This is a genomic window from Acinetobacter sp. 22512, assembly GCF_052044755.1.
GTDB classification, from domain to species: domain Bacteria; phylum Pseudomonadota; class Gammaproteobacteria; order Pseudomonadales; family Moraxellaceae; genus Acinetobacter; species Acinetobacter pittii.
In genome coordinates, this window is record NZ_JBQENP010000007.1 from 148,805 (window position 1) to 199,810 (window position 51,006).

Below are 51,006 nucleotides of genomic sequence, written 5' to 3' on the forward strand. Positions count from 1 at the left end.
TGGTGAATAACAACAAGATAGTAAAAACTTAATCTATTGAGTTGTCTTTTGCATATCCATGCTATGGGTAACGTTAATATTTAAATAAATAAACCTGTTTACCCAATCTTCCCTTCTGATCAAATGAGCTAAATACTCATATATTTTTCCAATAGTTATTTAATCAATTACTCTTCTTCATAATTTGAAAATCCATCATATTTTTTAATGCATCATGCATTTAATGTGCTCCCTTTTTCATTTGAAAAGATTAAAGCACAGATCAAGAAAACATCGTGATACCAATAAATTAAAGGGGGCATTAGTAAAATTAAATAGGTTAAAATTCTAAGAATAGGGAATGTGAAAGACTGAAAATCTAGCGGTAAATTTATCGTAATAATAAATAAAAGTTAGAGAATAAATTTTAATATTAAAGTTGAAAAAGATCGTTTTATTATTTTTAGAATATCAAATTGAAGATCTTTTTTATGGATTGCTGTTAATATTAAAGCACATGATAGATTTCCCAATCCTTCATATCTGTATCAATTAAATCAAGGATGATGAGCGAACACATTTATTATGGAAATCAAACAAATAAAGTATTTTTTAACTGTGGTTGAAGCAGGTAGTATTGGTAAAGCTGCCCAAAAACTCGATGTGGGTGCTTCTGCTATTAGCCAGCAAATTAGTAAATTAGAACAAGAGCTAAGCATTCGCCTATTACAGCGTAATGCCTTTGGTGTCACTCCTACTCCAGCAGGTCTCGCCTTTTTAAAACATTCTCAACTTATTTTACGTCAAGTAAACTTCGCGGTAGATGCTGCTCATTCTGCACGACTGTCTGGGCATGTCAGCCTTGGCTTTCCACCGACGATTACTGCTTTGATTGGTATCCCTTTAATGAAACTAATGTCTGAACGTTACCCAGATATTCGTTTAGAGATTGTGGAAACGCTATCGGGCAATCTAATTCAATCCATTAACTCGCGTCAGCTCGATATCGCGATTATTTTTACCAATGAAATTGACAAACAGTGGTCGATTCAACCCTTGGTACGCGAGCAAATGTATTTAATGGCACGAAAGGAAGTTCTAGAAGAATATGGTCTTGCTGATTGCATCAAAAGTGGTGTGATTCAGTCTCAACAAATTGGAGACCTTCCTTTAGTATTACCACGTCAGCGCCATAGTTTAAGAAAGTTGCTTGAACACAAGATTGGTCAGCTTAATGTCGTCTATGAAATTGATGGCCTACACTTACTCATGGACAGTCTAATTCACCTCGACCTTGCCAGCGTCCGCCCAGGTAGCGCTTGTTTACAAGAGTACAAACATAAGCTTCAATTGCTCAAGTTAGTAGACCCTGAAGTTGAACGAATCAATTACTTGGTAAGCCTTGCCGAAGAAGAATTATCACCTGCCGCACTTGCCGCAAAGTCAGCCATTAAGGCTTGCGTGAAAGATTTGATTCAAAACCAGATTTGGCCATGTTCTGAAATTATTTTATAAAGAGTCATTAATTTTATTAAATACCTAATTAATTTTGCCCTCTCACTCCCTCCTGCTTTTTGAGATTACATTTTCGTCCGAATGATAAGTGGTTTTCCTCTTATCGAAATATAGATGTGTAGTTTGAACTGGAAACAAGGCATCACATTTTCTGCAAAGGACCTCGCTAAATCTCATCTCTAACCCATTTGCTCTTTAGATTTATTGATTGAATCAATTAAGGTCCAGCCTCGAAAATCGTGAATGTTTCCATTTTGTCAGGCCAAGGAGGTCTCCAATGGATGTCGTGAATAACCGTAGGGCTACTTTTAAAAAAATATTAAACGTAACGAGTGGCAACTTTTTAGAGCAGTACGACTTTTTTCTTTTTGGTTTCTATGCCACTTATATCGCGGCAAAATTTTTCCACTCTGAAAATGAATATGTCTCTTTAATGATGACATTTACCGTATTTGCTGCGGGCTTTCTTATGCGTCCTCTCGGCGCTATTTTCTTGGGCGCTTATGTCGACAGAGTTGGTCGACGTAAAGGTCTCATTGTTACTTTAAGCCTTATGGCCATCGGAACCATCTTAATTACCTTTGTACCAGGTTATGAAACCATAGGTATTATTGCTCCGATTTTGGTGGTGATTGGACGTCTATTACAAGGCTTCTCGGCAGGTGTTGAATCTGGCGGTGTGTCTATTTATCTCGCAGAAATTGCAACGGATAAAAATCGCGGATTTATCACAAGCTGGCAGTCTGGCAGCCAACAAGTTGCTGTTGTGTTTGCTGCATTACTTGGCTACTGGCTCAACACCATCTTAACTACGGCTCAAGTGGGTGAATGGGGCTGGCGTATTCCGTTCTTAATCGGTTGTTTGATTATTCCTTTAATCTTCTTGTTCCGTCGTACTTTAGAGGAAACTGAAGACTTTAAATCGCAAAAGACTCATCCTTCAACAAAAGAAATTTTCAGCACATTGGCGAGCAACTGGCGCATCGTCCTTGCAGGCATGATGATGAGTGCAATGACGACGACCACTTTCTACTTTATTACGGTTTACACCACAGTGTATGCAAAACGTACTTTAGAAATGTCAGTAACAGACAGCCTTTTAGCAACAGTGTTTGTTGGTTTGTCTAATTTCTTCTGGTTACCAATGGGTGGTTTGCTTTCAGACAAAATTGGCCGCCGTCCAGTACTAGTCGGTATTACCACACTTGCTCTCTTTACAAGTTATCCGGTTTTAAGTTGGTTAGTGAGCAACATTAGTTTCTCAAACCTTCTAATTACGCTTGCTTACTTCTCGTTCTTCTTTGGTATGTACAACGGAACCATGGTTGCAACCCTTGCCGAAGTGATGCCAAAACGTGTACGTACAGTTGGTTTCTCTTTAGCATTTAGCCTTGCAGCCGCTATTTTTGGTGGTATGACACCAATGGCTTGTACCTTCCTTGTCGAAAACACAGGCAACCCTAGTACCCCTGCTTTCTGGCTCATGCTTGCTGCGGTCTGTAGCCTCATCTCAAGCTTGTATCTATGCCGCGGTTCTAAACAGAAAAATACTGACGCGATTGCTGAACCTGCAAAAATTAGCGCTTAAAAACAACTACTACTTAACCTGAAATTTTAATGAACAGTACGGCAGATCTTACGTCTCCGTACTGTGTTCTCCTGTCATTAAAGCGAGATACTATGAAAAAGTCCCCTATCTTCATGACCATTTGCCTAGCTGGTGCAGGCTTAGGCTCAACCCTTGCTAACGCAGATACACTCGAAGTGATTAGCTCAGGCGGTTTCTATTCATCTATGGAAAAACTCATTCCAATATTTGAAAAGCAAACTGGTCACACGGTTCACCTTTCATCTGGTTCATCAATGGGTGCATCACCGACTGCAATTCCAAATCGACTCGATCGTGGTGAACGTTTTGATGTGGTGGTCTTGGCTGCTCCTGAACTGAGCAAGCTCGCAGAAAAGGGTTATGTAGACCCAAATTCACAAAGTGCTTTAGTGAATTCAAGCATTGGTATGGCTGTGCCTAAAGGTGCGCCAAAGCCAGACATTAGTTCTGCAGAAAAGTTTGAAAAAGTTTTATTAAATGCCAAGCACATCGGCTATTCAGCAAGTGCGAGCGGTACGCATCTTGAAAAAGATGTTTTCCCAAGCTTCCCACCTGTCGAGTACAAAGTAATTTCGAGTAAAGCAGAAAAAGTGGTAGGCGACCGCGTTGCAAAACGTATTGCCGAAGGCCAGTTTGATATTGGTTTCCAGCAAATTAGTGAAATCAAACCTTTTACTGGCAAATATGGTCAAGTTGAATTAGTCGGCCCAATCCCTGCACCGTATCAAAAAGTGACGGTATTTGCGGCAGGCATTGGTAAAAATTCGGAACATGCAAAAGTCGCAAAAGAGTTAATCAAATTTGTGAAATCGCCACAAGCAACACAAATTATTGAAGAACAGGGTCTTGAGCAGGTTAAACAATAAAAGCTCTAAAAGGCAACGTCTTGAGGTGATGTTGCCTTTACTCTTTTAGTGGTTTACTCAAAGCAATAGAGTAAAAACTATAGCGACAAACCAGTGTAGAATTAATCCATAAAGGTTAATGTAGTATTTGCCGTGGAACTGAAACAATTAAAGTATTTTATTGCAGTGATCGAGTCAGGAAGCTTGGGTAAAGCTGCAAAAAATCTCGATATTGGAACTTCTGCATTAAGTCAGCAAATCTCAAAATTAGAAAGCGAGCTTTCTATTCGCCTTTTACAACGTACCGCTTTGGGTACGGTTCCCACCCCTGCGGGCTTAGCTTTTTTTCAACAAGTGCAACTGGCACTTAGACACCTAGACCATGCCGTAGACTCTGCACATTCCTCACGTTTAAGTGGCCACGTCACCGTCGGTTTTTCGCCGAGTGTTGCGTCTGTTATAGGCACTCATTTTTTAAAACTCATGAGAAACCGTTACCCCGACATTAAAGTTCGTTTAATCGAAGGCTTATCGGGTGACCTCAAAGCTTTGGTGAATGCAAGGCAGCTCGATGTCGCCATCATCTTTAGTGACGATGTCGACCCACAGTGGGCCATACAGTCTTTAGTCAAAGAACAGATGTTTTTAATCTCGCCTAAAGAAGTGCTGAGCCAATACGACCTTGAAAGCTGTATCGATACTCAAACCATTAATCATTCACAGCTTAAAGAACTTCCCCTGATTTTACCGAGTCAACGACATGGACTGCGCTTGTTGCTCGAACAGAAAATTCATCAGCTTAAAGTGGCCTATGAAATTGATGGGCTGCATTTGTTAATGGAAAGCATTAGCCAACTCGAAATGGCAACCATCCAACCTGCGGGTGCATCGTTAAATTCGCGGCAAGACCTATGTTTACTGCGCGTTGTAGAACCTGCCATTGAGCGTATTAATTATTTAATTAGCCTCTCTGAAGAAGAACTCTCGCCTGCCACCTTAGCCACGAAGGTGGTGATTCGTGCCTGTGTAGCAAACTTGATTAATGAAAAGCGCTGGCCCGGTGCGAAACTTATAAACACTTAAGCTATTAGTATTTATTTTTACTAAACACCCATTCAAGCCTAGCCTCTCACTTCACCTTTCCTTTTAAAGCTACATTAGCCCTAGCTGAGAAAGGGAGAAATCCATGCATGATGTGATTGTAATTGGTGGTGGGAATGCCGCACTGTGTGCCGCGCTCACGGCAAAAGAAAGTGGCGCTTCTGTGCTTGTGCTAGAAGCAGCACCTAAAGAATGGCGTGGTGGTAACTCACAACACACTCGTAACCTTCGCTGCATGCATGATGCTCCTCAAGATGTATTGGTTGATGCCTACCCCGAAGAAGAATATTGGCAAGACCTACTTAAAGTGACTGCGGGCAAAACCAATGAACATTTAGCTCGTCTCGTCATTCGTAGCACGGCGACCTGCCGTGACTGGATGCGTAAACATGGTGTGAATTTTCAGCCGCCACTATCGGGTGCTTTGCATGTTGCACGTACCAATGCATTTTTTATGGGCGGCGGTAAAGCCCTCATTAATGCGTATTACCGTAGTGCCCAAGAGCTTGGTATCGAAATTTTATACAACACAAAAATTAAAGATCTAAAGTTAAACCAAGGACATTTTGAAGCTGCAATTGCTGAAGATGGCCGTGTGTTTAAAGCAAAAAGCTGTGTCTTAGCCGCAGGTGGTTTTGAGTCAAATTTAGAATGGTTAAGAGAAGCATGGGGACAAAATGAAAACGGCGAATGGCCTGCCGATAATTTCATTATTCGGGGAACCCGCTTTAATCAGGGCAACTTGCTTAAATTTATGATAGATCAAGGCGCCGATATTATTGGTGACCCATCACAATCACATTGCGTAGCCGTAGATGCACGCGCACCGTTATATGACGGCGGTATTTGTACTCGTATTGACTGTGTTTCATTGGGAATTGTGGTTAATAACAAAGCCGAACGTTTTTACGATGAAGGCGAAGACTTCTGGCCAAAACGTTATGCGATTTGGGGCCGTCTTGTTGCCAAACAACCCCAACAAATTGCTTATTCGATTATTGATTCAAAAGCGATTGGCCGCTTTATGCCACCTGTATTTGCTGGTGTAAAAGCAAATAGCATTCAAGAGTTAGCCGAAAAAATCGGGCTAAATGCAAAAACCTTATGCCACACCGTAGAAGAATTTAATCAAGCCTGTGTACAAGGCACCTTTAACCATACGGTTTTAGATGACTGCACCACCGAAAATATTGTTCCCAACAAAACCCATTGGGCTGTTCCTCTCGACCAGCCACCTTTCTATGCCTATGCCCTTAAACCCGGCATTACCTTTACCTATTTAGGTTTAAAAGTCGAAGATGATGCGGCTGTGCGTTTTAACAATAAACCAAGCCGCAACCTATTTGTCGCAGGTGAAATGATGGCAGGCAACGTACTTGGTCAGGGTTATACCGCAGGCGTTGGCATGTCGATTGGCACGACCTTTGGACGCATTGCCGGAAAAAATGCCGCCCACTATGCACTTTCACAAGGAGTTGAACATGAATGCTAATAGCAAAGCCCTAATTCCAGTTGTTCAGCTCTCTGACCATGAGCAAGAAGTTCAAAGAGCCCTACAGATTTGTAATGCTTGTCGCTACTGTGAGTCTTTTTGCGCTGTTTTTGCAGCCATGACCAAACGCCTTGAGTTTAATCAAGCCGATATTCATTACCTCGCAAACCTGTGCCATAACTGTGGTGCTTGTTTACACGCTTGCCAATATGCCCCACCTCATGAGTTTGGCGTAAACATTCCAAAAGCGATGGCACAAGTACGTTTAGAAACTTACCAAGAGTTTGCGACCCCTCAGCCTTTAGGTCGACTTTATAAATCTGTGGGTATTCCTTTTGTTTCGGTATTAACACTTATTTTCTTTTTTTGCATGTTAGCTGTGGTGTGGTACAAAGGTACCGACCTGTTTGCAGGCTATCAAGGTAATTTCTATGCGATTTTCCCGCATAACTTTTTAGCTCTATTATTTGGAGCGACCTTTACAGTTGCCATTGTTCTGCTCGGCATTGGAATTGGCAAATTCTGGCGACAAACCTCTAAAGTCATTCACGGCAAAGTTGAGAAACCCGATCTGGTTCAAGCCACTCAAAATGTATTAACACTTAAATATTTAGATGGCGGTCATGGTAAAGGCTGTAATGAGCAAGATGACCGTTACACACAAATCCGCCGTGTGTTCCATCACCTAACTTTTTATGGCTTTATGCTCTGCTTTGCAGCTACAGGTGTAGCGACTTTATATCACTATTTTCTTGACCTACATGCACCTTATCCTTACCTAAGCTTGCCTGTGATTTTAGGCACTTTAGGTGGAATTGGCTTAGTTGTCGGGCCTGCTGGCTTACTCTATTTAAATCTTAAACGTCATCCGTTGCATGGTGACCGTGAGCAAAAACCTGTAGATCGAGGCTTTATTTTCCTTCTACTTATCGTTAGTGCTTCAGGGCTAGCACTTATGGCATTTCGCAATACCCCTTACATGGCACTTTTACTGATTTTCCATTTAGCCACTGTCATGACTTTCTTTATTACCATGCCATTTGGTAAGTTCGCACACGGTTTTTACCGCAGTGCTTCTTTACTCAAATTTGCCATCGAAGAACGTATTTCCAAGAAATCATAATTTCATTCAAAAGTATTCACTATCTTGGCGTAGTGAATACTTTCATTATTTTAAGCTCAAAACACTTCATGCCATCCCTACTTTTTACTGTTTAAAATTCCCAAGCCATACATTGGCCACTTCGTACTTGCTTTAATATTATTAATGAGCATCGCCACTAAAACTAAAGACACTGCACCAACCAAAACAGGGAAAATTAAGAAACTCCACTCGTAATGTATGCTGCTTGCGGTGAGCAAAATAACCAAAGGATTAGCTCCAGCAGGTGGATGAACGCATTTAAAAATCTGCATGAGTGCAATAGCGCAGCCCACTGATAACGCAATTGTAAAAATAGAAACACCGACAAATTTTAGAAAAAACAAACCCACAAAAGCCGAGATAAGATGCCCAAATATAATATTTCTCGGCTGTGCCAAAGGTGACTGCGACACGGTATAGAGCAATACACAGGTCGCACCAAACGGCGCCATGATAAAGATATTGTGTGTGAGTTTACTCAACCACAGAAGTATAAAAATACTGACTGTCCCCCCAACAAGGCTTCTTAAAACATCAATTTTAGTGGGCGATGGAGCCAGTTTTTCTTTGCCATAAAAAATCGAGAACATGGTTTTATTCCTTAAACAGACATTGCTTTTTAAAAAGCATATAGATAAAATTTCAAATAGTACAGATCTGTACTATTTTATTTTTTGGAAAAGTTTTATGTCAAAATCTGCCTTAAAAATATTAGATACAGCCGAGAAGTTATTTAACGAAAATAGTTTTGTCGGGGTTGGTGTCGATCTGATTCGCGATGAATCTGGCTGCTCAAAAACCACGATGTACACGTACTATAAAAATAAAAATCAACTGGTTAAGTCTGTGCTCGTTGCACGTGATGAACGGTTTAAGCAAAGCCTTTTGGGCTATGTGGGAGATGCAACAGGGTTAGAGGCCATCAATAAAATTCTGGATTGGCACACTAACTGGTTTAGACAAGATTTTTTTAAGGGCTGTTTATTTGTAAGAGCTGTCGCTGAATCTAACCAAGATGATCAAGACATTATTTCTATTTCTAAAGCCCATAAACAATGGATTAAAGTATTGATTGCACAAAACTGCAATATACCCAATGGTGAAGCTTTATCTGAGCTGATCTATACAGTGATTGAAGGCTTAATTAGCCGCTTTTTAGTCGATGGTTTCGATGAAATACTTGCGATAAACATGAAAAATTCTATTAATCAATTATTTAATATTCATCAACATTAGCATGAGAACTTAAAATGGAAGTGGACCATATTTTTATTTGTGTACAATCAGGCGCTCCCGAAGCTGAAACTTTAAAAAAATTCGGTCTAACAGAAGGTTCATCCAATAAGCACCCAGGTCAAGGTACCGAAAACAGACGATTTTTCTTTAAAAACATTTTTATCGAGTTAATCTTTTTAAATAATCCAGAAGAAGCCTCAAGCGATCTCACCAAACCAACTCTGCTTTTTGAACGACTGAGTGCTCAAGATAATATCCCGTCCCCTTTTGGTATTTGCTTTAGACCTAAAGATAAAGATGATAACGGCGCAAAATTTCCTAATTGGGTTTACAAGCCAAGCTATTTACCAGCCAGCTTAGAAGTAAATGTTGCCAAAGACTCTGTTGTATCTGAGCCAATGTGGTTCTTTCTCTCATTTGCTTCACGACCAGACCTTGCTGCGAAAGAAAAACAACAACCACTTGTGCATAGCAAAGATTTATCAGAAATCACCTCAATTAAGGTTTCTATTCCAAACCTCGAACAGCACCCTACTTCGTTACTGTTCAATACGCTTGATGATTTTGAAGTGACTGATGGATCGGAGCATTTAATGGAAATTAGTTTTGATCATGAACATCAAGGAATAATTCATGATTTCAGACCAGAGCTGCCGCTTATTTTTAAATATTAAAACGCTTAGTTTCTAATAAAAACTGTGATTTATTGCAAATCACAGTTTTTATTTAAATTGAATCACATTAAAAATGACAATAGCTTAAGCAATTTTTCCATCAATAATGCCTTTCTCTTTTAACGCAGCTAGCTCTTCTGCTGTTTTAAATCTCGATAAGATTTGAGCCGTATGTTCACCCAACTCTGGCGGTGCATGATGATATTCAACTGGAGTATCAGACAACTTGATTGGTGAGCCAATCGTTTGGAAGTTTTCATTTAAACGATGAGGAATATTGACCAACAAATTGCGATGTACAATTTGTGGTTCAGCCAAGGCATCTTCAATAGAGTTGATAACACCTACGGGTACTTTTAAAGCATGAATCATCTCAACCCATTCTTTAGCAGTTTTTTGCAAAAAGTGCTCCGATAATAAAGGAATCAGTTCATTTCGATATTTGACACGGTCTTGGTTGCGCACAAAATTTTCATTTTCGAGTAGCTCTTGATAACCAATTGCAATACACAAATCTTTAAACTGTTTATCGTTACCACAAGCAATAATAAATTCTTTATCTTTGGCCTTAAAAGTTTGATACGGCACAATACTTGGGTGTTGATTACCCATGCGCTGTGGGGCTTTACCAGAAGCTAAATAGTTCATTCCCTGATTTGCCAGTGCCGCGACCTGCACATCAAGGAGTGACATATCAATATATTGACCGCGTCCAGTGTGTGAGCGTGCAATCAAGGCCGCTTGAATCGCAATCGTGGAATACAAACCCGTTTGAATATCTACCACAGCCACACCAACCTTTTGTGCACCACCGCCTGCCACATCATCAGGCTCGCCAGTAATACTCATTAAGCCAGACATACCCTGAATAATAAAATCATAGCCAGGCTCTTGTGCACGTGGGCCATCTTGTCCAAAACCCGTAATCGAGCAATAAATAATATTTGGGTTCAACGCACTTAAGGAAGCATAGTCCAAACCATATTTAGCCAAAGACCCTGTCTTATAATTTTCAATCACGACATCAGCAGTCTTGGCAATTTCATAAATTAAAGTCTGACCTTCGGGTGTGGTAATGTCCACCGCAACTGAATATTTATTACGATTGGTACACTGGAAATAACCAGATTCACGGGTCATGTTTCCATCTTGATCGGGCATCCATGGTGGTCCCCACATGCGGGTGTCATCACCTACTCGAGGACGTTCAATTTTAATCACTTCTGCGCCAAGGTCTGCCAAGATTTGCCCGCACCATGGCCCCGCAAGTACACGACTTAAATCTAAAACCCGAATTCCTTGTAATGCACCCATAACGATACCCTTATCTTTTAGAAGGCACTCAACGCACCTTCTTTTCATTGTTTATGATTGTCTTTGTGGATCGTACTGACGATCTTTAATAAATAAGCCTGGCAATACACCCGCAACAAAATACGCAGCGCCCATCACAATAAAGGCCATGGTAAAAGTTCCACCCGATGCTAAGAAACCAATCGTGGCTGGTGCAATCGCTGCCCCAACACGACCAATGTTATAAGCACCGCCAATGGCTGTTCCGCGTACATCAGTTGAAAAACTTTCAGCCATATAAGTCGCATTTACACCATATGGAATGCCATATAAGAAGCCAAAAGTGATTAATAAATACAAAATATTGTCAGGCGTATTGAAGAAAATAATGATTGGCAAGAACACGGCGCTGGCTATTGTTCCAAACACAAAAACAGCACGGCGGTTAAATTTGTCAGCAAGATAACCCGCTAAAATTTTGCCTAGAATCATTGCAGTATATGAACCCACCATATAACTGGTTAAGTTTTTAAAGTTCATATGTACTTCTGTTTCTAAATAACTTGGCATCCAGTTGTTAATGCCGTAATAACCAAACTGTAAGAAAAATGCTGTGGTCATCCACAACAAAAACATTTTACGGTGCTTAAAGTTATTAAAGATTTGTTTGTAGATACTGCTACTTTTCGGCTTTTCAGCCACCACTCTTTCTTTAGGTTGTCTGTTGCCTTGTAAGCTTTCAATTTTGGTGAGCTGCCAAGATTTTGGCTCTGGCACAAAGCGTTGCAGGAAAATATTAACAAAAGCAGGCACTACGGTCAGGAAGAACAAAACACGCCAGCCATGATCTGGAATAATTGCACCAGCTAATAACGTCGCAGCAATATAACCTACGGTCTGACCCGTCTGTAATGTGCCCAAGACCGTTGTACGGTAAGTTGTCGGCACATATTCAGCCATTAAGGTATTACAAGCCATATAGAGTGCTCCGATTCCTAAAGCACCAATAAAACGTAGAGCCATAAATTGCTCGAAGCTTTGCGTAAAGCCTAACAAACAAGTCGCTACCGAAAAGAAGGTTACCGAGTTGGCAATCGTTCGTACACGGCCAAACTTGTCACATGCCCAACCACCCAAAATACCGCCAATACCCATACCTGCTAAAGAAGCACTGCCTAAGGCACCCGCTTGAAAGGTACTTAAACCAAACTCCGCCTTTAAACTGGTCAAGCTATAAGACAGCAGCATAATATCAATGCCATCGACCACCATCGCAAAATAGGCAAATAACAACGCCCATTTCCATGTATTTGGTCCAATCTTTTCATATGTTCCAAGGTTACTTGGAAATGTGGTTCTTAATTCTTTCGATATTACTTGAACGTCATTGTTCATATTTATTTCCTCATTTTCCCAAATGAGTCATCGGTAGCCTACTTATGTTTTCTGTATGACTTAATCTTCTATATTTTCACCATCTTATATTTAGTTTTAAGTACACAGAGGACATCTTCACATGAGTATCCTTACGATGAATCTTGTCATTTTCCATAAATTTTTGCGTAAAAATCCCTAAAGGTGCTCTCGAAAGAACACCTCTATCTTTAAAAAATGATTGAGTTAGTTACTAAATGCGGCAATGCCTGTTTGTGCACGACCTAAAATTAAGGCATGAACATCATGTGTACCTTCATAGGTATTTACGACTTCAAGATTGACCAAATGACGTGCCACACCAAACTCGTCACTAATGCCGTTTCCACCCATCATGTCACGTGCCATGCGGGCAATATCAAGTGCCTTTCCACAGTTATTACGCTTAATTAAAGATGTACCTTCAACGGATGCAATACCTTCATCTTTCATACGGCCAAAACGTAAAGCAGCCTGTAAACCCAAAGCAATTTCAGTTTGCATATCTGCCAGTTTCTTTTGAATCAACTGATTTGCAGCCAATGGACGACCAAATTGTTTACGGTCCATGGTGTATTGATGGGCTGTATGCCAACAGAACTCGGCAGCACCCATCGCACCCCATGCAATACCATAGCGGGCGCTATTTAGACAGGTAAATGGGCCTTTTAAACCTCGAACTTCAGGGAACGCATTTTCTTCAGGTACAAAAACGTTATCCATCACGATTTCACCCGTAATCGAGGCACGTAAACCGACCTTGCCATGAATGGCAGGCGCAGATAGGCCTTCCCAACCCTTTTCTAAAATAAAGCCGCGAATGTCACCCACATTACCTTCAGCAGAAACTTCTTTTGCCCAAACGACAAATACATCGGCAATTGGACTATTGGTAATCCACATTTTTGCGCCACTTAAACGATAACCACCGTCAACTTTTTTAGCACGAGTAATCATACTGCCCGGGTCTGAGCCATGATCAGGTTCAGTCAAACCAAAACAGCCAATGTATTCACCTGTGGCAAGTTTAGGTAAATACTTTTGCTTTTGCTCTTCAGTACCAAATTCATGAATCGGAACCATGACCAATGAGCTTTGCACGCTCGCCATAGAGCGGTAGCCCGAGTCGACATATTCAATTTCACGCGCAACCAAACCATAACTCACATAGTTCAAACCCGCGCCGCCATATTGCTCAGGAATGGTTGGGCCAAGTAAGCCAAGCTCTCCCATTTCACGGAAAATAGATGGATCTGTTGTTTCATGACGGAATTGTTCAAGTACACGGGGTTGCAAACGTTCTTGACAATAGGCATGAGCCGCATCACGAATCATGCGCTCATCTGGGCTAAGCTGTTGCTCAATTAAAAATGGGTCTTGCCAGTTAAATTGAACTTTTGCTTTTTTTGTTGTCACCATGTGATTCATCGCATCCTCTGCTTAATTTGAACTTCTTTATTTAACTCGATGTTATGCGTGAAAAATGCAGTAATCAAACGATAAATGTTCATGCAGATATGCGACTTACGCATATTTAAAATAAGACGTATTAAATTTAGATATTTAATTCATTGTATTTCATTAAAAATGGCTTATTTTTATACTAAACTTTGATATCTGCGTTTAGATCATATGCTGTTTTGAAATATGACGACAAATAAAAGGATTTATTTATGCGAAGAAGCATCCCTTCCATTCAGGGTCTAATTTGCTTTGAAAGTGCAGCAAAACATCTAAGTTATACCTATGCTGCGCAAGAGTTATGTATTACCCAAAGTGCAGTTTCTCGCCAAATTCAACAATTAGAAGATTTCTTAGGCGTTGAACTCTTTATACGTACTCGGCATGGTGTCGAACTCACCATTGCTGGTCAGCAGTATTTTAAAAGTATTAAGCCCTACTTATTAGGTTTAGAGAAATGTACAGCCGATGTGATTTCTCATAAGGGTTTAGGTGGCACACTAAAATTAGGTGTGGTTCCTACCTTTGCAACGCGCTGGCTATTACCCAAGCTTCATCTTTTAAATCAAAAATACCCTGAAATTACGGTTCACTTAGAAACCAGTACTAAACCTTTTTTATTTAATGACAATATTTTTGACGCTGCGATTTTTGCAGGTACGCAGCAGCAAATTGACCACTGGCCCGGCATACAAGCACATTATTTAATGGATGAGGAAATTGTACCTATATGCTCACCAAGATTAATCGAAAAGTATTTTCCAGATGCAGTGATGATTAATGAAAATACCTATGATTTAAGCTGTGAGGATTTACTAAAAATTCCTCTACTGCAACAAACCACTCGACCTAGCATTTGGCAAGAGTGGTTTCTGACCCATCAGATGCAGCACCCTAAACCTTTTGATGGACAACGCCATGAGTTATTTTCAATGCTTGCGGTTGCTGCCAGTCATGACATGGGAATGGCTTTAATTCCACAAATGTTGATTGAGTCTGAACTACAAAAAAAAGAACTGGTGATTGTTTCCAATAAGAAACTAAAAGGTAGCCGAAAATACTATCTCATTCATTCAAGCCAAGATGTATCACCGACTATTCAAAAATTTGTTGAGTGGATTTACCAAGAACTAGAACAACTAAAAAGCAATACAAATTAGCTGAGCCACTTTGTGCGATCTATACGCATAAAAAAAGATTGTGATTAATCAAATCACAATCTTTTAGTTAAGCATAAATGACTTTGAATTAATGACTCATCAATTGAATATCTGAACCGCTACGTTTAGGGTCAATCAAAATTTTGGCATGCTGTTCAGGATCACGTAATGCTTCAAATGCATTAGTAACACCTTCTAAGCCAACAACACCGGTAATGAGCGGTGAACAGTTCACTTTACCTTCTGCAATCATGTGTAGCGCATCTCGGAACTCAAGCGGTGTATAGCCCAACACAAACTGAATTTCTAACTCTTTATTAATTGCAAGTGCGGGTTCGATTTTGTCACTTTGCATGCAGACGCCCACCCCAACAATTCGGGAAAATAAAGGCGCCCCTTCAATAATCTGCTGTAAAACACCCGGTACGCCCACACATTCAAAAATAACAGGACGTTTTGGCAGAGCACCCAATTTATCAATCATGCGCCATCCATGCCACCAAGGTAAGCGTGTCGCTTGCAACTTATCAAACAGTCCCATGCCCATGTTAATGGCATCAGAAACATTGCCAAGCAAACCAAACTCTTTCCAGTTGGCAAATGGTGATGTCTCTTTAGGGTCTACCACAATATCCGCACCACATTGCTCGGCAAGCTTACGACGGTTTGGAGAAAAGTCACTGGCAACTACAGTTTTAACACCAGCCGCTTTAAGCATTAATATGACACCTAACCCAACAGGACCACAACCAATCACAATCGCAGGTTCACTTGTTTTTACACGGCTACGGCGAACAGCATGCAATGCAACCGCCATAGGTTCAGTCATGGCAGCACTATCGGCATCTAGACCGTTGGGTACTTCAAACATCAAGCTCGATTGAACCAATACTTGCTCGGCATAGCCACCCGAAGCATTTGGAGAAAGCCCTGTAGATAAATAACCATGCTGATCTACATTTAAAAGAGGCATTGCACAAACAAGTGTATCGGCTTTAAATTTATGACGTGTTTTTGGACCATAGTCTAAAACCTTGCCGCAAAATTCATGTCCAAGTACAAATGGGTCTGTAGACTTGGCTAAACCATGAAATCCGACACGTGCAGCCAAATCATGCATGTGGTCGCAGTGGTGCTGCATATGTAAATCTGAACCACAAATCCCACATCGAATCACTTCTAACAAAACCTGCCCTTTTGCAGGTGTTAAGTTCGGTTGGTCCACGACTTGTAATGTTGCTTGATGACAAAGTACCGACTTCATTTGAGCGCTTCCTATTTCTTCTTTTTCATTTACTTGCCAGAAATAGATTTCTACAGATAAATTAATCGCTTTATCAGTTTGGTCTTTAGCAAGCCTTTATTCATCTTTACAACTAAAAGGCAAAATACCAATGACCATTCTTCAGCCAATCCACTATTGAAGAGTCAACAAAAAACAGGCTCAGCGAAATTAAAAACAATAAAAATCTTGGTGCTTGTATCTTACACAGACTGCGTTATCTTCTTAGGCCAGAACAATGTCATCAAAATTAAAACTTATACAAATATAGTAAGTTCAAAAAACTCAACTCAACGCTTTTCACAAAAACATAGCAAATCCAAACTTTTATCAGTGGCTCTAAACAGGCATGATGAATTAATAGCAACAGATAAGAAGAAGTCTATGATTACAAAAACGCTCCCGCTTACAGATATACACCGCCACCTTGATGGCAACATCCGCATTCAAACCATTTTAGACTTGGGGCAACAATACAATTTAGATTTACCTGCTTACGACATTGAATCTTTACGACCCCACGTACAAGTGATGGATAACCAACCAGACTTATTAAGTTTTTTATCGAAGCTCGATTGGGGTGTAAAAGTATTAGCGAGCCTAGATGCCTGCAAACGTATTGCTTTTGAAAACATGCAGGATGCAGCACAGCAAGGCCTAGACTATGTAGAACTACGTTTTTCACCAGGTTACATGGGAATGACACATCAACTCCCCCTTGAGGGCGTTGTGGAAGCTGTGATTGCTGGAGTAAAAGAAGGTAGTCAGGCGTACGGCGTAAAAGCGAACCTAATTGGCATTATGAGCCGTACTTTTGGTCAAGAAGCTTGCGAAAAAGAATTAAATGCCCTACTTGCCCATAAAAATGATATTAAAGCACTGGATCTTGCTGGAGATGAGCTTGGTTTTCCGGGCAATTTATTTATTGACCACTTCAAAAAAGCACGTAATGCAGGTTGGCACATTACGGTACATGCAGGCGAAGCTGCCGGTCCAGAAAGTATTTGGCAAGCCATTGAAGAATTAGGTGCTGAACGAATTGGACATGGTGTTAAAGCAGTTCAAGATTTAAAACTTTTAGATTATTTGGCAAAACACCAGATTGGTATTGAATCTTGCCTCACCTCAAATATTCAAACCAACACAGTACCGTCTTTAACAGAACACCCATTAAAGACTTTTTTAGAACATGGCGTACTTGCTACCATTAATACAGATGACCCAGCGGTGGAAGGCATTGAAATACAACATGAATATTTAACTGCCGCCCCATTAGCAGGTTTAAGCCCTGAGCAAATTTATACAGCTCAAGAAAATGGTCTTAAAATTGCATTTTTATCAGATCAAGAAAAAGATGAGTTAAGGCAGAAATATCAATAACAGAGAACATATGTATGCAAGGAGACGAATTCAAATATTGGAGGCGTTTGAATTAAAATTTAGATATATAAAACAAAAAAATTCCTTCTATCAATAAGACAAGAAGAAATTATTTTTAATATTTGGGATATTTTATAAAGCTTGAACGCTTTTAAATATGGTCGGAGCAGTAGGATTCGAACCTACGACCCCCTGGTCCCAAACCAGGTGCACTACCAGGCTGTGCTATGCTCCGATCTATCTCAGCTTTTGCTGTATCGCACATCGTGCGGTACGGTGTGCATTCTAGGCGTGACGCCCTCAGACGTCAACACCTATTCTCAAAAAAAGTTAAAAATCCTTATCAAATGTATATTTAACAAGCATTTTGAGGTTTTTTAACGTTTTAACGATGCACTAAAGGCTAACATTCGATCTAAAGGCATTTTGGCACGTTCAGCAAGCGCTGGATCGACGTGTATTTCCTGATCACCTTTTTGTAAAACTTCTAAAATTCCGTCGAGTTCATTCATTGCCATCCACGGACAGTGGGCACATGAACGACAAGTTGCCCCCTCACCCGCTGTTGGCGCTTCAACTAAAATCTTATTGGGTACTGCTTGCTGCATTTTGTAGAAAATACCGCGGTCAGTTGCCACAATGAGTCTTTCGTTTGGTAAAGTCTGTGCAGCTTTAATGAGTTGAGAAGTACTACCTACCGCATCTGCAATTTCTACAACCGATTCTGGCGATTCTGGATGTACCAATACAGCAGCGTCTGGGTACAGTGCTTTCATGTTGGCAATGCCACGTGCACGGAATTCTTCATGCACAATACATGCCCCATCCCAAAGCAACATATCTGCACCAGTTTTCTTTTGGATATAGCGACCTAAGTGCTGATCTGGCGCCCAAATAATTTTTTCGCCTAAGCTGTCTAGATGTTCAACAATTTCAACAGCACAGCTCGAAGTCACAACCCAATCGGCACGTGCTTTAACAGCAGCCGATGTGTTGGCATAAACAACTACGGTATGGTCAGGGTGCTGATCACAAAATGCTGTGAACTCATCAACAGGACAACCCAAGTCAAGTGAACAGGTTGCTTCAAGTGTCGGCATTAAAATTGTTTTTTCAGGAGACAGGATTTTTGCTGTTTCTCCCATAAATTTGACCCCAGCAACAACCAGTGTTGAGGCAGCATGATCTCGCCCAAAACGGGCCATTTCTAAAGAGTCAGAAACGCATCCACCTGTTTTTTCGGCAAGTTCTTGTACTTCAGGGTCGCAATAGTAATGAGCAACAAGGACAGCATCACGTTTTTTGAGCTCTGCTTCGATCTGTGCAAACTTTTGTTGTTTTGCTTCTTCACTTAAGCGATTGTCTTTTGGCTCACCTAAACGGTCTAAATGCGCTTGTACAATGTTTTTTGCATCGTTGGCAATTAAAGTCGCATCACTCATAAAACGTCTTCTCTATCCTTCATGCTGGCATACCTGCTCGCATATAACGTTACTGCTTAAATGATTTACGGATTGAATCATTTAATATCAAAAGATGGGGCTAATAAAAAAGCCTCTTTGTCGAGGCTTGATTATAACTGATATTTAAGAACGGTAATCAGCATTAATTTTGACATAGTCGTAAGATAAGTCACAGGTATATACCGTGTCTTTGGCCTGACCACGTCCTAAATCAACACGAATGGTAATTTCGGTTTGTGCCATAACGCGCGCACCCGCTTCTTCGGTATAGTCCTCAGCTGCGCCACCGTCTTTACAGATTTGTACATCGTCTAACCACACTTGAATTTTAGACACGTCTAGGTCTTTAACGCCTGCATAGCCAATCGCAGCTAAAATACGTCCCCAGTTCGGGTCGGATGCAAAAAGCGCAGTTTTGACAAGTGGTGAATGCGCAATGCTATAAGCAATGTCACAACATTCTTGAGTATTTGCGCCGCCTTCTACAGCAACAGTAATAAATTTCGTCGCACCTTCACCATCACGAACAATTAACTGTGCTAAACGATTCATTACACGAGCAAGAATTTCTAACACTTTAGCGTAGCGTACATCACTGTCCGATTTAATTTCAGCGCCACCCGCCTGACCTGTTGCTACAAAAATACAAGAGTCATTAGTCGAAGTATCACCATCAATCGTAATACGGTTAAATGAATGCTCAACCGTTGTCTTTAATAGCTTTTGTACTAAATCACGGCTAATAGGTGCATCTGTTGCCACAAAGCTCAACATGGTTGCCATGTTCGGGCGGATCATTCCAGCGCCTTTACTAATACCAGTCATGGTATAAGTGATGCCATCAAGTTCAAATTGTTCAGATGCGCCTTTAGGTACGGTGTCTGTGGTCATAATGCCAGATGCAGCATCATTCCAAGCAGCATCTTGTACGCTATTTAATGCAGGCTGAAGACCAGCAAGTAAGCGCTCCATCGGAAGCTGCTCACCAATCACACCTGTAGAAAATGGAAGCACTTCAAAACTATTAACACCAGCAAGCTCCGCTAACTTTGCACAAGTATCCTGAGCGTTTTTCAAACCTGTAGGTCCGGTACCTGCATTGGCATTACCCGTGTTAATTACTAAATAGCGGGGATTACCTTCGGCAAGATGAGCTTTAGAGACATGAACAGGTGCTGCACAGAATGCATTTTGAGTAAATACACCAGCAACATTTGAGCCTTCTACAAACTCAAAAATGACTAAATCTCGTCGGTTTTGGTAACGTACATATGCTTCTGTTGAGCCAATTTTTACACCTTTTACCACATGCATTTGTGGCATTGTTACGTCACCGACAGCCATTTTTAGAACATCCAAAGTTTGTTGAATAAGATCAATATTTCAAAAAAAGCGATGCAATAAAGCACCGACCTTATGAAATATCATAGTGGACAGCTTAGTAGAAAAGTCTAAAAAAATCGAGCGCAAAAACGGCTCATTGTTGCTCTAGTTTTAATAAAATATCTTTCTTATCAAGCCCACCAGCAAAACCAACTAAAGCTCCACCCGCACCAATGACTCGGTGACAAGGTGCAATAATGGAAATCGGGTTTTTGCCATTTGCGGCGCCCACTGCTCTCACCGCTTTTTCATTGCCAATTTGAAGTGCAATATCTTTATAACTTCTTGTTTCCCCATAAGGGATGGTCAGTAAAGCAGCCCAGACCTGCTTTTGAAATGCGGTCCCTTCGAAATCTAACGGCAAGGTGAACTCACGGCGTTTACCTTCAAAATATTCTACTAATTGTTGTTCGGTCTTTAATAAAACTGGATGTTCAAGTTGTTCGACCAGCTCAGCCAGTCGAACACGTTTTGGATTTTCATTGTCCCAGAGCACTGCCACCAAAGCATTTTCATTCGCAACTAGCTTTAATTGCCCAACAGGCGAATTGATATACTTATAAGACAGCAACATAGTTTTATTCTCTTAAGACGGCGATGAAATTTTCATTAAAACCAAACCTGACACAATTAATACAGCGGCAATCATTCGCATAGCGCCAACAGGCTCATGAAGAAAGAAAATACCGACTAGAAATGACCCAATTGCGCCAATTCCTGTCCAAACCGTATAGGCAGTGCCAAGCGGTAAAGTTTTCATTGATATTGAAAGTAGAACCACACTCAAAATCATAAAAACTACGGTAATAACACTAGGGGTTAAACGTGTAAAACCTTCGGACATTTTCATAGAATATGCCCAAATGATTTCAAATACACCTGCTAAAATTAAAATAGCCCAAGCCATAACATTCACTAATTTTTATAGCGTCAGGTCGTCCCGACATGATGTCCCATTATGGGGGAGGTCGTTCCTCCTTTATGTGAGGACTCAGTTTACTTTAAAATAAAAAATGAAGGCAAACCCTGACACAGGCTTGCCTCTATCAGAAAATATTATTCATTTTTTAACTGTAAAATTTTTCGTGCACCATTTAAAACAAACAAAACAATAATCAATCCAATCATTAAATCAGGATAACGCGAACCTGTAATGGCAACCAATATTCCCGCGACAATGACACCCAAGTTGACGATGACATCATTTGCAGAAAAGATATAACTCGCCTTCATGTGTGCCCCGCTCTCCTTATGGTCTCTCATTAAATAAAGGCAACTAATATTGGCCGCAAGCGCTAATCCGCCAATTAAAATCATGAGAATTGAAACGGGTTCACTGCCATAAATAAAACGGCGCAGTACATCAACTAACACAATCATGGCTAAGCCAAACTGCAACCACCCCGAAAGATGTGCAGCCCTTAATTGCGCATTTAGATTTTTACCCACCACAAATAAAGCAATGCCATAAATTGCAGCATCGGCAAACATATCGAGCGAATCGGCAATTAATCCTGTAGAGGAAGCGATGATGCCGGCCATAAACTCAATGACAAACATGACACCATTAATCAGTAACAACCATTGTAAAACTTGCTTTTGTGCTGCATTAGTTGAAGAACTAGCTCGAACCTTTTTAGGTTTTTCAACTGGTTCATAATGTGGCTGCGTTTGTTGTAACTCTGCTCCTAATCCTAGACGCTGTAAACTTTGAGTAATCATTTCAGCCTGAACACTATGATAAATCGCCAAATGACGCGCTGGTAAGTCAAAATAAAGTTCTTGAATATCGTCATTGTAAGAAGCCAAAGCCATCCGTACCATTTGCTCTTCGGCTGCACAATCCATGCGAGGAATATGGTAATAACTTACCCATTGACTCTTTTTAGCCACAGGTTCACTAGGCGTGAAACTCTCCTGAGACGACCTGCTTGAGCATTCGCAGTTAGAGCTATTTTTACTTAAATGTATTTGATTCTCTTGTTTTTCTAAAGCCATCTTTGCACCATAACTGACACAAAAAACAATGCCATTAGTATAAACCAATGGCATATGTTTAAGCTTACTTTTTGTTCGTAAATTAGAATTTTAGCGTTAACCCTGCTCCATAATACCAACCATGTTCGGAGTCGGTTCCAGTTTGCCAATCAGTTTGTTTTAAACCTTTTTCATAGGCATAACCAACATCAACAAATGGCATGACCTTTTTGTTGATTTCATAACGGGTTTGAAAACCAGCTTGTAAATTTGATAAACCTGTTTTACTTGCATAGCGAGATTCATCTTGCAAAACAACATCTGCTTTTAAATAAGGTTTACCAATTAACTTTTGGGTAAAGAGTAAGTCCCTTTCTGTTTCTAGACTTAACTTCCATAGCTGGTCTTCACCTACATAAAGATAAGCATCGGTTTCAAAAAAGTAAGGTGCCATGCCATGCAAACCCACTACACCGGCCCAGCGATCTTGCTTTTCATCTTCTCTTTGCGAACGTTCGTAGTTTACACCGGCCTGTACATCCCAATAGTCAGCTACATTTCGACTATAAAGTACTGAACCGCCATAATTGGCATCTTCTGACTCTGCTTTTTCAACGTGGGCTTTAATGAACAATTTATTTTCATCCGTTCCCACCCAAGTTTCTAATTCAGAAGAAAAACTACCTTCTCCTTCATTTTGAGTCCAGCCAGTATCAATTTTTGTTGCTTGATAAACCTGCCCGCCATGTTCACGTAAATGATCATGAGTTAAAGGCTCTTGAGCAAAAGTAAATACTGATATGCTCGAGAAAGCACCGCAATATAACATTTGAGAAAATAACTTAGTGATGCGCATGACTAGCTCCTTTCTCATTTTCAGATTGAACAGATGGTTGAGCTTGAGCAGGTTGTTGTCCATCATTCACTTGAGCAACAATCAACTTATTCATCATTCCAGCACTCATGTGATAAAGCAGATGGCAATGAATCGCCCATTCGCCTAAGGCATCGGCTGTCAATAACGCAGTAACGGTTTTTCCTGGTGGAACAATAAGGGTATGTTTATTTGGTAAGTTTTCAGCTTGCTGACCATTTTCTAATTGCATAAACATGCCATGTAAATGCATTGGGTGGGCCATCATGCTGTCATTCACAAACTTCAAGCGAATACGTTCGCCATACTTAACTTGTAATGGCTCAGCTTCGCTAAATTTTTTGCCATTAATGGTCCAGATATAACGCTCCATGTTGCCACCTAAACGAATAACTAATTCACGTTCTGGTGCACGCGTGTCTGGCTGAGGTGTTAAAGACTGCAAATCGCTATATTGCAGTGCCTTCATACCCGCTGGCGTTGAAGCATTTGCCCAACCATAAACTGGCTCATCTTTTTTAGGCTTATTCTCAGATTGAGCAGGCATCTCATGATTCATATTCATCATAGCGTGGTCATGCTCGCTAGCTGACATTGCCTGCATATCATGCTTCATCTCAGGCATCGCTGACATGTCATGCTTCATTTGCATCATGGAATGATCATGTTTTTCAGATGACATACTTTTCATGTCATGATCCATATTCATCATTGTAGAATCATGATTAGCATGGTTCGCTTCTTTTTTCATTTCAGGCATAGCCGACATGTCATGTTGCATGTTCATTTGATGGCCAGCATGTTCATTACTTGCCCCATTGCCATGACTCATGCCCATATCTTCCATGGTTAACAAAGCACGTGGACGTGAGGTTGGTATTTGAATTGGTCCTACAGCCTGCGCATTTTCATTGTGTAAAGTCCCAATGGCAAAACCACTGCGGTCAATAGACTCTGCTTCAATCTGATAATTTGATTGCGTAGGCTCTACAATGACATCGTAGGTTTCGGCTGTACCAATACGAAACTCGTCAATTGCAACAGGCTTAACTGGCTGTCCATCCGCACTCACAACAGTCATTTTCAAATTTGGAATTCTGACATCAAAAAATGACATCGCTGATGCATTAATAAATCGTAATCGAACCTTATCACCAGCTTTAAAGTTAGCTGTCCAGTTTTGCTGTGGTGTCTTGCCATTAACTAAGAAGGTATAACCCGTCACATCAGACATATCGGTTTTTAACATGCGCATCTGATTCCACATCGAACGATCTTGCCAAGTTGCTTTTAAACCTTGTGTTTTAACTTGCTTCAAAACATCAGATACGGTTTCACGGCGATTTTGATAATACTCAGCAGATTTCTTCAAATTCTTCATAATGCTATCGCTAGAAGAATTATGAAAATCTGAAAGCATTACCACGTAATCACGATCAGTTTTCTCATGAGCAGCTACGGGTATTTTCCCTTTTGGGTAAATCACAAGTGGGCCATATAAACCATCTTGCTCTTGGCCTTTACTATGCGCGTGATACCAATAGGTGCCGTTTTGTTTCACCTTAAAGCGGTAAACAAAATCTCCATTTGGCGCAATTCCTTTAAAACCATTGAAACCCGGTACGCCATCCATTAACCCTGGCAGTAATAAGCCATGCCAGTGTAAAGATGTATCTTGGTTCTTTAGCTGATTATGAACATGAATAACTGCTTCATCCCCCTCCTCAAACTCAAGGAGTGGGGCTGTAAACTTGCCATTTACGGTAATTCGTTTAAGGGGTTTGCCCGTAACATTGACCTGTTGTTCATTAATATTAAGGTGATATTCCTTAATTGCTGCGAGTGACCATGGTGAAACCAATAGTCCAAATACAGCGACTAAGCTGCTAATTGTTTTATGAGACATTGCTGTGATCCTTTTTAATTAAAAAAATAAGTAAATAAGGATCAAGCTTTTGGTGGACGTAAGATTTCTTGCCAGTATCCGGCTAGATGCTGCGCCTGATAAATACTGCTAAATTGATATGAAATAGGAATAAGTGGAGATTCAACGTCAGGTACAGCTTGCTGCAGAGCCAAATTTACCATTTGGCAATGGACTGGGTTACAGTCCTGACAATGCTCACCATGCGAATGAAGAGACTGAGTCATCTTTTGATGACATACGGTCTGATCATTTGCTTGAGTATGCATATTGTTATGCGAAGATTTTTCACTATGACACGGCATAGTATGAAGATCATGTTGCATAGGCGTCTGTGCAATAGACACACCACTCCACCCAATGACGAAAGCCATTAGGAACACAAACCAAGCATACTTGCGTAAGTGTTGTAGAGCCATTGTGATTTATCGCCTAGAGCCGATGAGTGATCTTAATGCCATTAGCATAACGAAGTTTTAAAAGAGATACAATTTTCTATCTTAACTGCTTGTTATAGAGCAATTAAGCAAATGGGGGTTGATGCTGAAGTACTAAATCAATCACCTCTAATGCACCTTCTTGTTCATTACTTACAGTGGTATAAGGCGCCACCGCTTTTAATGCTTCTACTGCATTTTCAACTGCAAACCCATAGCCCACAGCTTTAATCATCTGCATATCATTGTTGTTATCACCAATCGCAACCACTTGATTAGGTTCAACCTGCCATTTTTGTAGTAATAAGTTCAAACCGTGTGCTTTATGCTGGTCGGGAAGAATCAAATCGATAAAATTAAAACCACTTGAAACAGGTACCAAAACTTTATCTGCTACAAAACTTTGCTTCTGAAAATGCTCAAAAATCGCAAAGCTTTCGTTTTCCTGAGCGGTAAAAGTAATTTTGCACACTAAGTCATCTAGTGCATAAAAGTCATCTACAACTGTCAGTTTTTCAAAATATCGGGCAACCTTGGCATAGTCCTCTGCGTTCATGCTGCTATGCACATAAGCACTCTGTTTCCCGCAGATCACCATGGTTGAGGTATATGAAGGATCAATCGCTTTTAGAATCTCAATATATTGTTGCTGACTTAAATGAGCAAAAGCTAATTCTTGCCCTGCATCTACAACATGCGCGCCATTTTCTGCAATAAAAGCAATTTCATGACTAATTTCTGGAAAATAGGTAACAAGTTTTGCAAGTTGATTACCACTGGCTACCACAAAATGAATATTATTTTGTTTTAGTTGTTCGTATTGTTTTAAAAAACGTGCTTTGTTGTACTGCTTTTTGGAATTAAGAAAAGTCCCATCCATATCTACTGCTAAAATTTTTACTGTCATTAATGATCAAGGTCTCTTACTAAAAACTTATTAAACCAAATTTAGCTTTATTTTTCATGACACTTTTACAGTTTTATACGTATCTATGCACAAAAAGTTTTACACAGAGCTACATCGTTTTTTGCACAGGTTATTTTTTAGCAAAGCTTAATAAAAAACCAGCTAATAAATTATTCAACACGCATAAAAAAAGAACGCCAAAACGTTCTTTTTTCATAGTTTTTGTCTATAGAATAAACGGTTGATCTAATTTTGTTTATTTTACCAACATTTTATCCATACGGTTATCAACACAGTTATCCATACAGTTATAAACAAAGTTATCCACAAGTTTATTTTAGATTAACTCTATCTTTTTAAGCATCAACACTGCCTACTTTCGCAAGCTCTGCACGCATTTGGTCAATCACAACTTTATAATCGGGTTGACCAAAAATTGCTGAACCGGCAACAAACATATCTGCACCAGCTTCTGCAATTTCACGGATATTTGCAGGGCCAACACCACCATCAACTTCTAAACGGATATCACGGCCACTTGCATCGATAATTTTGCGCGCTTCACGTAATTTGTCTAAAGTCATTGGAATGAACTTTTGTCCACCAAAACCAGGGTTTACACTCATTAATAAAATTTGATCAACTTTATCAAGTACATAATCTAGATAATGCAATGGCGTTGCTGGGTTAAAAACTAAACCTGCTTTAGCACCACCAGATTTAATAAGCTGTAATGAACGGTCAATGTGGTGAGATGCTTCTGGGTGGAACGTAATAATATCTGCACCTGCTTCTAGGAAATCACCAATAATACGATCAACTGGAGATACCATTAGATGCACATCAACAGGAGCTGTAATCCCATAGTTTTTTAAAGCCTTACATACACCTGCACCAAAAGTTAAATTTGGAACATAGTGGTTATCCATAACGTCAAAATGCACTACATCTGCACCTGCGGCTAACACTTTGTCTACATCTTCGCCTAAACGAGCAAAATCGGCAGATAAAATAGAAGGAGCAATCAAATAAGGCTTGGACATAGGTGGATGACCTGGCTAGAAGTTTAAGGAGAGACTAAAAATTATAACAAAAAAGAACCTAATTGGCCCGCCCTTCCTTGCTTAAATGACAACATTTCAAACTTGCAACGTAACGTTGCAACAATAGAATGCTAACGGCGAAACGAATTTGTTAAGGTACATTAAACCAATGTGAGGATTGATAATGAAAAGCACAACTCATCTATTAACAAACGATGGAAAACGCATTGCAAAACGTCTAGTTAATCATTGGAAACACAAATTTGAAGTACAAGAAACTGAACAGGATTTTAAAATCTTAATGCCTACAGCAACAATTACGCTTGCACCAGCAACAGAGCAGTTAAACGTTGCTATTGATAGTCAGTTAGATGACCACAACCACTTAGAAAAAGTTGTTCTTGATCATCTAAACCGTATGGCTCAACAAGAATTTCAAGTTGAATGGCAACACTAAACTAATTAGCCAAATACTTTTTCTAACTGGATTGCATGAAACTGTAAGTGCTCATCCATAAAGGTTTGAATGAAATAATAACCATGGTCATAGCCAGCATGTTGTCTTAAAGTTAAAGGCTGTCCTGCTTTTAAACATGCTTGCTTAAATTTTTCAGGGTGAAGTTGTTCATAAAATTGGTCATCCAATCCCTGATCCACCAAAATTTCGCTAAATATTGCACCATTCTTTGAGACTAAAGCTGTAGCATCATGAGCTAACCAGCTATTGCGATCTGCACCTAAATAATGGCTAAACGCTTTGTTTCCCCATGCACACTCTGTTGGTGCACAGATCGGAGCAAAAGCAGATACCGACTTAAATTTCTCAGGATATTTAAAAGCCAAAGTCAATGCGCCGTGGCCACCCATTGAGTGCCCAAAGATACCAACTTGTTGATCGTTTACAGGAAAGCTTTTTAAAATGAGTGGATGTAGCTCATCAATTAAATAACTTTCCATTTGATAATGCTCAGACCAAGGTGCTTCTGTAGCATTAATATAAAAGCCCGCACCTTGACCTATATCCCAATGATCCCCTGCCGTAACCTGTTCACCACGTGGAGAAGTGTCTGGGGTAATCAGTATGAGGCTCAGTTGTGCTGCCATATGCTGAGCATGGGCTTTAATGGCAAAAGTTTCTTCAGTACACGTTAACCCAGCTAAGTAAAACAAAGTTGAGCAAGCTTTACCCTCTAAAGCTGCCGGTGGTAAATAAACACCAAACTTAGCAGGCCCTTTTAAATAAGAAGATTCAAATTGATATATGCGCTGCTCACCCTCAAAGCAGCGGTTTTTTTGCAGGAGTTGCATCGTTTTTAGCCTCTGTTTTTGTTTGAGCAATATCTACACTACCCGTATTTTGTTGAGGAAATAGATACTTTTCCAATTGAGGTAGCATAAGTTCCATATTTTTACCGATCATCCACTGAGGTTCTGAAGGTTCAACACCTTGAGCCACTTCCCATTTGGTTACTGTTTGCTTAGCTGTGTTAAACGAATCTTTCATCGACGATTGCTCTCGCATAGCCAAATCAAAGAAAGCTCGACCAAAATAGGTATAGTCAGCTTCGTTATTACACCCAAAAGAAGTTTTATCAGCAGCCGATGCAGTAATAATTAAGGTATCAGGAGACTGTAAAGCAGGAATAAAGCTTCCTGAATAACAGGCTGAGATTACAATTACACGCCAGCGAATACCGGATTTGTCCAGTGTTTCACGTAACCATTTCGGGTCCACTTGCCCTAAATCTAATGGCGCATTTTCAATTTCGAAGTGATTTTGTTCACCGTGTGAAGTCATATATAGAAATAAGACATCACTATCACGGTTCATTTGCTGGCCCATACGGCGTAGCGCCAGTTCAATACTGGTTTTAGAGGCAATTGGAATTTCTGTGCGGGTGTCTGGATTATTGACTAACATCATCGAACGACCAATCGTTCCGAAACGTGTATCAAACTGTTCTTTAATACGGACCACTTCCGATTTAAAAACATCTTGATAACTATCGCCAGCAACACCTAGAAAATACCAATGGCTTTTGGCGAGCTCACCATATTGAACTTGCTCTAGAGAATCATTTAAAAGTTTACTTTGCGCATAAAAAGCATCTTCAGCAAACGTTGGCGCCGAATCTTCCACCTTCCAAATCGGTTGATCTTTTACAGAAAGTTGCCAAACCACCATCGTTGCAATAGTCGCAACCATAACCAGTGCACGTTCCCACCATGGCCACTTAAGCTCACGCGAGAAAACCCAAATTACGGCTAAACTTTGCCACACGAATAAAGCTACAAATAAACTCGGTAAAATTCCGTTATAAATAGCATCGGGAATAAAGTTGAGATAACCGTTAGACCCCAAATACTGGATTAAACATTGAATTAATAAGATATTTGTATCTAGAACCAGCCAAAGTAAAGCAGGAACTAGCATTAAGCGAGGTTGGTTGGTTCGCTGAGATAAGAAAATACCAACAATTAAAGCAATGAATGGCCAAAGCGCATAACCAATTAAACCTTGTGAATTAAAATCACCGATTTGACCAGCTACAAGCCAGCTATAAAGAGAGTTGGTACATCCTCCTAAAATTCCCCAAACAATAAGCTGAAGAATAGATGGATGTACAATCTGTAAAGAACGTCTTGACCCCAAAAACAGCCACATTCCGGCAATTTGGTTGCTTTTAAAATCATGCCAAAAGTTAATGGAGGGTTTAAGATCAATCATAAAAGGTTTTCAAAAATTTCGTTTTTGACAGGCATCTTAAGTGTATGCCTGCTAAGAATTTTAGCAATCATGCTTTTGAACTATATCACATATATTTGTGCATTATTCAAGCAATAAAACCTAACCTTACATAAGCCTACTGAAAATACGCATCAAAACGACAAGCATCCCCTTGCCATTGATGAGCTGGCTCTTGATTTGCCAAGAAAATAGCATGGCGTGGCCGCTTAACCACGACACGTTTAGCAACTCTCTGTGCCAAAACTAGCAAATTATCCCCCAAATCCATCTCACCATCTTCAGGTAAAAGAAGATGTAAAAGCTGCATTTGTTTTTTGACTTGAGCTTGTTTTTTTATTGCTTGTTGATTCTGGTCGCGCTGTGGGAACATCGGGTCAAGATAGACTACATCAACCGTTTTTGCTTCTTGATGTAATTGCTGTAAATAGCTTCCAGAGTCAGCGAAGATAAGTTGAATACGATCCATAAATTGGCTTAAAAATGGATCATGCTGTGCCTGAGCTTTTGAAGCTTCAAGTAAAGTAAATAAAATCGGATGGCGCTCAACAAGCTGGATTTGGGCTCCTAGATAAGCCATAAGTAAGCTGTCATGACCTAAACCCGCTGTAGCATCGAGCAGTACTGGCTTTTCACCTAACTGACAAGCACGAGCAATCATTTCCGATTTAAGACTTGCACGTTTTAAACGTGGAATTTCTGCTTTCCAGTCGGGCTGCATTTTCATGCCATTAGCAGATAACCAAAGTCCGTTTTCATCTACACAAAGGGCAATTTCAGGATTGAAACGTAAAAACCGTGCATTCAGCTTTTCAATTGGCTGTAAATCAACAGTCACACCTCTAGAACAAAGCACAGCTTGGTAGTGCTGTGCTTGTTCTTGAAAATCTTGTTCAAAATATATATGCATGAGTACTGCCTTTATTTTGCTTTACCCTGATCCGCTATCTTTTTCCACGCATCATCACGTAAATAAACTGGCAAAGCATGCTCGGCATCCACCCATTGCTTTTGTGCAGCATAGACACGTGCAATAGAAGCAATATCCTGTGCAGTTGCAGTAATTGTTTGATGCTCTGCATCAGCTTGAAGTAGCTTGGCGCCCGAACCAATTAAGCAATGTTTTGCATAAGCTGCTGCTGACTCGTAGCCCATTAATTTTTCTTCATCAATACACTGCATAATTCCTTGTTCATCTAGAACAAAACTTGCAATGTAAACTTCGTTCATACGTGCATCGAGCACCGCAGTCACCTGCTCCAAACCTTCAAGTCGGTATGCCGCTTGTGCTAAAGCTTGCAATGTAGAAACTGGAACCACCGGTAAATCTTGTGACCAAGCTAAAGCTTGGGCAACAGCAGCATTAATTCGAACACCACTAAAAGAACCAGGTCCACGGCTAAAGGCAATCGCATCTAAACCAGCAACTTCAAGACCTGTTTGTTGTAGCCCTTGCTCAATCATAGGCAAAATGGTCTGTGTTTGTGCTTTCGCCCGCGTATCGAGTTGAAAAAACAGTTCTTGGGTTTCATCGACTAATGAAATAGAACACTGCTCATTTGCAGTTTCCAACGCCAGCAATTTCATGCACAACCTTAGTATTAAATCAGATTAAAAACGAGGGTTATGATACCCCACTCGGCTCTGATAGGCGAGTTGTTCTCTTTCTAAATAAAAATGCCAAGCTTGTGCTTGGCATAGAAAATAACTTATTAAAAGATTTTAAAAGTGAAACTCTTTTAAATCTGCATAGCTCTTAAAGTGTTCAGCATAATGTAATGCGCTCAAACGTATTTTCGCTGCCCCATCTTCATCTAAAGTTTTGACAATTTTGCCTGGTGAACCCATCACCACTGAATTATCTGGAATCACCTTCCCTTCAGGAATTAAAGCATTAGCACCGATAATACAATTTTTACCAATCACCGCCCGATTTAAAATTACGGCGTTCATACCAATCAAACTATTATCACCAATCGTACAACCATGCAGCATGACTTTATGACCGACTGTAACGTATTCACCAATATTTAGCTCAAGTCCAGCATCGGTATGTAAGACAGAGTTTTCTTGAATATTAGAGAAATCACCAATCCGAACGACACAGTTATCAGCACGAACTACTGCACCAAACCAAATACTGACCTGACGGCCTAGTTCTACTTGCCCAATAAGCGTTGCAGTTGGAGCAACCCAGCCATCCCATGGCTCATGTAAGGCTTTTGGATGCTGTCCTTGATAGCTATACATCATAATTTATCAGTCCTGATCTTTATTTTTTATGAGAAAATTTTGGCATTCCAAACGTTGGAGCATTCAGTAGAAATGGCCATTCTTTTTGGTAGCCTAAACCATATTTAAATAAGGCAATTAACATTCGCGCTGTGAGACCCCAAATAATTTCATTATCAATCTGCAAGCTTGGGAAGTATAAAGATTGATGAGCATATCGCACTTCATATGGCGTCGGACGCGTCTCTATAAGTTGCTGTAAAGGCACAAAGAAAATTCGATCAATTTCAGTGGGCTGAGGAATTAAAGTGACCTCAGGAGGAATAAGCCCAACGATCGGTTTTACAGACAAACCGCTTCTTGCACGCTGCATCGGCAAATCACCGAGCAACTGTACATCAAACGGATTTAAAGCTGTCTCTTCTTGAGCTTCTCTCAATGCTACAACAATATTACTGGTATCACTAGGATCACGCTTTCCCCCAGGAAAAGAGACTTCCCCCGCATGGTTGTTCATATGTATTGAACGGCGTGTAAGCAGTACCTTTGGATCATTCTCATTCGTAATGGCAATAAGTACTGCAGCTTGTGCTTCTTGTATGCGGGTGGAAAAGCGTAATCTTTGCTGTAACTTTTGTGTTAGCAAGTGCTCTTCCATACCATTCACCTATTATTCTATCTCTCTTTGCATCATATCTGAAAATCAAACTTAGGGAATAGAGTTGATGCGTAAGTCTAAAAATTCAGTTATGCTGAGTCATCTCTATACTCGATGATAATTATGAGTTTCTGTGTAGCGTGTGGGCATAAAACCGAACAAAAAATTCCTTTAGGTGATCATAAAGTACGCCGTGTTTGTACTCATTGTGGAAATATTCACTATGAAAACCCCAAAGTAATCTGCGGTGCCTTAGCGTTATGGGAAGACAAAGTATTACTCTGTCGTCGTGCGATTGAACCTCGTTATGGTTTATGGACTTTGCCTGCTGGCTATATGGAATTGTTCGAAACCATGGAGCAAGGTGCAGCACGCGAAACTCGTGAAGAAGCAGAAGCCGAGATAGAAATAGAACAACTTTATTGTATGTACAATATTCCGCGTATTGGTCAAATTTATGTTCTTTTCAAAGCACAGCTGAAAGATGGCATTTTTGGTGCAGGTGAAGAAAGCATCGAGAGTCGTCTATTTGAAGAGCATGAAATTCCATGGGGAGAACTCGCCTTTCCTAGTGTCGAACATACATTAAGACATTATTTTGAAGACCGTAAAAAACAAGTGTTCCCAACACATCTTGAAACTTTGGGGACTCGTTTAGACCATACAGGTTAATCATTTAGATAATAAAAAAGACCGCCTTCGCGGTCTTTTTTATATGTGTTTTATTTTTTAAGATTTAGTCTTAATCTGATAACAATCAGCTGTTCTAAGTGTCACAGTTCCAGCCATACGTTGACCTAAAGCTTTTTCAGTCTCAGTCGGAGCAGGTGAAATATCTTTAATATTATTATAAACTTGTTGATAGAAAGCATACGGATTTAACCATGAAACTGTTTTGTTATCATAGGTAGTAAGATTCGCACCACTGGTCTGCCCTTGTAATAGATTAGCAACGTTAATTTTTGCGCCACTTACAAGTAAAGTTTGGCTACCAGTTTGAGAAGTACTTTGAACTACATTTGAATTTAGGCCTACCACAATGCCATTTAAATTCCCTAATTGAGGTACCCCAAAAATCATTCTTACTGTAATTGACTTATCATTGGTGGCCGACTCTGTCCCTCCAGTTGTGCCAATTCTGTACTGCTGAACCCCATTGTTATCAATCAAACTCGTATTTGAAACCACTCCACACTGACCAGACATGTCTGTTGCAGTAGCATTAGGTTTAATATCTGTTCTAATGTCTCCATTTTCATCAACTACAATACCCAAATCAATAGGTGCAATTCCTGCTGTATCAAATTTAAAGTTTAGAGTTGCATATAATGGGAAAATATAAGTTTGACCAGATTTGACATTATTAGCTGTTTTAAAGATCTGATTAGACAAATAGCTCGCAGGGCTTACCTTATAAATATCCATAGAACCATTATAACTTTGGTTATCAATACTTTGTTTCCATAAAGCATATTGCTGAGGATTAGGAGTTTTAGTATTTGTTAAACCGAAATATGAACTATCACGTCCTGCAATAAGTGAATCATTCAATAATTTGCCTTGATAAATCACTAAATCTTCATTTGTATTGCTAGAAGTTTTTAAACGGAATGGTTGTGTTGATTTAATTTCTGTCTGTATTGGATCAAGCCAAGTAGTTTGCGAGTCTGCAACCATTTGAGTTGGCTTAGATTTCGTCAAAACATTTAATACTGCACTAATTGCTAACTGGCTTGTAATTGTACTCGTTCCTTTCCATTGTAAGCCATAACCAAATGTATATCCCCGACGATCAGATAGTAAGAATAAATTACCAAACATATGTTGGGTATTAGCGCTATTTTTTGGACAATCTGCTAAATTAGTTAAATTACATCCATAAAAATTTTCAGATATTAAATTAGGCTCAGCCAAAGTAATATAATCTGATTGATATAACCCTACTAAACTTAAGTGTGCCAACTGGGTTACCAATTCAAAAGCTTGCGTATCTGATACTGGACTTACATCTAACCATGGTTTCAAAATATTGGCATAAGCACCATTTTTCCATTCTGTAGCTGTAATATTTTGAACTAAAATATTTAAAGTATTTTTCTTCTCATCGGTAAATTGGGTTGGCTGCAAATCACCAGCAGCATTATCTCCCCTCTCTAAGCCAACGCTTTGAAAGAGTTTTACCAATGCCATTGCAACCCGCACTGTAGGATCATTCTGGTTAAGTGATGTTGGTGTTTGCCCAGTTAATCCAATCGCCATATCCATGACTTTCAAACGTGGCGGAACAGTCATCTGAATTTTTGAAACAGTGTCTAACTTAACAGAGCCTAGTTCAATTTTTCTTGTAGCTTTGGTATCTTGCAAATAAAAACTAGCAGTATCGCCTGCTTTACAAGATCCGATAACACTATTTCCAGAAGCCTTAGTAACAAAACTTAGATTCGCTGCACTATTACAGGTAAAATTAATACCCGCTATTGGGTAATCTAAAGAGAATTGTAGACAATCACTGTTTGTTACGGAACAACTTCCATTAGCAGTAGCTCCTCCTGATCCATTTGTAGGATTCTCATTTATTGTGGAACTACCACCACCACAACCGTTTAGCATCAGTGCCAATGTGGTAAGTGCAAAAGACCATAAAACTTTTTTATTCATTAGATATCCTACTTATTTTTAACGTAATACTGAAATTTGAATTTGTCCCTGATTCGTTAACTCATTTTCTGCAACATCTACGGCAGAGGATAATGGCGTCAACATCATGTAATGTGCTAAAGGTGGTAATTTTAAAACACCTTGGATTGATGCGTGTTGTAATAGAGTAGAAGGATACGATTTACTCTTGAAACCGCTCACCCCCTCTAAAATACACCCTTTATCATCTAAAAAAATAACTAAAGGCCAATAATATAAAGGTCTTTCATTACTAGCAGCGAATGACATAAGTTTTAAATGTTGAATTGAAGGATCAAGCTTTATCAACTCATACTCAAACTTTTCTTTAAGAGGTTTTCTTGGCCACAAATTTACTTCTTTATTTATACTGAGCTTTTTAATTGATTTATTATAATTTTTAATAAAACATTTATCCTGTTCAAAAGTTGCTTCTAAATCTTGAGAAGATAAACGTATATACGTCGGCGCTAATACCACTGCCGAATCTGTATCTTGAGTATGGCGATTAAAAAGCTGATCCAATGTTGATCGACTTAGACCTTTTTTCCGTTCTATTGACTCAGTTCTGCCTAATCCATCTGGCACGATATAAAAACGTTTTTTTCCTTCTAAATTAAACTCTTGGTCTTCTAGATATTCACTATTTACATATTCTATGCCATCAATAGTAGTAAATTTAGACTTATCTTGTGAAGAAGTTGGCTCAGGAGAAGCCTGTGAGGTACTTTTGATCGGAGGTGGAATTAAAAGTAATTGTTTCTGCCATTCATTATAAGACGCCGTTTGAAGTTTTACATTTTCAATAGGTGTTTTTAATTCATGACTATTTGCTGAAGTAGGCTGAGTATTTTGGACTTTTTGCGGTGCAGTCGGTGCAGTCGGTGCAGTCGGTGCAGTCGGTGCAGTCGGTGCAGTCGGTGCAGTATTTAATTTGTTTTGTGTTGATTGCTCCATTTTTTTTGGTGCATCTATAGTTTTTTCTTTAGAAACTTTTTGAGCTGGATCAATTATAATTTTATTCGGTAGATTTTGAGATTGTATTTCCACTCTAGGAGGTAGCTGTCTTTTTTGATCAACTTTTTTACTCGGTACAATCATAGGACGCCCATCTGGACCTATAATCGTGTAAAAACCATCTGCATAAGATCCAGAAACACTTACCATCGCAACAGATAAAATTGAGATAGCAAGTTTAGGGCGGAACATCCATTTATATTGTCTTACCATTTTGTTCTATAACTCAAACCAAGCACTGTAACTTTAGTATTCGTTTTTACATCTAAACCCGCATAAGGATTTAATAAAATATTATCAACACCACATTTATTCGATAAAGTACTTGTACACGCGGGTATGTTATCGCGACTGCGTAAGAAACCAACTGAAAGATCCAAATCTGTATCTGCATCAAAACGATAACCTAATCCTAAACCAAATAATTGTGCATTATTAATTGGGACCATGGTATTACGTTTGTCATTAGGAATAGCACTGGCACGGGGCTCATAACCAGCTCGTAATTTTAAACGATCCGTTGCTGAATACTCTAAACCAATACCCCAACTCCATGGTGAAGTAAATTTTAAAGGTAATGCTAAAGAGTTATCAGTCACATCATTAGATAATAATTTTGCAACTTTGAGTAATGAGATCTGACGATCAAACTCAAATTTAAATTTATCCCATGCCGAATAATCTGTCCAACCAACATCAAAATTCACTTGTAAGTCTGGCAAGATCTTATACTTAATACCTGCCTGAAAATGTGCAGGGTACTCTAGATCCATTGCAACTAAACCTGATTCAATATCAGGTACATAACCAGGCAAACCTAAAATTCTAGCTAAAATTTGACCTGTAGCAGATGAATTCAATCCCTTAATCAATTCTTGTGGTGCTTTAGCGTTATCAATCAAGTATTTGCCTTTCATACGCATCTTGGCTGAACTTTGATAAACCATACCGAAGCCAAAATCGTCTGTCGGTTCCCACAATAAGCCCAAGTTATAACTTGGACTTAAAGACTGCTCCAATGAAACTTGTAAAGCTCCCATTTTATTAAATGGGTTCATTCCTTCCTGAGCATTACACATACCAAATAATAATAAGTCGGTAATCATGTCATTGTTATTCTTAAATGGTGCGCAAACCACTTCATCAACCATACGCAATACACCAAGCATCTCATTTGGAAAGCGAAGATCAGTTTTCAATGCTAGTGCGTTATAAGACATACCAATTGAGGCACCAATTGATAAGTGATCATTTACTTGAAAACCAAAAGATGGGGATAAATAGGTGATTCGCTCTACTGCAACTTGCTGCCCCATATAGTTACCAGCATTTCCATTTTCTGCTCCAAAACCAGCAACCAATGGTGCATATATCGCTGTTGCATAAGTTACTTTTGAGCCAGGTGGTTTGTAGGCAATTCCTGCAGTAGGAGCAACCAGTGGATAACCCTCCCCTAAATCAACCATTTTTTTAAGGATAGGGACATACAAGCTAGCGTATTCAACATCACCACGCACAGGTCCCTTAAAATCTGTACAAATATTAGCAGTAACCTCTGGTCCATCATTACAGACAAGAGGATCATCTGAATAACCAAAAATATTATAGCCAGGGGGGGCTGAAAACTCGCGTTGGATATCAAAATTAGCAAGAATACCCTGTACATCAGTTTGTAGCCCATCAATCTTGGCTAACGCTGCAGGGTTAAAATGAACAGCACTAATACCTGGTGGATCTGCTGTTACAGCATTCCCCATCGATAATGAACGAATATCAACAGCTAGGTTTTGTCCTAATTGAGCATTGGCAAAGCTAGAAAAACCAGAGATCACAATTGCCATTGTTAAAGGACATAATTTAGGATATTTCACCTGCCTATCTCCTTATTTTTATTTTTTGCGCAAACCTAAGATATCTAGCGGGAATGACAAACCAAGTGAAACATCTGGTGCATCCTCTGTTAAACCAAAGCCAACTGTACCGTTAACAATCGTATCAGGTGAAACACGTACCCCCAAAGCAAAAGCCATCACCGCACTACTCTGATCTGGTGACTGATATGATTCACCATTTGCAAACTGAAACTCTGAATTTAAGTTAAAGCTTTGTTGGTAAGACATGGTTAAGGACACATCATAGTTAAAGGAATAGGCAAAACCGAAAGAGAATCCTCCACTGATTCCAGGATCAAAAGATTCTAAAATACGATTACCACGTACCTGATTTAAACCAGTCTCTTTAAAACCATAATTGGCAGATGCTGAAGCAAATAAAACCACCGGATCGATATATTTACGAGTACTTGCTCCTAAACCTACAGAGTAATAACCTTTACCAGTTGAAAGTTCATTTTGAGCAACTTCATATGGACTATCGCCAGTTTTAGTAGAAACGCTACCAAACAAAACTAAAGGTAAGCGTCCTTGTTTCAATGGGAAAGGTTCCCAACGTGCACCTAATGAAATATCCCCTAACCCTGCAGTATCTGAATCACTAGCAATATCAGATTTAGCAACAAGAGGTACAGTCGCTGAAAGTGTTAAATTATCTAAAACACCATATTGAGCTGTAAAACTGTTGGTCAATGTATGCTGAGCATCTTCCCTAATACTCAATCGACTAATACTAGAATTATCATCTCCTAATGCTAAATCTAAAATACTATCGCGGTAATAGGTATAATCGAGATCATAATATGTTGAAATTTCGCCTTTTTTAATTAATGAATATTGTCGTTCATTCGAGGTAAAAACTTCTTGTAAATTGGTCTCTTGGCTCGCATCTCCTTCTTTTTTCTGTAAAGCAGTCGCGGCTTGATTTGCTTCTGGATTAGCTGATGTAGGTTCAGATTCAGTAGTGGTAGATCCATTAGTCGGAGCTAATGCATCTTCTTGCACTGAATTTGATGTTGGCGTTACATCTGATACCGTGGTCGCTTCAGAAACAGCTGTACTATTTTGTACATCTGCTTGTGCAACTTGATCATCTGCATAAAGTGTACCTGTAATAGCACTCATGCTTAATGCCAATACACTCATCTTCATCCATCGATTATTCATATTTCTTCCCACCCAATTTATTTATTTTACTAAATCAAATTTTCATTACTTACGCTTGTAATAAAGACGCATATAAGTTTCTATCGGCTGATTATGATTGGAAGAGTGACTATCATTATCCAGAACCCTTCGCATTGTTGAGGCTTTATTTGCTAAACGATCATAATTAAACGTTGGATATTGCACATCCACAAAGGCATAACGGTTAACAGTTGCATCTTCCACATGACGCATATCAGCATCTTTCAATGTTAATAAGTCTTTACGCTGTGATTCAGGCACAGAAATAACAAATAAAGTATTATTATCCCAAACCTCTTTAAAGCGATTTTCATCAAAGCTGATATTGCCTAAAGCAGGATCAGCTACATAGACTCGTCCATCTTTATAAGCTTTATATACGACAAAATGTTTAAAACCAGCATATGAAATGGGAACAATCGCAGGTTGACCTAATTTAACTAAATCAGAGAACTCTCCTCGATAACCGCCACTATCCAAACCAATAGCAGTTACGAAACGCTTCATATCAAGTAGTGAAAAGCTACGGCGTTCAATAATTCGTTGATACTCACCATACTGAAGTAAACCACTCATTGTTTGTTGTTCAGTTAAGCTTGTACCCACATAACCATTCAACAAAGTTGTAAGTGCAGCTGAACCACAGCTATAGTCATATGCTTGTCGAACAATACCGCGAAATTGATCTTCTATCGCTGGCTTAATCGTTACAGGCTCAATATGATTTCGGCGAAAAGATAAATTACGTGAATCGGCCGTTTCTGTATAATAAACAGTTCCCGGTGGCTTTTTTTCTATTTCGAAGGCTTCTGTCGCAAAGTAATATATCAATGCTGAGCCCAAAGCAATCTCTAACATAAGCACTTGTTCTAAATGGTGGCCAAACCGGCCTTATTCATTTTATTCTTAGAGCAATAGCTCTACATCCCTGTGTGTTGAAGATACCTTTTTTTTTTGAAAAAAACAGCCTTTTTTTAATTTTTTTTGATGAACGTTTAGTTTTATAAAAATAGAGAGACTTTTATGCTTAATTTAAGTTGATTTTTAAATTAATAGATTGTTTTTATCAATTAAAATATATTTTTATATAACAAAATTAGATGAGTTAATAAATTAAAAAAGCGCGTATTAAACGCGCTTTTTTACTAAAGCTTTTAAATTAGTGACCAGAAATTGTAATTGTAGAAGTACCAACATTAATACCTTGGATTTCCACATCACCAATTGAAGCAGCAGTATTTGAACCTAAACGAATACCCTGTGCATAGACATTCATGCCTTGAGCACTATTATTTTGAATTTTTAAGCCAGTCGGTACAACAGAAATATCTGCATTCACATCTAAGTTACCAGTTGTATTACCAGCACCACGGACCATAACTTTATCCAAGAAGATTTTACCACCGCCAGCGGCATCGTTAATACCTAGGTTAGATAGAGTTAAACCACCTTGTAAACTTGAATTTACTTTAATCATTGCACCTTGTGGCGTAGCACCTAATTGAACATTAGCTGAAATAGCGCCTAAAGATAAATCCAAACCAGAAAGAATTTCAGTTGGAGCAGCTTCTGTAATACCACGTACAGCAGTAGTTTCATTTAAAGTACCAGAACTACCAACACCAATAGAACCAACTTTTACATTAACTGCCCCTACATTTGCAGCAACGTTTAAAAACGCGCCATTTGTAGCAGATGCACCAACGCTATCAATTTTAAGATCCAATAGATTCTGTGTCGTATCTACCTGCGTAAGGGTTATCGCTTTACCGCCAGTTGCCGTTGTACCTGTGATTGTAATTGCACCTGCAGTTGCTGCAGCACCAGTAATACCAGTAGCAGGATCCAAACCATCATTGTCATGAATAAATAATTTATCGATAGAAATACCGCCAGTACCTAAAGCGATACCGATATTAATACCATCTTGACCAGTAGCAGCACTAAGCGCAGCATCGTCCATTGACTGCATTGCCATTGCATTTGCACTGATAGCTAAAGAAGAAACTAAAGCAAGTTTAGTAAACATTTTCATTGAGCACTCTCCCAAGAGCATTTATTTTTTGACTTAACCACTCTATTGTCTCAAGTTGCATTTTTCTTTATATGGCAACCGAAACTTCCAGTCCTTGAGTAGTTTTGCTTAGCAATTACTAAATTACATCTACGTTAATTTTTGTTCAACTAGTGTTGTGCATTTTTTGCCAATTACCCGACAAACGGTACACTCAAGTTTTTCTACACAAACCTTGCTAAAAACAATAAATTCTCAGTTAAAATTTCGTTCATTTTATCAGCAAAAAGTTTAGTACTTAAAAGACTTTCTCCTGATGAAGTACAACTTATAGTAAACTAACTACTCTCTCATTAAACACTCTTTTATTTAAAAATGTCTCAGTTAAAGAAAAAAATCTCTTTATATAGTAAAAATGCTGCCGATATTTTAAAAAAATTAGATGGTTTAACTGGGCTTATTTATTTAAATGACAACAACAACCCAACTATTGGATTTCTTCCGCAAGATTATATTATTATTCAAAATGAAAATTATTTAGAATTTGAGCGCCAAAATTTTAACGAATATAAAAATAGATCAAAATCAAATCAACTTTTAAATTTCATTCAATTTAAAGAAAATAATTTAAGTAAAGATATTAAATCAACAACAAGTTTTATAGGTGGTTATATTGGTTTTATCAGCTATGATTTCAGTGCGCATCAATTTATTAATGGGCAAAATCATATACAACCTTCTTTATTCCTAGGTCAATATCGATCTTTTTTAAAATATATAGATAATGATTGGTATTTTTTTAGTGATGAAGAAAATGCAATTGATCTATTCTCATATATTGAAAATAAAATAGAGAATTTTGGTTCCAATAACTCTAAAAATACATTTGAATTAAAAACCACTATTCAACCAAGATGGTCTAAAAAACAATATTTCGATGCTTTCTATAAAATACAAGAATATATTAAGGCTGGAGATTGCTATCAAATTAATTTAACCCAAGAGTTTAAAGCTAAATTTTCAGGATCCTTATTAAATAAAGCTAAAGATTTATGGCAACTTACAAATGCTCCATATGCAGGTTATTTAAAATTAGATGATTTTGAATTATTAAGTTGCTCTCCCGAGCTTTTCATCGAGTTCAATCAAAATAAACAAATTAAAACTAGACCTATTAAAGGCACAATGCCTCGCTATGAAAATGCAGAAAAAGATTTTATTTCTAAACAAACCTTAAAAAACTCTCAAAAAGACCAAGCAGAAAACGTGATGATTGTCGATTTATTACGTAATGATTTGAGCATTTATGCCAATACAGGATCTGTAAAAACAACAAAATTATTCGAGATTGAAAGTTTTAATCAAGTACATCACATGGTAAGCGAGATCGTTGCGACTCTTAAAGATGATATTAATCCTATGCAAATGCTGCTCTCTGCCTTACCAGGAGGTTCAATCACAGGAGCTCCCAAAATTCGGGCAATGCAGATCATTGAAGAGCTAGAGGAAGCTTCAAGAGGTGCATATTGCGGGACATTGGGTTACTTCAATTTTGATGGAACTGGTCGCTGGAATATTCTCATCCGTAGTTTTCAACAATATCAGAATCAGCTCTCTTTATGGGCAGGTGGTGGTATTACGATTGCATCAAATGCAGAAGCAGAATATCAAGAAAGTCTTGATAAAGTCTCTGCTATGCTGAACTTAATGAACAGCACAGCAGAGTAAAATTTAGAGAATATCTTCTTTTAATGTATGTACTAAACGCTCATTTTGCTCATCAGTTCCTACAGTAATTCGCAAGAATTGATTAATACGAGGCTTATTGAAATAGCGCACAATAATGCCCTGCTCACGTAATTGCTGTGCAAGCTGACCTGCATCATGCGATGGATGTGAAGCAAAAATAAAGTTTGCTTTAGAAGGTAAAACTTTAAAGCCCAAAGCAGTTAATTCATCTACTAACTTTTCACGACTAGAAATAACTTTTTGACATTGTTCTTCAAAATAAGTTTGATCTTCAAAAGAGGCTACCGCTGCTGCAATTGCAAAACGATCAATAGGATATGAGTTAAAGCTATTTTTGACAGCTTCAAGTGCAGCAATTAAATGAGACTGAGCAATCGCGAAGCCAACGCGTAAACCCGCAAGAGAGCGAGATTTTGAAGTTGTTTGGCACACAACCAGATTCTCATAGCGATTTACTAAACTCACCGCTGATTCTGCACCAAAATCAACATAAGCCTCATCAATGACAACCACTCGATCTGGATTAGCTTTTAAAATTTGTTCGATTTCTGCTAAGCCTAGTGCAATACTTGTTGGAGCATTAGGGTTTGTAATAATAACCCCACCATTTGGTTGCACATAATCTTTAACTTCTATCTCAAAATTATCATTGAGTGGGATTTCTTTAGTCTTTGTACCAAAAAACTGACTATAAACTGGATAAAAGCTATAAGTGATATCTGGATAAAGAATTGGTTCATCTTGAAGAAAAAATGCTTTAAAAATATGAGCAAGTACTTCATCTGAGCCATTACCAACAAAAACTTGCGAAACTTCAATATCTTGTTGCTTAGCAATCGCATGTTTTAATGCCGTAGCATCTGGGTCTGGATATAAACGCAATGCATCAGCCTGATGAGTTAAAACAGCTTGAACTGCTTCAACTACTTTTGGTGATGGCGGATATGGATTTTCATTTGTATTGAGCTTCAATAAATTCTGAATTTTAGGCTGTTCACCAGGAACATACGGCTCTAACTCACGAACTTCTGGACTCCAAAAGCGCATTTGTGCTGTAGATAAAGTCATGGTCTTATCTCAAAAAAGGGCTGAAAACCAGCCCTGAGTAATAATTAAAAAACTACAAGGTTTATAAGCTTATTGATAACGATAGCGAGCTGAGCGTGCATGGGCATCTAAGTTCTCTTGAACAGCCAATATATCTGCTGTCTTAGCTAACGATTTGACTCCATCTTTCGAACACATAATTAAGCTCGAACGTTTTTGGAAATCATAAACACCTAATGGAGAAGAAAAACGAGCAGTTCCAGAGGTCGGTAATACATGGTTTGGGCCTGCACAATAGTCACCAATTGCTTCAGGTGTATAGCGCCCCATGAAAATTGCTCCAGCATGGCGAATATCTTCACTCATAGCCTCGGCATCATCTAAGCAAAGTTCCAAATGTTCTGGTGCAACTTGATTAATCAAATCAATTGCTTCTGCACGGTCCTTTACTAATACCAAAGCACCACGGTTTTCAATCGAAGTTCTCGCAATGTCTGCCTTTGGCAATTCATTTAAATGCTTTTCAATTGCCAACTCTACCGCATTAAGCAAAGCTTCATCAGGAGTAATGAAAATAGCTTGAGCAACTGTGTCATGTTCAGCCTGAGATAAAACATCCATAGCTAACCAATCTGCATTATTTTCACCTTCTGCATATACTAAAATTTCAGAAGGTCCAGCAATCATATCAATACCAACCTGACCAAATACAGCGCGTTTGGCAGCCGCCACAAAACGATTTCCAGGGCCAGTAATTTTATCTACAGGTGGAATAGTCTGAGTACCATAAGCAAGAGCTGCTACAGCTTGAGCTCCCCCAATAGTGAATACTCGACTCACTCCTGCAAGGTAAGCCGCAGCTAGAACCAATGGATTTAATTCACCGTTTGGTGCAGGAACAACCATAATAATTTCAGGTACACCAGCAACATGGGCTGGCACTGCATTCATTAAAACTGAAGACGGATAAGAGGCTAAACCACCTGGTACATAAATACCCACACGGTCTAGAGGTGTGACTTTTTGTCCTAATGTATTACCCAAATCATCTATATAAGTCCAGCTCTCTTGTTTCTGAGCTTCATGAAATGAACGAATACGCTTTGCTGCTAACTCTAGAGCATCACGAATTTCTGGGCTTAAATTATCAAAAGCAGTTTTAAGTTGTTGTTGAGATAATTCTAAATCTGAAAATTGATGCGCAGGATGTCTATCGAACTGTTGAGTAAGCTTCAAAACATGATCATCACCATGCTGACGAACATCAGCAATAATTTGATCTACTGTTTGCACTAAATTAAGATCATTTACAGTTTCAAATGCTAAAAGCTCAGCAAAAACCTGTTTGAAGTTCTGATCTTGAGTCGATAAACGTCGCATCAATTTACCCACAAGGCGAAAAAGAAAAACCAAGTTTACTCTTTTTCTAAGCGCTTGTGGGCATCATCTGAAGCAACTATCACAAAAGCATGATGGGAAATTGCTTTTAACGTGATTGAACAGCTTGCTCAAGCTGTGAAATGATTGGATTTAATAGAGTTTGCTTACGTTTAAAACTAGCTTTATTTACAATTAAACGTGAAGAAACTTTGCAAATTTCCTCTAATGGCTCAAGACCATTCGCTCTTAGCGTATTACCAGTGTCGACCACATCGACAATGTAATCACCCAAACCCACCAAAGGCGCTAACTCCATAGAACCATAGAGTTTGATCACATCGACTTGCTCACCTAAGCTTGCATAATACTGACGTGTAAGATTGACGTATTTCGTGGCAATTTTTAAACGGCCTTTTGGACGTTCCATTCCCACTTTACCAGCAGTCATTAATTTACACTTAGCGATTTTCAGGTCAAGTAGCTCATATACATGCTGAGCGCCATGTTCCATCAACACATCTTTGCCTGCTACACCTAAATCTGCTGCGCCATTTTCTACATAGGTAGGCACATCAGATGCACGTAAAATCAAAATACGTACTTGCTTATGCGTAGTAGGAAAAATCAGTTTGCGGGACTTTTCCGGATCTTCGAGCAAATTAATACCCGCTGTAGCTAGTAAAGGTAACGTCTCTTTTAAGATACGTCCTTTACTGAGTGCCAAGGTCAAACCATGATCAAAATTGCCCATCACATCAAAATTAGGATCATCGTTTCTTACATCATTCATTAACTTACTCGCTTAATTTTGGCACCTAAACCTTGAAGTTTCTCTTCGACATGCTCATAACCACGGTCAATATGGTAGATACGGTCAATTAAGGTATCTCCTTCTGCCACTAAAGCTGCCAAAACTAGAGAGAACGAAGCACGCAAATCTGTTGCCATTACAGGTGCAGCCTGTAAAGTTTCTACTCCAGTCACGACAGCATCATGACCTTCAACCTGAATATTAGCACCCATGCGTGACAATTCAGGAACATGCATAAAACGATTTTCAAAAATCGTTTCAGAGATAGTTGCAAATCCACGACCAATAGCATTTACAGCCATAAGCTGAGCTTGCATATCTGTTGGAAACTCTGGATGTGGCAAAGTTCTAAAACTTACAGCTTTAGGGCGTTTGCCTAACATATCAAGTTCGATCCAGTCATCACCACGAGTGACTTCGGCACCCATTTCTTCAAACTTATCCAAAACAGATTCAAGTAATGCAGGGTCGGTATGTGTAGTTTTGACACGACCGCCCGTAATTGCCGCAGCAGCCAAATAAGATCCCGTTTCGATACGATCAGCTACCACAGCATATTCACAGCCATGCAAACTTTCTACTCCAGTTACAACAAGAGTATCAGTATCAAGTCCTTCAATCTTAGCGCCCATTTTAATGAGCATTTGAGCAAGGTCAGTGATCTCAGGCTCACGAGCTGCATTACGAATAGTCGTAACACCATCAGCTAGTGCAGCAGCCATCAAGATGTTTTCAGTACCGCCAACGGTAACCATATCAAAAACAACTTCGCCACCTTTTAAACGACCTTCAACTGAAGCATGGACATAACCATTTTCAACTTCAATATGTGCACCTAAAGCTTCTAAAGCTTTTAAATGTTGATCAACTGGACGTGATCCAATTGCACAACCACCTGGTAAAGAAACTTTCGCATTACCGTAACGCGCTAATAATGGTCCTAAAACCAAAATTGAGGCACGCATTGTTTTTACTAGCTCATAAGGAGCAAACTGATTATCTAAAGTAGAGGTATCAGCTTTTACTGTGTCATTTTCATAGCCGATTGTAACCCCTAAACCACCAATCAACTTGACCAAAGTATTTACGTCTTTAAGATTTGGAACATTAGTGATCGTAATTGGAGAGTCTGCAAGAATAGTTGCAGCAAGTAATGGTAAAGCTGCATTTTTAGCACCAGAAATGCGCACTTCCCCGTCGAGCTTAACACCACCCGTAATTAAAAATTTATCCATTAATATTTAAGCTCCGAAAAGGCTTGCTTTACGCCATTCATCTTTGGTCATTGCACGAATTGTTACCGCGTGAACTTCGCCACTTGCAATATAAGTATTTAATGGTGCATAAACTAATTGTTGGCGAGCAACAGTACGCTTACCGTCAAATTGATCATCCACAATACGGAGGTCAAATTTTCCGGCCTGTCCGCTCACCGCTACTTCCGCTTCAGGGAAAGCTTCTTTTAAAATTTGAGTGAGCTGTTCACTATTCATTGCAAAGACCTCTGACACAACCTAAGGTGTAAAACGAAGTATTTTACTATAACTTTTTCAAAGAATTCAGTACGTGTTTATATTTTATCAATAAAAAAGAGGCTATGTTTCAAGCCTCTTTCAATTATATAAAACTTATTAAATAGAAACAGCAACTTGCGAATAAGTGCACTGCATTTTCCGATATTTTAATAATTGTTTTTTTAATTTTTCAGTTAGTTTTTTAATTGAAGTATACATATCATCAGCAGTTGCCTGAGCAAACAACTCAATTCCCGGCAATCTTACAATAGCCTCTGCAACATGGTTCGAACTACCTTTATGAGAGCGCTTATCAATTTGATGATCTTTTGTTAATTTAATCTGCATACTATTCACCTGATCTAAGTGTTTTGTTAACTGATTAAATTTTGATTTAATATTTTCTTCTATAGCTGGTGTAATTGCTAAATGATGTCCACGAATCGTTATTTGCATAATTCTATCCCTCACCTTTTTTAGGTTATCTAAAGAAGAACTAAAACGATTTAATGCTATCAAAAAGAAAACTTAGAACAATTAAACCATTTTAGTTACTCTCTTGGTGAAAATGAAATTTCATTATTTCGTCATAATGAATCTCTAGAATAGCCATACTTCAAAATTCAGATCAAGACTTTTCTTTCAGACGACGAAGGAATATGTAACGATTCTCGATATTTTGCAACCGTTCTTCGAGCCACTTCAATTCCCTCATCCTTTAACAATGTAGCAATTACATTATCTGACAAAGGCTTACGTGGATTTTCGTTGGCGACTAGTTTCTTAATCATTGCCCGAATTGCGGTGGAAGATGCCTCTCCCCCTGCTGTTGTTCCTACATGGCTAGAGAAAAAATATTTCAACTCAAATAGACCACGAGGCGTAAGCATATATTTATTTGTAGTTACACGAGAAACTGTAGATTCATGCAATTCGACTTCTTCTGCCACGTCTCGAAGAACTAGCGGCTTCATCGCTTCCGGGCCTATTTCCAAAAAAGCTTTTTGATGCTCTACGATACAAGAAGCTACTTTTAATAACGTTTTATGCCTTTCATCAATACTTTTGATAAAGTTTTTCGCCTCAAGCATTTGGTTACGTAAATATAAATTATCCTCACTCTGATCTGCTCTACGAATCATACTAGAGTAAAAAGAATTAATTCTTAATTTAGGAAGTACATCTGGGTTTAGCTGAACCTGCCAATGTAAATCTTTTTTTGAAACCACTACATCGGGAATTTGATAATCAGATTCTTGCTTATCAAAATCCATACCAGGATAAGGTTTTAACGTTTTTAAAAGATTGATTGCAAATTTTAATTGGTCTTTCGTTAAACCAGTTTGTTTGAGCAATTTATTAAGATCATTGGCTATCAAAAGCTCATAATACTGCAATAGATTTTTTGCTTCGTTTAGATATTCAACATCTTTCGGTAGAAATTCGAGCTGTACCTTTAAACATTCCGCTAAATTACGTGAACCAATCCCTAAAGGATCAAGTCGTTGAATGTGTTTTAAAACAACTAAAACCTCATCTTCTTCGATCTCTTCCTCAATATCCATTTCATTCAATAATTGTTGTGCCGCTAAAATTATTTCTTCAATTTCAGCATCTAAAAATCCCTTATCATCTAATGCATCAACAATACAATAAGCAATTAATTGATCTATTTTAGAAAAATGCAAAAGGTTAACTTGTTCTAGAATATGTTCCTTTAGCGACAATTGAACTTGGCGATTATCTTCTCGCTCTTCAAATTCTGGAGTAGCCAAAGCTGTTGATTGATGGGTATAAACATCATCCCACTCTGTATCAACAGGTAAATCATCAGGTAAATGATCTGCATTTAGCTCAGTCGTTAAGTCATCCGATTCTTTATTTTCTAATGCAGCCAGACTCTCCGTTAGTGATTCTTCTTCTATTTTTTCAAGTAAAGGATTACTATCTAGTTGAATCTGAATTTCCTGTTCAAGCTCTAAACTAGAGAGTTGTAACAAACGAATCGCCTGCTGCAATTGAGGTGTTAACGATAGAGAATTCGCTACTTTCAATCCAACAGATAATTTCATATATTTCATTTTCCATAAAACAAGCAAAAATCATGCCTATTCAATATTTATAACATATAGTCTCCATTTGTCATACATATCCAACTGAAATTTGCAGAAGAAAAAAGAGATTTTTCCAATTATAAAAATAATCTTATTAAATTAATTCTATCAAACATAGTTCTCAAATAAAGTCAGACGCGAAATCTTGTTATAAAAAGTTAATTAGGAGGAGGTAGTTCTCTTTTAATTTTGTTTAATTGATTACCCTTCGATTGTATAGTTTTTCTATTAAATTTAAAAACTCAAGTCATAGTTTAATTTTATGTTTATTTCCCACACATATATTTTTTCTGCCCCAATAAAAAACACCCCCATTCATTAGAACGGGGGTGTTTAGAATAATGAGCTGGCGATGACTTACTCTCACATGGGTAAC

47 protein-coding genes and 1 tRNA gene are annotated in these 51,006 nt (G+C 38.9%); 13 read left to right on the forward strand and 35 right to left on the reverse strand.

All coding sequences use genetic code 11. The annotated features are described in order from the left end of the window. The first annotated feature begins 564 nt into the window (after positions 1 to 564). The 6 genes from ACTJJG_RS10010 to tcuB all read left to right on the forward strand — a co-directional run bounded on the left by ACTJJG_RS10010 (position 565) and on the right by tcuB (position 7,664). Positions 565 to 1,494, forward strand: coding sequence for a LysR family transcriptional regulator (locus tag ACTJJG_RS10010; RefSeq protein WP_005071169.1), 930 nt, complete (start codon positions 565 to 567; stop codon positions 1,492 to 1,494). A 277-nt stretch (positions 1,495 to 1,771) separates the two neighbouring features. Next, positions 1,772 to 3,082, forward strand: coding sequence for an MFS transporter (locus ACTJJG_RS10015; RefSeq protein WP_017387501.1), 1,311 nt, complete (start codon positions 1,772 to 1,774; stop codon positions 3,080 to 3,082). 92 nt (positions 3,083 to 3,174) lie between these two features. Continuing rightward, on the forward strand, positions 3,175 to 3,969 hold the full coding sequence (locus ACTJJG_RS10020) for a substrate-binding domain-containing protein (RefSeq protein ID WP_032056945.1): 795 nt from the start codon (positions 3,175 to 3,177) through the stop codon (positions 3,967 to 3,969). Positions 3,970 to 4,101: 132 nt separating this feature from the next. Continuing rightward, entirely contained in the window at positions 4,102 to 5,031 is a 930-nt protein-coding gene (locus ACTJJG_RS10025; protein ID WP_032056946.1) for a LysR family transcriptional regulator, read from the forward strand. Positions 5,032 to 5,134: 103 nt separating this feature from the next. Then, positions 5,135 to 6,541, forward strand: coding sequence for an FAD-dependent tricarballylate dehydrogenase TcuA (gene tcuA, locus ACTJJG_RS10030; RefSeq protein WP_032056947.1), 1,407 nt, complete (start codon positions 5,135 to 5,137; stop codon positions 6,539 to 6,541). After that, positions 6,531 to 7,664, forward strand: coding sequence for a tricarballylate utilization 4Fe-4S protein TcuB (gene tcuB, locus ACTJJG_RS10035; RefSeq protein WP_032056948.1), 1,134 nt, complete (start codon positions 6,531 to 6,533; stop codon positions 7,662 to 7,664). Before tcuA ends, tcuB begins: the two co-directional genes overlap by 11 nt. 77 nt (positions 7,665 to 7,741) lie before the next feature. Here the strand turns inward: tcuB and ACTJJG_RS10040 are convergent, their stop codons facing one another. Further along, a complete protein-coding gene (locus ACTJJG_RS10040) occupies positions 7,742 to 8,275 on the reverse strand; it encodes an HPP family protein (protein ID WP_017481261.1) in 534 nt (177 codons plus the stop codon). Positions 8,276 to 8,372: 97 nt separating this feature from the next. Here ACTJJG_RS10040 and ACTJJG_RS10045 point away from each other — a divergent pair, with 97 nt between their 5' ends. Together ACTJJG_RS10045 and ACTJJG_RS10050 are read left to right on the forward strand one after the other, a co-directional pair. Beyond that, positions 8,373 to 8,921 (forward strand): TetR/AcrR family transcriptional regulator, encoded by a 549-nt coding sequence (locus ACTJJG_RS10045; RefSeq protein ID WP_005302902.1) that lies wholly within the window; start codon positions 8,373 to 8,375, stop codon positions 8,919 to 8,921. Positions 8,922 to 8,935: 14 nt separating this feature from the next. Continuing rightward, positions 8,936 to 9,595, forward strand: coding sequence for a VOC family protein (locus tag ACTJJG_RS10050; RefSeq protein WP_032056949.1), 660 nt, complete (start codon positions 8,936 to 8,938; stop codon positions 9,593 to 9,595). An 84-nt stretch (positions 9,596 to 9,679) separates the two neighbouring features. Here ACTJJG_RS10050 and ACTJJG_RS10055 read toward each other — a convergent pair whose 3' ends face one another. From ACTJJG_RS10055 to ACTJJG_RS10065, 3 genes are all read right to left on the reverse strand, one after another. After that, positions 9,680 to 10,909 carry a CaiB/BaiF CoA transferase family protein gene (locus tag ACTJJG_RS10055; protein ID WP_017481258.1) on the reverse strand — a complete coding sequence of 410 codons (1,230 nt, stop codon included), beginning with the start codon at positions 10,907 to 10,909 and terminating at the stop codon, positions 9,680 to 9,682. Positions 10,910 to 10,960: 51 nt separating this feature from the next. Then, on the reverse strand, positions 10,961 to 12,283 hold the full coding sequence (locus ACTJJG_RS10060; protein ID WP_032056950.1) for an MFS transporter: 1,323 nt from the start codon (positions 12,281 to 12,283) through the stop codon (positions 10,961 to 10,963). A gap of 225 nt (positions 12,284 to 12,508) precedes the next feature. Then, positions 12,509 to 13,729 carry an acyl-CoA dehydrogenase gene (locus ACTJJG_RS10065; RefSeq protein ID WP_017481256.1) on the reverse strand — a complete coding sequence of 407 codons (1,221 nt, stop codon included), beginning with the start codon at positions 13,727 to 13,729 and terminating at the stop codon, positions 12,509 to 12,511. A gap of 245 nt (positions 13,730 to 13,974) precedes the next feature. Here ACTJJG_RS10065 and ACTJJG_RS10070 point away from each other — a divergent pair, with 245 nt between their 5' ends. Next, positions 13,975 to 14,922 (forward strand): LysR substrate-binding domain-containing protein, encoded by a 948-nt coding sequence (locus ACTJJG_RS10070; RefSeq protein WP_045126542.1) that lies wholly within the window; start codon positions 13,975 to 13,977, stop codon positions 14,920 to 14,922. Between the two features lie 88 nt (positions 14,923 to 15,010). Here the strand turns inward: ACTJJG_RS10070 and ACTJJG_RS10075 are convergent, their stop codons facing one another. Beyond that, positions 15,011 to 16,186, reverse strand: coding sequence for a zinc-binding dehydrogenase (locus ACTJJG_RS10075; protein WP_372552763.1), 1,176 nt, complete (start codon positions 16,184 to 16,186; stop codon positions 15,011 to 15,013). Positions 16,187 to 16,588: 402 nt separating this feature from the next. On the opposite strand from ACTJJG_RS10075, the gene add reads away from it, so the two are divergent. Continuing rightward, positions 16,589 to 17,584: an adenosine deaminase gene (gene add / locus ACTJJG_RS10080; protein WP_032056953.1), complete on the forward strand. Its 996-nt coding sequence runs from the start codon at positions 16,589 to 16,591 to the stop codon at positions 17,582 to 17,584. A 158-nt stretch (positions 17,585 to 17,742) separates the two neighbouring features. Here the strand turns inward: add and ACTJJG_RS10085 are convergent. The 11 genes from ACTJJG_RS10085 to rpe form a co-directional block, all read right to left on the reverse strand. Next, positions 17,743 to 17,819: transfer RNA gene (locus ACTJJG_RS10085), tRNA-Pro, on the reverse strand. Positions 17,820 to 17,961: 142 nt separating this feature from the next. Next, positions 17,962 to 19,026, reverse strand: coding sequence for a quinolinate synthase NadA (gene nadA, locus ACTJJG_RS10090; protein WP_002115913.1), 1,065 nt, complete (start codon positions 19,024 to 19,026; stop codon positions 17,962 to 17,964). A gap of 144 nt (positions 19,027 to 19,170) precedes the next feature. Beyond that, the gene (gene argJ, locus ACTJJG_RS10095; RefSeq protein ID WP_032056954.1) at positions 19,171 to 20,391 is read right to left on the reverse strand and encodes a bifunctional glutamate N-acetyltransferase/amino-acid acetyltransferase ArgJ; all 1,221 of its coding nucleotides are present in this window, start codon (positions 20,389 to 20,391) and stop codon (positions 19,171 to 19,173) included. A gap of 133 nt (positions 20,392 to 20,524) precedes the next feature. Further along, on the reverse strand, positions 20,525 to 21,004 hold the full coding sequence (locus tag ACTJJG_RS10100; protein WP_032056955.1) for a methylated-DNA--[protein]-cysteine S-methyltransferase: 480 nt from the start codon (positions 21,002 to 21,004) through the stop codon (positions 20,525 to 20,527). Between the two features lie 12 nt (positions 21,005 to 21,016). Next, entirely contained in the window at positions 21,017 to 21,337 is a 321-nt protein-coding gene (locus tag ACTJJG_RS10105) for a DMT family transporter (RefSeq protein WP_032056956.1), read from the reverse strand. A gap of 149 nt (positions 21,338 to 21,486) precedes the next feature. Next, positions 21,487 to 22,482 carry a cation transporter gene (locus ACTJJG_RS10110; RefSeq protein WP_017481249.1) on the reverse strand — a complete coding sequence of 332 codons (996 nt, stop codon included), beginning with the start codon at positions 22,480 to 22,482 and terminating at the stop codon, positions 21,487 to 21,489. A 28-nt stretch (positions 22,483 to 22,510) separates the two neighbouring features. After that, positions 22,511 to 23,263: a copper resistance protein B gene (locus ACTJJG_RS10115; protein ID WP_069120139.1), complete on the reverse strand. Its 753-nt coding sequence runs from the start codon at positions 23,261 to 23,263 to the stop codon at positions 22,511 to 22,513. Beyond that, the gene (locus tag ACTJJG_RS10120) at positions 23,250 to 25,187 is read right to left on the reverse strand and encodes a copper resistance system multicopper oxidase (protein ID WP_069120141.1); all 1,938 of its coding nucleotides are present in this window, start codon (positions 25,185 to 25,187) and stop codon (positions 23,250 to 23,252) included. Before ACTJJG_RS10120 ends, ACTJJG_RS10115 begins: the two co-directional genes overlap by 14 nt. Positions 25,188 to 25,228: 41 nt before the next feature. Further along, positions 25,229 to 25,624 (reverse strand): hypothetical protein, encoded by a 396-nt coding sequence (locus ACTJJG_RS10125; protein ID WP_002115904.1) that lies wholly within the window; start codon positions 25,622 to 25,624, stop codon positions 25,229 to 25,231. Between the two features lie 103 nt (positions 25,625 to 25,727). Beyond that, positions 25,728 to 26,549 carry a Cof-type HAD-IIB family hydrolase gene (locus tag ACTJJG_RS10130; RefSeq protein WP_069120144.1) on the reverse strand — a complete coding sequence of 274 codons (822 nt, stop codon included), beginning with the start codon at positions 26,547 to 26,549 and terminating at the stop codon, positions 25,728 to 25,730. Between the two features lie 356 nt (positions 26,550 to 26,905). After that, positions 26,906 to 27,592 carry a ribulose-phosphate 3-epimerase gene (gene rpe / locus ACTJJG_RS10135; protein ID WP_032063530.1) on the reverse strand — a complete coding sequence of 229 codons (687 nt, stop codon included), beginning with the start codon at positions 27,590 to 27,592 and terminating at the stop codon, positions 26,906 to 26,908. A 184-nt stretch (positions 27,593 to 27,776) separates the two neighbouring features. Between rpe and ACTJJG_RS10140 the strand changes: the two genes are divergently transcribed. After that, positions 27,777 to 28,049: a DUF2218 domain-containing protein gene (locus tag ACTJJG_RS10140; RefSeq protein ID WP_017481242.1), complete on the forward strand. Its 273-nt coding sequence runs from the start codon at positions 27,777 to 27,779 to the stop codon at positions 28,047 to 28,049. Positions 28,050 to 28,054: 5 nt separating this feature from the next. Here the strand turns inward: ACTJJG_RS10140 and fghA are convergent, their stop codons facing one another. The 6 genes from fghA to ACTJJG_RS10170 form a co-directional block, all read right to left on the reverse strand. Then, entirely contained in the window at positions 28,055 to 28,900 is an 846-nt protein-coding gene (gene fghA / locus ACTJJG_RS10145; protein WP_017481241.1) for an S-formylglutathione hydrolase, read from the reverse strand. Beyond that, positions 28,869 to 30,320, reverse strand: a complete 1,452-nt coding sequence (locus tag ACTJJG_RS10150; protein WP_005071224.1) for a C13 family peptidase — start codon at positions 30,318 to 30,320, stop codon at positions 28,869 to 28,871. Before ACTJJG_RS10150 ends, fghA begins: the two co-directional genes overlap by 32 nt. A 136-nt stretch (positions 30,321 to 30,456) precedes the next feature. Then, positions 30,457 to 31,248, reverse strand: a complete 792-nt coding sequence (locus tag ACTJJG_RS10155; protein WP_372552760.1) for a class I SAM-dependent methyltransferase — start codon at positions 31,246 to 31,248, stop codon at positions 30,457 to 30,459. Positions 31,249 to 31,259: 11 nt separating this feature from the next. Then, positions 31,260 to 31,925: a tRNA (adenosine(37)-N6)-threonylcarbamoyltransferase complex dimerization subunit type 1 TsaB gene (gene tsaB, locus ACTJJG_RS10160; protein WP_069120149.1), complete on the reverse strand. Its 666-nt coding sequence runs from the start codon at positions 31,923 to 31,925 to the stop codon at positions 31,260 to 31,262. Between the two features lie 135 nt (positions 31,926 to 32,060). Continuing rightward, a complete protein-coding gene (locus ACTJJG_RS10165; RefSeq protein WP_078210186.1) occupies positions 32,061 to 32,588 on the reverse strand; it encodes a gamma carbonic anhydrase family protein in 528 nt (175 codons plus the stop codon). A gap of 22 nt (positions 32,589 to 32,610) precedes the next feature. Further along, the gene (locus tag ACTJJG_RS10170; protein WP_081318651.1) at positions 32,611 to 33,237 is read right to left on the reverse strand and encodes a CoA pyrophosphatase; all 627 of its coding nucleotides are present in this window, start codon (positions 33,235 to 33,237) and stop codon (positions 32,611 to 32,613) included. Positions 33,238 to 33,351: 114 nt separating this feature from the next. On the opposite strand from ACTJJG_RS10170, the gene ACTJJG_RS10175 reads away from it, so the two are divergent. Then, the gene (locus ACTJJG_RS10175; RefSeq protein ID WP_002115876.1) at positions 33,352 to 33,900 is read left to right on the forward strand and encodes an NUDIX hydrolase; all 549 of its coding nucleotides are present in this window, start codon (positions 33,352 to 33,354) and stop codon (positions 33,898 to 33,900) included. Positions 33,901 to 33,957: 57 nt separating this feature from the next. Here ACTJJG_RS10175 and filF read toward each other — a convergent pair whose 3' ends face one another. From filF to filA, 6 genes are all read right to left on the reverse strand, one after another. Continuing rightward, positions 33,958 to 35,886 (reverse strand): putative pilus system protein FilF, encoded by a 1,929-nt coding sequence (gene filF, locus ACTJJG_RS10180; RefSeq protein ID WP_233752472.1) that lies wholly within the window; start codon positions 35,884 to 35,886, stop codon positions 33,958 to 33,960. Between the two features lie 18 nt (positions 35,887 to 35,904). After that, positions 35,905 to 37,134 (reverse strand): putative pilus assembly protein FilE, encoded by a 1,230-nt coding sequence (filE, locus tag ACTJJG_RS10185; protein ID WP_440608936.1) that lies wholly within the window; start codon positions 37,132 to 37,134, stop codon positions 35,905 to 35,907. After that, on the reverse strand, positions 37,128 to 38,792 hold the full coding sequence (gene filD, locus ACTJJG_RS10190) for a putative pilus system OmpP1/FadL family transporter FilD (RefSeq protein WP_032007207.1): 1,665 nt from the start codon (positions 38,790 to 38,792) through the stop codon (positions 37,128 to 37,130). The genes filE and filD overlap by 7 nt, the downstream gene beginning before the upstream one ends. Before the next feature lie 18 nt (positions 38,793 to 38,810). Further along, positions 38,811 to 39,980 carry a putative pilus system protein FilC gene (filC, locus tag ACTJJG_RS10195; RefSeq protein ID WP_005071236.1) on the reverse strand — a complete coding sequence of 390 codons (1,170 nt, stop codon included), beginning with the start codon at positions 39,978 to 39,980 and terminating at the stop codon, positions 38,811 to 38,813. Positions 39,981 to 40,025: 45 nt separating this feature from the next. After that, positions 40,026 to 40,859, reverse strand: a complete 834-nt coding sequence (gene filB, locus ACTJJG_RS10200; RefSeq protein WP_002115878.1) for a putative pilus system C39 family peptidase FilB — start codon at positions 40,857 to 40,859, stop codon at positions 40,026 to 40,028. Positions 40,860 to 41,160: 301 nt separating this feature from the next. Next, positions 41,161 to 42,036, reverse strand: a complete 876-nt coding sequence (gene filA / locus ACTJJG_RS10205) for a putative pilus system protein FilA (RefSeq protein WP_017481236.1) — start codon at positions 42,034 to 42,036, stop codon at positions 41,161 to 41,163. 354 nt (positions 42,037 to 42,390) lie between these two features. Between filA and ACTJJG_RS10210 the strand changes: the two genes are divergently transcribed. Continuing rightward, a complete protein-coding gene (locus ACTJJG_RS10210; protein WP_017385832.1) occupies positions 42,391 to 43,743 on the forward strand; it encodes an anthranilate synthase component I family protein in 1,353 nt (450 codons plus the stop codon). A gap of 3 nt (positions 43,744 to 43,746) precedes the next feature. Here the strand turns inward: ACTJJG_RS10210 and hisC are convergent, their stop codons facing one another. The 7 genes from hisC to ACTJJG_RS10245 all read right to left on the reverse strand — a co-directional run bounded on the left by hisC (position 43,747) and on the right by ACTJJG_RS10245 (position 50,588). Next, positions 43,747 to 44,832 (reverse strand): histidinol-phosphate transaminase, encoded by a 1,086-nt coding sequence (gene hisC, locus ACTJJG_RS10215; protein ID WP_017481235.1) that lies wholly within the window; start codon positions 44,830 to 44,832, stop codon positions 43,747 to 43,749. A 69-nt stretch (positions 44,833 to 44,901) separates the two neighbouring features. Next, on the reverse strand, positions 44,902 to 46,191 hold the full coding sequence (hisD, locus tag ACTJJG_RS10220; protein WP_017481234.1) for a histidinol dehydrogenase: 1,290 nt from the start codon (positions 46,189 to 46,191) through the stop codon (positions 44,902 to 44,904). A gap of 106 nt (positions 46,192 to 46,297) precedes the next feature. Next, the gene (gene hisG, locus ACTJJG_RS10225; protein ID WP_005071248.1) at positions 46,298 to 46,981 is read right to left on the reverse strand and encodes an ATP phosphoribosyltransferase; all 684 of its coding nucleotides are present in this window, start codon (positions 46,979 to 46,981) and stop codon (positions 46,298 to 46,300) included. Beyond that, on the reverse strand, positions 46,981 to 48,237 hold the full coding sequence (murA, locus tag ACTJJG_RS10230; protein ID WP_002115380.1) for a UDP-N-acetylglucosamine 1-carboxyvinyltransferase: 1,257 nt from the start codon (positions 48,235 to 48,237) through the stop codon (positions 46,981 to 46,983). Before murA ends, hisG begins: the two co-directional genes overlap by 1 nt. 6 nt (positions 48,238 to 48,243) lie before the next feature. Continuing rightward, positions 48,244 to 48,495 carry a BolA family iron metabolism protein IbaG gene (gene ibaG / locus ACTJJG_RS10235; RefSeq protein ID WP_002115399.1) on the reverse strand — a complete coding sequence of 84 codons (252 nt, stop codon included), beginning with the start codon at positions 48,493 to 48,495 and terminating at the stop codon, positions 48,244 to 48,246. Positions 48,496 to 48,633: 138 nt separating this feature from the next. Beyond that, positions 48,634 to 48,972, reverse strand: coding sequence for a ribosome hibernation-promoting factor, HPF/YfiA family (gene hpf, locus ACTJJG_RS10240; RefSeq protein ID WP_005071251.1), 339 nt, complete (start codon positions 48,970 to 48,972; stop codon positions 48,634 to 48,636). 167 nt (positions 48,973 to 49,139) lie between these two features. Further along, on the reverse strand, positions 49,140 to 50,588 hold the full coding sequence (locus ACTJJG_RS10245) for an RNA polymerase factor sigma-54 (protein WP_017481232.1): 1,449 nt from the start codon (positions 50,586 to 50,588) through the stop codon (positions 49,140 to 49,142). Positions 50,589 to 51,006 lie beyond the last annotated feature (418 nt).

Bases quoted from the DNA above. Each gene is read 5' to 3' on its own strand.
- ACTJJG_RS10010 (WP_005071169.1), top strand. From the start codon at position 565: ATGGAAATCAAACAAATAAAGTATTTTTTAACTGTGGTTGAAGCAGGT.
- ACTJJG_RS10015 (WP_017387501.1), top strand. From the start codon at position 1,772: ATGGATGTCGTGAATAACCGTAGGGCTACTTTTAAAAAAATATTAAAC.
- ACTJJG_RS10020 (WP_032056945.1), top strand. From the start codon at position 3,175: ATGAAAAAGTCCCCTATCTTCATGACCATTTGCCTAGCTGGTGCAGGC.
- tcuA (WP_032056947.1), top strand. From the start codon at position 5,135: ATGCATGATGTGATTGTAATTGGTGGTGGGAATGCCGCACTGTGTGCC.
- tcuB (WP_032056948.1), top strand. From the start codon at position 6,531: ATGAATGCTAATAGCAAAGCCCTAATTCCAGTTGTTCAGCTCTCTGAC.
- ACTJJG_RS10040 (WP_017481261.1), bottom strand. From the start codon at position 8,275: ATGTTCTCGATTTTTTATGGCAAAGAAAAACTGGCTCCATCGCCCACT.
- ACTJJG_RS10045 (WP_005302902.1), top strand. From the start codon at position 8,373: ATGTCAAAATCTGCCTTAAAAATATTAGATACAGCCGAGAAGTTATTT.
- ACTJJG_RS10050 (WP_032056949.1), top strand. From the start codon at position 8,936: ATGGAAGTGGACCATATTTTTATTTGTGTACAATCAGGCGCTCCCGAA.
- ACTJJG_RS10055 (WP_017481258.1), bottom strand. From the start codon at position 10,909: ATGGGTGCATTACAAGGAATTCGGGTTTTAGATTTAAGTCGTGTACTT.
- ACTJJG_RS10060 (WP_032056950.1), bottom strand. From the start codon at position 12,283: ATGAACAATGACGTTCAAGTAATATCGAAAGAATTAAGAACCACATTT.
- ACTJJG_RS10065 (WP_017481256.1), bottom strand. From the start codon at position 13,729: ATGAATCACATGGTGACAACAAAAAAAGCAAAAGTTCAATTTAACTGG.
- ACTJJG_RS10070 (WP_045126542.1), top strand. From the start codon at position 13,975: ATGCGAAGAAGCATCCCTTCCATTCAGGGTCTAATTTGCTTTGAAAGT.
- ACTJJG_RS10075 (WP_372552763.1), bottom strand. From the start codon at position 16,186: ATGAAGTCGGTACTTTGTCATCAAGCAACATTACAAGTCGTGGACCAA.
- add (WP_032056953.1), top strand. From the start codon at position 16,589: ATGATTACAAAAACGCTCCCGCTTACAGATATACACCGCCACCTTGAT.
- nadA (WP_002115913.1), bottom strand. From the start codon at position 19,026: ATGAGTGATGCGACTTTAATTGCCAACGATGCAAAAAACATTGTACAA.
- argJ (WP_032056954.1), bottom strand. From the start codon at position 20,391: ATGGCTGTCGGTGACGTAACAATGCCACAAATGCATGTGGTAAAAGGT.
- ACTJJG_RS10100 (WP_032056955.1), bottom strand. From the start codon at position 21,004: ATGTTGCTGTCTTATAAGTATATCAATTCGCCTGTTGGGCAATTAAAG.
- ACTJJG_RS10105 (WP_032056956.1), bottom strand. From the start codon at position 21,337: ATGGCTTGGGCTATTTTAATTTTAGCAGGTGTATTTGAAATCATTTGG.
- ACTJJG_RS10110 (WP_017481249.1), bottom strand. From the start codon at position 22,482: ATGCCATTGGTTTATACTAATGGCATTGTTTTTTGTGTCAGTTATGGT.
- ACTJJG_RS10115 (WP_069120139.1), bottom strand. From the start codon at position 23,263: ATGCGCATCACTAAGTTATTTTCTCAAATGTTATATTGCGGTGCTTTC.
- ACTJJG_RS10120 (WP_069120141.1), bottom strand. From the start codon at position 25,187: ATGTCTCATAAAACAATTAGCAGCTTAGTCGCTGTATTTGGACTATTG.
- ACTJJG_RS10125 (WP_002115904.1), bottom strand. From the start codon at position 25,624: ATGGCTCTACAACACTTACGCAAGTATGCTTGGTTTGTGTTCCTAATG.
- ACTJJG_RS10130 (WP_069120144.1), bottom strand. From the start codon at position 26,549: ATGACAGTAAAAATTTTAGCAGTAGATATGGATGGGACTTTTCTTAAT.
- rpe (WP_032063530.1), bottom strand. From the start codon at position 27,592: ATGTCCAAGCCTTATTTGATTGCTCCTTCTATTTTATCTGCCGATTTT.
- ACTJJG_RS10140 (WP_017481242.1), top strand. From the start codon at position 27,777: ATGAAAAGCACAACTCATCTATTAACAAACGATGGAAAACGCATTGCA.
- fghA (WP_017481241.1), bottom strand. From the start codon at position 28,900: ATGCAACTCCTGCAAAAAAACCGCTGCTTTGAGGGTGAGCAGCGCATA.
- ACTJJG_RS10150 (WP_005071224.1), bottom strand. From the start codon at position 30,320: ATGATTGATCTTAAACCCTCCATTAACTTTTGGCATGATTTTAAAAGC.
- ACTJJG_RS10155 (WP_372552760.1), bottom strand. From the start codon at position 31,248: ATGCATATATATTTTGAACAAGATTTTCAAGAACAAGCACAGCACTAC.
- tsaB (WP_069120149.1), bottom strand. From the start codon at position 31,925: ATGAAATTGCTGGCGTTGGAAACTGCAAATGAGCAGTGTTCTATTTCA.
- ACTJJG_RS10165 (WP_078210186.1), bottom strand. From the start codon at position 32,588: ATGTATAGCTATCAAGGACAGCATCCAAAAGCCTTACATGAGCCATGG.
- ACTJJG_RS10175 (WP_002115876.1), top strand. From the start codon at position 33,352: ATGAGTTTCTGTGTAGCGTGTGGGCATAAAACCGAACAAAAAATTCCT.
- filF (WP_233752472.1), bottom strand. From the start codon at position 35,886: ATGAATAAAAAAGTTTTATGGTCTTTTGCACTTACCACATTGGCACTG.
- filE (WP_440608936.1), bottom strand. From the start codon at position 37,134: ATGGTAAGACAATATAAATGGATGTTCCGCCCTAAACTTGCTATCTCA.
- filC (WP_005071236.1), bottom strand. From the start codon at position 39,980: ATGAATAATCGATGGATGAAGATGAGTGTATTGGCATTAAGCATGAGT.
- filB (WP_002115878.1), bottom strand. From the start codon at position 40,859: ATGTTAGAGATTGCTTTGGGCTCAGCATTGATATATTACTTTGCGACA.
- filA (WP_017481236.1), bottom strand. From the start codon at position 42,036: ATGAAAATGTTTACTAAACTTGCTTTAGTTTCTTCTTTAGCTATCAGT.
- ACTJJG_RS10210 (WP_017385832.1), top strand. From the start codon at position 42,391: ATGTCTCAGTTAAAGAAAAAAATCTCTTTATATAGTAAAAATGCTGCC.
- hisC (WP_017481235.1), bottom strand. From the start codon at position 44,832: ATGACTTTATCTACAGCACAAATGCGCTTTTGGAGTCCAGAAGTTCGT.
- hisD (WP_017481234.1), bottom strand. From the start codon at position 46,191: ATGCGACGTTTATCGACTCAAGATCAGAACTTCAAACAGGTTTTTGCT.
- hisG (WP_005071248.1), bottom strand. From the start codon at position 46,981: ATGAATGATGTAAGAAACGATGATCCTAATTTTGATGTGATGGGCAAT.
- murA (WP_002115380.1), bottom strand. From the start codon at position 48,237: ATGGATAAATTTTTAATTACGGGTGGTGTTAAGCTCGACGGGGAAGTG.
- ibaG (WP_002115399.1), bottom strand. From the start codon at position 48,495: ATGAATAGTGAACAGCTCACTCAAATTTTAAAAGAAGCTTTCCCTGAA.
- hpf (WP_005071251.1), bottom strand. From the start codon at position 48,972: ATGCAAATAACGATTCGTGGACATCATTTAGCAATTACACCAGCTATA.
- ACTJJG_RS10245 (WP_017481232.1), bottom strand. From the start codon at position 50,588: ATGAAATTATCTGTTGGATTGAAAGTAGCGAATTCTCTATCGTTAACA.